Raw genomic sequence first — 57,385 nt, 5'->3', positions numbered from 1 at the left:
TTGCGGGTTTGTCCAGGATGTCCGGCGTTGCGGCGATCCGGGGCTTGTCAGCCCCCCCGTTGCGGGTGACTATTGTGGCGTCGATCCGGTGTCTGCTTCGGGATGGTAGCTTCGATGCACAAGTGTTTTTTCTGGTTCGCCCGACGGTCGTTCCGCCGGGCCTTGTCCCCCTGGACGCTGTGCGTCGCGCTGTTGCTGGCGGTGCCGCCGGCGCAGGCGCAGTTCGAACACCTGCCTGCGCCGCTGCAGCGGGCAATCCAGGCCCAGGGGCTGTCTCCCGACTCGGTGGGCCTTTGGGTGCAACGGGTCCCGGACGGGGCCGTGCTGGCCCGGCTGAATGCCGATACCCCCTATAACCCGGCCTCCACGGTTAAGCTGGCCACCTCGCTGGCGGCCCTGCACGAACTCGGCCCCAATTACACCTGGACGACCGAGATCTGGGCCACCCGCCCGATCCAGGACGGTGTACTGCGTGGGGACCTGGTGATCCGCGGGACTGGCGACCCGGGCATGGTGACCGAGGAATACTGGCGCATGATCGGCGAGCTGCGCCGTACCGGGCTCAAGCGCATCGAGGGTGATGTGATCCTGGATGCCAGCCACTTCCAGCTCCCGAATGGGAACCCTGGAGACTTCAATCGCCAGCCACTGCGGGCGTACAACCAGCTGCCGTATGCCCTGCACGTGAATTCCAACTCCCAGCGCTTCCATGTGCGTCCCGAGCGCCGCGGCAACGGCATCGACGTGGTGGTCGATCCGCCACTGCCCGGGCTCGAGGTCGTCAACCGTCTGCAGTCGACCCGAGGGGGGTGTGGCGAGTGGCAGCGGGGTATCCAGTTCAATGTCGATCAGAACGCCCAGCGGGTGACCTTTTCCGGTCAGTACCCGGTGAATTGTGGCAACTACGAGATGCTGCGCTCGGTGCTCACGCCGGAGGCCAACCATGCCGAGATGTTTCACATGGCCTGGGATCAATGGGGCGGCGAACTGACGGGCAGGGTGCGTACCGGCGTGCTGCCCGTGCTGCATGACGAGCCGATTGTGCGCCATCGCTCGCGGCCCCTGTCCGATCTGATCCGGGTGTCCAACAAGTGGAGCTCGAATGTCATGAGCGATCACTTGCTGCTGACCCTGGGGGCGCGCAAGAACGGCCCGCCCGCGACGATGGACAAGGGGCGCGAGGCTCTGGTCGACTCACTGCGCGACCTGGGTGTGGATGTCGGCGGTATGGTGGTCGACAACGGCTCGGGCCTCAGCCGCGATGCCCGGATGACCGCGCGCCAGCTCGGCGAGATCCTCGAGGCGGGCTGGAAGCACCCGCATCGGCCCGAGTTCCAGTCGTCCCTGGCCCTGTCGGGGCTGGACGGCACTCTGCGCAACCGCTTCCGCAATGGCGACCTGCGCGGGCAGATGCACCTGAAGACCGGGCACATCAACGAGGTCTCGGCGGTGGCGGGCTATGTCCGCACGTCCAGCGGCGATGACGTGATCGTCACGGTGCTGGTGAATGGGCCGCGTGCGCACATCGGGCATGGGCGCAATCTCCAGGACGCGGTCCTGGAGTGGGCGCACGGGCTCTAGGGAAACGCTGATCTCAGGGTTTCCCTGGATTAGCGGGTTTCGACCTGCCAGTTCGAGAGCACCGGTTTCTTCGATACCTCGACGTCCAGGCTCTCCAGCCACTGGGCGACCACGCGGTTCGAGTTGTGGCGCAGGGTGTAGGCATCCGGATGGTGGACGAAGCTCATGCCCCAGGCCGCGGAGTCGACGCGCTCGTCGGCTCCTTCTTCCCATATGGCCTCGAGCTTTTCGATCAGCGCCTGCGCCCGCGTGGCGGGGACCTCGATGTGGTGGATGTCCTCCAGCGGGACCCGCAGACCCGTGCGCACGGCGGCGTTAAGATCGGCGCCCTCAAGTTCCTGGCGTCCCAGTGCTGCGCGGGTCGAGGCGAAGACGGCCGCGAGCATCGCACCCGGTCCGGTATTGCGTTCGACATAGAACGACCAGTCGCCATAGGAATACCGCAGCCAGTGCCCGGGCGGCTCGGTCGGCAGCACCAGGCTGGAGTGGCGGCCATGGTCGAGCACGGCCACGGTCACCGGGTCTTCGGGCTGCGCCGGGGCCTTGAGGGTGGTTGGGGCGCAACCGGACAGGAGCCCGGCCAGGCCGATAACCAGGATCAGGGATCGCCAGCGTGTGGTCTGCCTTGGGCGCATGGTTCAGGGGCCTTTGGCTGTGTGTGTCGACGATCGCGACGGGCGATCGAATCGTTGTCCGTCACCCGCTCGGGCGGGTTCCATTGACGCGGTTCGCGTTGAGCGAGATTAGCATGGCCGGGAATGGGGACGACGAGTGCGTTCGCGACGGCCCTGCGGCACAATGGCGACCGTGTTTCCTCGCGGAAGGTGACAGTGGAAGATCAAACGGCAGTCGGGCTGTGGACGGCCCTCGGGATTCTGGCGATCGTGGTAGCCGGCCTGGTGGGTTTCTGGGTTGGGCGCGTGACCAGTGACGAACGCAAACTGATCCGCGAACTGGAGGAAGAGCTGGATCGGCGCATGCAGGAGCTGACGCGCTATCGCGGTCAGGTCAACGACCACTTCGACCGTACCGCCACCCTGTTCGCGACCATGGCCGGTTCCTATCGCGACCTCTACCACCACCTCGCCCAGAGTGCGGAGGAGCTGGCGGACAAGCCGACCCGGGACCGTCTGGAGGATCGTGCAGGGCGTCTGTTGTCGAACGTGCCAAATCGTGATTACGGCGGCAGTTCGGGCGAGGGCCCCGGTCACCGTGAACGCGATTCGGAGCCGGAGGGCGATGTACCCGACCGGCGCTACGAGAGCGACTACCGCGAGTCGTCCGACGCCGAGCAGTCGCCGTCGCGCCCGCGGGCCGATTAGACGGGTGAATACTCGGCTGTTGCCGAGACGTACTCGGGGGATCAGACGAAAAAAGGCCGGGCATGCGCCCGGCCTTTTTTATCGGGTTGACGACCCAGGGGCGGTGATTAGAGCGCCGAGATTTCCGCGCGGATCTGGTTGTCCAGATTCTGCACCCAGTTGTTGTAATTCGGGTGGATGCGACCATCTTCGTAGTCGAGGTTCGAGCTGTCCTTGTAGCGGATGCTGTACGCCCCGTCGCTGTAGGGGATTTCGACCACTGCAATATGGTCGCGCAGCGACAGCCGACCTTCGAGCAGGCCGGGCTCGGTTTCGCTGATCTGCCAGCCCAGTGCCGCGCCGGCGTTGCGGATCGCCTGCTGCATCTGCTCTGCGCTTGGGCGCTCGCCGTGCACATCGGTGACCGTGGTGTCGCTGACATCATGCACCGGTGCGGTACCGCGGCAGCCCGCGAGTACGAGCACGCCGGCCACGAGCAGGAGCAGCAGGAGTCTTGCAGACATTGGTGTTGTCCTTGATGGTGGATGATCACCTGGCAGTGTAGGCAGCGTGACCGCGAATTGCCATTCCCGCCCTGGAAAAAGGTTTGTGAATCCGACCTTTGCCGCGGTTTTCAGGGTCTGCGAAGCAGTCCCAGATGCCTCAACAGACCGAGCGGGTGGAGACCACGTGCCAGCAGGCGTAGGGCAACCATCTGGATAATGCGCAGGGTATCCGTTGCGGCCCGGAAATGGCTGGCGCGGTGCTGGTCCGGGTAGATGCAGCGCACGGGTACCAGGGTGACCGGGAAGCCCAGGCGCTCGGCCTCGATCAGGGCCTCGCTCTCGAATACGAAGCTGCGGCGCTCGCCATGAGGCAGCTCCAGGCGTCGCAACAGGTCGGCCGGATACAGACGAAAGCCGGACTGCGAGTCGCGCAGCGGCTGTCCCGAGGCCCAGCCAATCCAGAAGTCGGCGGTGCGGTTGCCGAACAGGCGCAGAGGGGGCGTTGTTTCCCTGCCTTTGAGCCGTGCCCCGATCACCAGATGGTGGGGGTGGGCCTGCCAGGCGGTGATCAGGTTCGGGATCTCAGAGGCATCGTGCTGGCCGTCCGCATCCAGCGTGACCACGGCGTCCGCTCCCTGTTCCAGGGCGTGCTGCATACCCGTCCACAGCGCGTTCGCCTTGCCGCGGTTTTGCGGTAAGCGCAGGACCTCCACGACCCCGGGTTCAGATTGGACCCGGTCGGCGGTGTCATCCCGCGAGCCATCATCGACCACGATTACCCGGTCGACATGGGGGCGTGTGGCCGCGACGACGGCGGTGATCGTGGGGGCCTCGTTATGGGCCGGTATCAGCGCGTGGACGACCGCCATCGGTTCGGGTCAGGCCAGTGCGCCATTGATGCCGATCACCTGGCCGGAGACATAGCCGGCCTGCTCGGAGGCCAGATATGCCACCAGTCCGGCGACCTCCTCGGGGCGTCCGGCGCGCTGCGCGGGCACCATGCGCCTGATCGTCTCGGCGTCGAAGCTCGACTCGCTCATCGCGGTCTCGATGATCCCCGGCGCGACCGCATTGGCCGTGATGCCGCGCGACCCGACCTCCTGCGCCAGCGAGCGGATGGCCCCGTGCAGCCCGGACTTGGCCGCGGCGTAGTTGGCCTGGCCGCGGTTGCCGACCACGCCGGCTACCGAGGAGATCGCAATCACGCGACCCCAGCGGGTGGTGATCATGGGCAGCAGCAGCGGCTGGGCCACGTTGTAGAACCCGTTGAGCGCGACATCGATCGGCCGGGCCCATTGTTCCGGGCTCATGCCGGCCAGCGGCGCGTCGTCGTGCACGCCCGCGTTGTGAACCAGGATCTGCACCGGCTGCGCAGCCGCGACGGGCTCCAGCTGCGCCCGCGCGGCATCGGCGTCGGTGATGTCGAAGACCAGGACATCCGCCTGACCGCCGTCGGAGTGGATCTGTTCGGCCAGCTCGCGGGCAGGCTCGGGGTTGCGGTGTGCGTGCAGCAAAACCTCGCAGCCGCCATCGGCCAGGGCCCGTGCGATGGCCTGGCCGATGGCACCGCTGGCGCCGGTGATCAGTGCACGATGGCTCATGTCGGGGTGTCCTCGGTTTGCAGGATCACGGTCGCCCGCGCGGACAGGACGGGCTCGCCGTCGGCCGATACCTCGAGATCATAGATGGAGCTGTTGCGATCCGACATCACGCTGCGGGCCGTGATGTCGAGATCCGCATTCAGGTCGTCCAGCAGAGTCCGGTGCACGCGCAGGTTGCGGACTGCGGCCAGGAAGCCGGCCTTGGGTGGTCCGGCGTCGGCCAGCAGGGCGCCATGTACGGCCATCGCCTGGGCGCCGTACTCCAGCGCCGACAGGGCCGGGAGCCCGGTGGTGTTGCGCAAGGGGTTGTCAGGGGCGCGGTGGCTGATGGCGCGGCAACGGATCGCCTGTTCGTCCCATCCGACCACGGTCTCCAGCAGGCACATTGCGCCTGCATGCGGCAGCATGCGGCAGATCGCCTCGTGGTTCAGTTGGGGGCTGGCGGCCTTCATGCGGGATCGTCCTGATCCGTTGTTAATGCGAGAGGCAAACCACCGGAAGATCAGGGCGTGACGCGAATCTCCAGCGATCGTCCCAGTGGCGCGGCAAGCGTAACATGACCGCCTTCGCCGCGCGCGAGCACCTCCAGCAGGGGCAGGGAACGGGCAGCGGGGTTGGTGCCGCGCAGGGCCTCCAGCGAGTCCTGGCGGCAGGGGGTGGGGTCGCTGCCCTCTCCCAGGGCCAGCTCGAGGGTGGGCCGCCCGGCACCTGCGGGACACAGGCGCAGGCCGACGGCAAACGACTCGGTGATGGGCCGTACACGCCGGAACGTGGCCATGGAGGCGACATCGTAGGCGGCCAGCAGGACCTCGCCACTGCCAGCCTGCAGTAGCGTGGCGGCCTCCAGCAACCCCGCCGCCAGCGTTGCATCGAAACCGGAGATGGCCGTTGCCGGGGCCGGATTCGCGGTCGCGATCGACCAGTTGCCGGCGGGGGCGTTGTGTACCGAGTTGTGGAACTGCACGGGCGAGACCATGGGCTCCGCCTGTGTCAGGGCCTCGCAGATGCGGTCGATGATGTCCATGTCCCCGGAGGACGAGGCGAACACCGAGCGCAGCTGGCTGCGGTCGCAGTCGGCCGTGGCCTCCTCCGCGACCTTCAGCGCCAGGCGAATGGTGTCCGTCGTGCGGCGGCGCTCGTTGGCCGGCAGCAGGGTGGTCGGCGGGATGGTCACCGGTGCCCGCTCATGGGGCTCCTGCCCGGCAAGGACGGGGCGCGCCGAGGCGAAATCGGACAGGCCCGGACCCAGCAGGCCAACGGCCGCAATACCAACCTTCATGCGGCCTCCAGCAGCAGGCTGCAATTGTTGCCGCCAAAGCCGAAGGCGTTTACGAGTACGTGGCGGATGTCGCGTTCCTCAGCGGCCCCCCGGGCGTCCAGTTCAAGCTCAGGGTCCAGGTGGTCGAGCCCCGCCGTGGCGGGCACGAAGCCCCTCTCCAGGCTGGCCAGTGCCTGCGCGACCCCGACCGCGCCGGCCGCCCCAAGGGTGTGACCGGTCAGGCCCTTGGTGCCGGTGGCGCGGCTCTTTGCGCCAAACAGGCGCGCCAGGGCGCGTGCCTCGGAGCGGTCGTTGGCGGGGGTCGCGGTGGCATGCATAAGCACGTAGTCGATGGCCCCGGCGGACCGCTGTGCCCGCGTGAGGGCCTGTTCCATGGCCCGCGCTGCACCGAGCCCTTCCGGGTGCGGGGCCGACATGTGGTGGGCATCGCTGGATTCGCCGTGGCCGATCAGCCGGGGACCGGCCGCGCCGTTGTCGGGCCTCTCCAGCAGGAAGAATCCGGCAGCCTCGCCGATGGAGATGCCGGCGCGCTCGGCATGCAGCGGGCGGCAGGGTTCCGGGGCCACGAGCTGCAGCGCATTGAAACCGTGCAGGGTCATGCCGCAGAGACTGTCGACCCCACCGACCACCGCCGCGTCGCAAAGCCCGGCCGCGATAAAGCGTTCGGCGTCGGCAAAGACCTTGGCGCTGGACGAGCAGGCCGTGGAGACCACCATCGCCGGTCCCCGCAGCCCGAGCCGGGTGCCAATGAAATCGGCCAGCGAGAACATGTTCTGGGTGTGCTGGTAGTCGTAGTCCGGTGGCAGATCCCCGGTGGCCAGGTCGCGGCGGTGGTAGGCCTGTTCCGTCGCGGCGATCCCCGAGGTGCTGGTGCCCATCAGGACTGCGATGCGCCCGGCCCCGTAGCGCTCGCGCGCGATCTCGACGGCTTCGATGAAGCCATCCTGGCGCAGCCCCAGCTCGGCCAGCTGGTGGTTGCGGCACTGGAACGGGGCCAGGTGATCCGTCAGCACGATCGCCTCCACACCCGCCACACGCCCGATGTGGGTGTCCAGCCGCACGGAGTCCAGGTCGCAGGCGCGCAGCCCGCTGTACCCTTTGTGCAGTGCGTCGGCGTTGGCCTGGCGGCCGGTTCCGGTGGCGGAGGTCAGGGTGTGGGCGGAGATTACCAGTGGATTCATTCGGCGGGCTGCAGTTGGCGGGGGATCGGCATCGGATGTTAGTGGTCAACGGCTACTGTACGGCGCGACCGGGGGGGCTGCGCCAGAAGCGCGGCTGCGAGAAAGGAAAATATCACGCCCAGTAATACGGTGAGCCCCATGGCCCGCAATACCGGAAGACTGGAAAGGGCCAGCAGGCCAAACACGGCCACGGTGGACAATGCGCAGATGCTGACCGATGCGGCCGTGTTCTGGCGTGCCTGCAGGTCTCTCAGCGGGCGGCTGAAGAACACCGCGTAGTCCAGGCACAGGCCAACGATCAGCAACAACGCGATCAGATGGAAAAGGGACAGGGAAATCCCGAGCAGGATCAGCGCGGCCACGGTCAGGACCAGCCCGCTCCCTACTGCGGTCAGGATGCGCAGGCTGCGCCCGGGGGCGCGGGTGGCCAGCAACAGCAACAGGGTGACGGCCACCACACCGAGGGCCAGCCGCTCCAGCGCCTGATCGCGGAATCCGCTGACCAGGTCCTCCGAGGCGCGCAGGAAATCCACGTGCTGTACGCCCACATCGGCCAGGCCGGGCAGGTCTGCCAGCGGTTCCCGCTGCAGCCATTGCCTCACCTCGGTTGCATCCTCCACGCCGCTCAGCCGTACCCAGGCCATCCAGTCGCCGCCCTCCTCGTCCGGCATCAGCAGGGTGCCTGTCGTTTGGCGCAGCGGGCCGTCGGGCAGTGTGGCCGGGGTCAGCGGCTCCAGATCACGGGTCCGGGCCACATCCTCCAGAAAGGGATCGAAGGCGTCTGCGCGAAAACCCAGCCCGTCGACGGCAGTGTCCAGCCGCTCGCGCAGGGTGTCCGCGGCGGGCAGGGCACCCTGGCGTATGCGCTGCAGGGCCTGGCTCGGCAAGGCCCGGGCCGCATGGTCGTAGGCGGTCAGCACCCCCTGGTTGCGCAGGTCTTCCAGGCCCGGGGTCAGCGCCTCGGCGGCCTGCAGCGCCCGCTCGGGGTCGGACGCGGTGATCAGCAGGGCATGGCGGATATCCGGCAGCCCCAGGGCGTGGCGCAGTTCGCGGTCGCGGTCGATGTGCTCCTGCGGCACCGGGTGCAGGGCACCCAGGTTGTCCTCCCAGGGGAACGGGTCGGCGCTGGCGATAACCACCAGGGCCCCCAGCACGGAGGCGGCCAGGATCCAGCGCGCCGTCACTGGCGGCTGTGTCAGGGCGGCCGGTACCGGCAGGCGGGCCGGGGGCACCCCGTCGCGTTGCAGCGCCAGTGGCATCAGTTGGGGCAGTACCCAGCGCGTGGTGAGCGCGGCCACGCCGACACCGGTCAGTACGAACAGCCCGAGCTGGGCCATGCCGGAAAACCCCGTGATCGCCATCAGCGCGTAGACCAGTACCGTGCTCCCGGCACCCAGGCCAATCGCCGGCCACAGCTCGCGCGCCACGCCGCGCATCCCGTCACTCGGGGGCTGCCGGCTGTGCGCGAACAGGTGCAACGGGTAGTCGAGCGCGATGCCCAGCACGGTAATGCCGAACGCCAGTGCGATCCCGTGCAGGTGGCCGAAGACCACGGTCACGACCGCCGCCCCGGCCAGGATGCCGGTGGCCAGCGGAACGGCCGCGAGCCAGACCGGGTGGGGGTGGCGGAACACGACCAGCAGGAGCGTGGCCAGGGCCAGACTGGCGGCCAGGCTGAAGACGGTGATCTCGCCCCGGATGCGCCCGCGCGATTCGACTGCGATCACCGCGGGTCCCGCGACGAGCAGGTCCAGATCGTCCGCGTACTCGGCGAAGGCCTCGTCCAGCGCCTTCAGGAGCGCTTCCTGACCGTCCAGATCCATGCCTTCGGCCGCGCTGTGCAGGACCAGCAGGGCCCGCTCGCGCTCGGGGTCGACCCAGACGCCGTGGCGGTCGCGTTCGCCCCCGCCGCCGGCCTGTCCCAGCTGTTCGAGCACCACCAGTGATTCGCCCGTGGGGTCGCGGCCGATCAGTTCCCGGGGCATCAGAGGTGCGGCACTACCGAGGTCCTCCCGACGTTCCTCGAGCTGGTCGCGCAGGGTGTCGACAGAGAAGCGCTCCGGGGTGACCTCGGGGCTCAGGAGATAGCGGTGCTCGAGCAGGAAATCCAGGGCGGGGTCATCCGGGTCGAGACGCCCGTTGCGGATTTCGCCGACCGTGGGGTGGCCGCGCAGCGCCTCGACCAGATGGTCGCTGGCATCCGCGCGTGCCTGGCTGCTGCCACCCTCGATGCCCAGCAGCAGGATCTGTCCGGCCGGGCCGCCCCCGGGGTCCAGCGCCACCCCGGTCTCGGTGACCGGCTCCGGGGTGAAGCCCTGAAGGTCGGTGACCAGCTCGCCCCGCCACAGCAGGATGCTGGCTGCCACCAGCAGCCCGATCAGCCAGAGCGCCGGTCCCGGTGACAGGGGAAAGCGATTCGGCACCAATCAGTCGCCGTCTTGCGGATCAAGCTGCATGCGGCTGTGGCGCCCTCCTGACTCCTCGGTATCCAGGCGCAGGAGGGCACCGCCCTCGCCCTGGAGGTCGAGTCCGAGGATCATGCGGCGAAGGGCGCGGTCACGCGGAGTGAGTTCCAGCCTCCAGGCCTCCAGGTCGCCTTCGGTCTCGACTTCGAAGTGTTCTTCCAGTCCCTCGCGTTCCCCCTTGGCGAGGGAGCGGAACAAGGCGGCAAACGCGGCCAGACCCGGCTGCTCGTCCAGGTCCACCTCGCGGCTGGAGCCTCGGCGCTCCACGATTACTTGGCGTCCCTCGATCCGCACGCGTTCGCCGCCGTCGCCATCCATCCGACGCTCCAGGGTGTCCGGCGGCTCGAACACCAGCGTGCCGGTGCGGGTCTCGGGGAATTCGAGCAGGGGGTCCTGGCGGGTTTCGCGAAAGTCGATACGTGAAGGCGGATTGTCGGCCAGTGCTTCCAGGATCTGGTCCAGTGTGTCACCGGAGGTTTCCGCCTTGGCGAACAGCGGGCAGGCCAGCAGGAGCACCGCCAGGGCCAGTGCTCGGACCCCGAGCAGTTGCCGGTAGCAAGGCTTAGCGGGACGAGTCATTCCAGAAATCATAGAAGTTGAACCAGTTGTACGGGGCCTCACGCACGCGCGTCTCGAGGCGATCGGCGTAGCGTTGCACCCATTCGGCCAGGGCCTCTTCGCGTCGGCCGCGGGGGGCCTCGATGACGTCGGCAAAGCGTTCAAAGACGATATCGTAGCGATTGCCGCCGCGATAGAGGCCGAAGCACAGGATGACCGGGACCTTCAGCACTGCGGCCAGCAGCAGGGGACCCTGGGGAAAAAAGGCCCGTCCCCCGAGGAAACGGCATTCCACCATCTTGTCGCTCTCGGCCACGCGATCGGCCAGGGTGGCCACAATCCCCCCCTGTTCCAGACAGTCGCGGGCGTGCAGCAGGGTCTCGGTGTCCCCCAGGGGGATGACCGACGCGGCGACCTCGGGGTTAAGCGCCTCCAGCAACTGGGTGATGCGCTGATTGTGATCGCGGTACATCAGCACGCGCACGGGAAAGTCGTTCTTGCCGACCGCGAGTACCCGCAGGGCCTCGAAACTGCCCAGGTGTGCCCCCAGCAGCAGGGCCCCGTGGCCGCTTTCGACATGCTCGAGGAAGATCTCGCGATTGTGGACATGAAGATCCAGGCACGCGTCCTTGCCGGCCAGCAGGAAGACGCGGTCCAGGATCACGGCCGCGAAGCTGTGGAAGTGCCGGGCAATCTCGCGCAGGCGCGGCTCGCGTCCGAGCACGCGGCGCAGGTAGTCCCGGCTGTAACCCCGGGATTTCGGGGCAAACAGAAGAAAGTAGGCGGTTATCGGGTAGAGCAGTGCGCGACCGGCCGCCCGAGATGCAGAGCAACCCACAGGATGATGCGCAGCGCCAGGGGGGACCCTCGCTCCCCCTGGCTGAACCACCCCCGGCTCACGCCGTTTGTCCGGCGTCGTGCAGCTTCAGTTGTCCGCTACACAGGGGGTCGGATGTCTCCGCACCGTCGCGGATAACGCGGAATGCGCGCAGGCCGCTGGTACCAGGGGGATCAATCTCCACCCGGAAATCGACCTCCGGAAGCAACGGCGCCAGAAATTTCGCCCGTGGCAGGGCGGCCACCGGGCCCAGGCCGCTTGCGCGCGCGACGGCGTCCACCGTGGCCAGGATGACCACGCCCGGTACGACCGGCTGACCGGGGAAATGCCCGGGCAGTGAGGGGTGGCTGGCCGGGATGCGGCGCGTGGCAATGATCGGTGCCATTGCTCAGGCGCACTGCCCGTGCTGGTCCAGCAAGTCCAGCAGGACCTGGCGCGGGAGCTTGCCCGTCGCGCTGCGGGGGAGGGCTCCCACCATCACCAGGGGGCGCGGAAGGAACAGCGGGTCCATGGTTTCGGCCAGGGCCGCCAGGATCTCGGCCTCGGAGCGCTCCGGGGCGACCACGATCGCAGCCAGACGGGCGGTCCCGCTGTCCTGTCCGGGATCGGGCGGGATGAACACGCCGTCCTCTACGCCGGGAATGGCGTTCAGGCGCCGGTTCAGCTCGGCCAGCGAGGCTCGTTTGCCGGCGATATTGAGCTGATCCGCCAGGCGTCCGCGCATGCGGAAGCGCTGGGCACCTTCCCGCTCGATGCGGTCGGGCAGGGGGACTGGTGCCGGGTGCTGGGGTCCCTGTACCGCCACCCGGTCGCTGCCCTGGGTCGTCAGCGCAATCCCGTCATAGACCGTCCACAGGAGCTCCCGGGCCGTCTCGCGGCTGGCAATGGCCCCGGCCTCGGTGCAGCCGTAGATCTCGCGGACGGTCGTGCCAAACAGTGTTTCCGCGGACTGTGCCCGGTCTTGTTCCAGTGGGGCGGTGGCGCTGAGGATGCGTGCCGCCCTGGGCCAGGTCAGGCCCGCCCGCAGGCAGGCGTCCAGGTGAAATGGGGTCGTGACCAGGTTTGCCGGGGCATGCTCGGCCATGGCCTGGCGGATATCGTCCGGGAAGAACGGGCGTTCGGCCAGCAGCGTGCAGGGGCCGAGCAGGGCATAAAGCACCGTGGATTCCAGGCCGTACATGTGCTGCGCGGGGACCGTCCCCACCAGTGTTCCCCCGTCGGTATCCAGCCCGAAGCGGCGCAGGGCCTGTGCGGTCACGACATGAAGGCTGTTCCAGCTCCTGCTGTGAGCGGTGGGCTGTCCGGTGCTGCCCGAGGTATAGGCGTGTACCGCCATCTGATCCGACGGGATCTCCGGGGTCGCGCCCGCATTGTGGGCGTCCTCTGTCCCGGCCGCGGTGACCGGGATGACGGGGAGGGTGACACTGAGGTCCCGCTCGTCCACCAGGGCGTGCGCGCCGGGATGACGCTCGGCGATCTCGCTCAGGGTTGTCCGGGCGCGGTTCGGAGGGAGGATGTTAGCGCCCCCGCGCAGCAGGATCGCGGCAAACGCGACGGCAAAGCGATAGCGATCCTCGCACAGGTTGAAGTGGGCTCCGCCGGCCGGGATGCGCCGGGCGAGGGCGCGCACATCCGTCAGAAACGCGGCCCGCGAGACACGGCGTCCCGCCACCCAGGCCAGTGGCGTTGGGTGGTCGGCAATCAGCGCTAGCGTGTTCGAGTCCCTCATCGTTGTCTCAGGATGTGGCGGTGGTCGGCGCGTGCCAGTGCGGCGAGGTAGGGCAGGAAACCCGCCCGGGGTTCGTCGCGCAGAAGCCAGCGCCGTAATGGATATTCCAGCATGAACAGCGCCGCCAGGAACAGATAGTTGATCCCATTTGCGAACAAGGCCCAGGTGGTGGTGGGCACCGCCACCGCCAGTACCGCCGACAGCAGGGCGAGTCCACCGCACAGCAGGGCCCAGGCAGCGGTCAGCCGCCGTGTATAGCGATGCACCGGCGTGCTGTCGGAGGCGCCCATGGCCAGCGCATACCGGGTGATCAGGGGGGTGGAGCCCGGACGCAGGGAGCGGGCAAACAGCCATGCCAGGGCCCCCTGAATAAGCACCGGTATTGCATAGATCAGCCATTTCCCGGCCGGCTCGGCACCCAGAAGCAACACTAGCACGGCCAGCACCAGGGCCATCACCGCTCGGCCGAGCACGGGCAGGACCGGCCAGGCGAGGACCAGGATGAGCAGCGCCAGCCAGGCCAGCGGCAGTCGCGGCAGCTCCAGGAAAATGCCCGTGATCACGGCCACCGGGTAGCCCAGGGCTACCGCGGCGGCGAGACGGGTACTCACGACGTGGCTCGGTGCGCCTCGATATGGGCGGTCAGGGCCCGCAAGGATGCGAAGATCTGGCGATTGTTCTCGTCATCGGAGCGGATCTGCACGCCATAGGCCCGCGAGATGGCCAGTGCCAGTTCCAGCGCATCGATCGAGTCCAGCCCAAGGCCCTCGCGGAACAAGGGGGCCTCCGGCTCGATGTCCTCGGGGCTGACCTCTTCGAGATTCAGGCTGTCGACGATCAGCCTGGCGACTTCCTGTTCCATTGCGGTTTGTGCTGCCACGTCTCTCCCCTAAATAGCGGCGGAATCCGAAAGCGTTTCCCTGGGGAAACGCTGATTGTTCCCCTGGGGAAACGCTGATTGTTCCCCTGGGGAGGTGCTGGGCGCGCCGTGCACCTCCCGGCCCGGGGCCGATGATACGCAACCCCAAGGGGGCGTGGTACCCTCCAAATGCAGGGAATACGCGGTTTTGCAGGGCGGGGCGGCAGAGTGGGTGCTCTCATGGGGTGCGATCAGTCGACCGCCAGCGAATCGCCAGGGGGCAAGTATGGGGGGCGAGTCGTGATCGGCGGTCGGGTAGGACTGCGGCGCGTCGGGCCGGACGGGCTGCTGACCTTCGGGCTGTCCAATCTGGTCATTGTGCTGACGGCGGGGCTTAGCTGGCTCGCGTTGTGGGGGCGCATGCATCTGTGGGTCCGGAGCCTGGATTGTCCCGGGCGGGCACCTTGGATCATTGTCCTGGGACAGCAGTTACAAGAGGGTTGCCCTGGACCGGGTTACCGGCTGCGCCTGTTGCGAACCCTGCGCCTGCTGCGGCGCGACCCGGAGGCCCGCGTTCTGCTGCTGGGCGGATACACCTCGCCGGAGGGGCCCAGCGAGTCGGCTGCGGGTGCGGCCTTTTTGCGCCAGCGCGGCATCCCGGCCTCTCGCATCTTCTGTGAAGAGGACTCGCGGCACACCCTGGAGAATCTGCAAAACGCCCGCGACCTGCTCGTCCAGCGTACCGGCGGCAGCCTGCCGCGCTGTGTGCTCGTGACCAGTCGTTTTCACCTGCCCCGTGCGGTGGCCATCGCGCGCGGGGTGGGACTCGAGGTCTGTCCCTGCCCTGCCGAGCGCTCGCCCCGGGTGCCGCAGGTGCGTCTGGCGCGCGAAATCTGGATGCTGCACTGGTATCACACCGGGCGGCTGTTTGCCCGGTTGATCCGTCATCAGGGGATGCTCGACCGGATCAGCTAGGCCTCCAATGCGGTGATCGCAGCCGCTACATCGCGCGGATGCGCTCGCGCTGGGCGGCGAGCTGATCGCGGGTGGCCTGCATTTCGGCGACGCGGTCGCGTTCCTTCTGCACCACCTCGGCCGGAGCGCGGTCGACGAAGCTCTCGTTGGACAAGCGCTTTGCGCTCTGCTCGAGATTCTTGTCGAGCTTGCCGATCTCCTTGTCCAGGCGTGCCAGCTCGGCATCCTTGTCGATCAGCCCGGCCAGCGGGATCAGCAGCTGCATGTCGTCGACCAGGGCCATCGCGGACTCCGGGGCCTCGTCGGCGGCATCCAGCCAGGTGACGCTTTCCGGCTTGGCCAGGAATTCCAGAAGGCCGCGGTGGCGGGTGTAGCGTTCCTGGTCGGCGTCGGTCCAGTTCTTCACCAGCACGGGCAGCGGCTTGCCCGGAGCGATGTCCATCTCCGCGCGGATGCGGCGCAGCCCGGTGATGAAGTCCTTGACCCAGTCGAGCTCGGCGGTGGCGGTGGCATCACGCGGGAAGCCGTCCTGCGCCGGCCAGCGGCACTGCACCAGGAACTCGGTGTCGTCGTCGATCCCCGCATGCGGCTTCACACTGGTCCAGATCGCCTCGGTGATGAACGGCATCACCGGGTGCAGCAGGCGCAGCAGGGCCTCGAGCACGGTGACCAGCGTATTGCGCGTGGCGCGCTTGACCGCGTCCGGGGTGGCCTCGTCGTTCAGGACCGGCTTGGTCAGCTCCAGGTACCAGTCGCAGTAGTCGTGCCAGGTGAATTCGTAGAGCGTCTGAGCGGCGAGGTCGAAGCGGTAGGCATCGAGCTGCTGCGTGGCGGTCTCGGCGGTGGCCGCCAGGCGGTCGAGGATCCAGCGATCGGCCAGGGTGCGGTGCTCCGCCGTGTCGTCCGCGGCCGAGCAGTCGTGGCCCTCCACGTTCATCAGCACGAAGCGCGAGGCGTTCCACAGCTTGTTGCAGAAGTTGCGGTAGCCCTCGATGCGGCCGAGGTCGAACTTGATGTCGCGCCCGGTGGTGGCCAGCGCGGCCAGGGTGAAGCGCAGGGCGTCGGTGCCGAACGCGGGGAAGCCGTCGGGGAAGGCCTTGCGCGTGGTCTTCTCGATCTTCTTCGCCATCTGCGGCTGCATCAGGCCCTGGGTGCGCTTGGCCACCAGGTCGTCGGCGCTGATGCCGTCGATCAGGTCGATCGGGTCGATCACGTTGCCCTTGGACTTGGACATCTTCTGGCCTTCCGAGTCGCGGATCAGGCCGGTGACGTACACCTCGCGGAACGGCACGTCCCCCATGAAGTGCTCGCCCATCATGATCATGCGGGCGACCCAGAAGAAGATGATGTCGAAGCCGGTGACCAGCACGCTGGTCGGGTAGAAGTCGCGCAGCTCCGGCGTCTGTTCCGGCCAGCCGAGGGTGGAGAACGGCCACAGCGCGGAGGAGAACCAGGTGTCGAGCACGTCCTCGTCCTGGGTCAGCACCACATCGGCCGCCAGGCCGTGCTTCTCGCGCACCTCGTCCTCGGAACGCCCGACGTACACGTTGCCATCGCTGTCGTACCAGGCCGGGATGCGGTGGCCCCACCAGATCTGGCGCGAGATGCACCAGTCCTCGATGTTGCGCATCCACTCGAAGTAGGTCTTCGACCAGTTCTCCGGCACGAAGCGGATGCGCCCGTCCTCCACCGCCTGGATCGCCGGCTCGGCCAGCGGGCCGGCCTTCACGTACCACTGGTCGGTCAGGTAGGGCTCGACCACGGTGCCGGAGCGGTCGCCGCGCGGGACCATCAGCTTGTGGTCGTCGATCTTCTCCAGCAGGCCTTCGGCCTCGAGATCCGCGACCACCCGCTTGCGGGCCTCATAGCGATCCAGGCCGCGGTAGGCCTCGGGCACGTTGTCGTTCAGGCAGGCGTCGATGGTCAGGATATTGATCACCGGCAGGTCGTGGCGCTGGCCCATCGCGTAGTCGTTGAAGTCATGCGCCGGGGTGATCTTTACGCAGCCGGAACCGAATTCGGCCTCGACATAGTCGTCGGCGATGATCGGGATCTCGCGCCCGACCAGCGGCAGCTTGATCCTCTGGCCGATCAGGTGCCGGTAGCGCTCGTCCTCCGGGTGCACCGCGACGGCGGTATCGCCCAGCATGGTCTCGGGGCGCGTGGTGGCGACGGTCAGGTGGCCCGAGCCGTCCGCCAGCGGGTAGCGGAAGTGCCACAGGTGGCCGTTCTCCTCCTCCGACAGCACCTCCAGGTCGGACAGCGCGGTGTGCAGAACCGGGTCCCAGTTGACCAGGCGCTTGCCGCGGTAGATCAGGCCCTCCTCATGCAAGCGCACGAAGACCTCGCGCACCGCGTCGGACAGCCCGTCGTCCATGGTGAAACGCTCGCGCGACCAGTCCACCGAGTCGCCCAGGCGGCGCATCTGCCGGGTGATGGTGCCGCCGGATTCGTGTTTCCACTCCCACACGGCCTTCAGGAAGTCCTCGCGCCCGAGGTCGTGGCGGCTCTTGCCGTCGGCGGCGAGCTGGCGCTCGACCACCATCTGGGTGGCGATCCCGGCGTGGTCGGTGCCGCCCTGCCACAGGGTGCGGTCGCCGTGCATGCGCCGGTAGCGGATCAGGGTGTCCATCAGCGTGTGCTGGAACGCGTGCCCCATGTGCAGCGTGCCGGTCACGTTCGGCGGCGGCAGCAGGATGCAGTAGCCGGCCTCGCCCGACTCCGGCGGCGCGAAGATGTTCGCGGCCTCCCAGCGTTCGTACTGGGTCTGCTCGATGCTCTTGGGGTCGAAGCTCTTGTCCATGATCGCGGGCGCGCTCGGGTCGGAATGTGGGGAAAGCCGCGCATTATAACGGCGCGGCGCGCTCATCGCCCGCTGCCGGCTCTCGTGTTTGCGTTGGTTTTTTCTGGCCGCCTGCCCAGTAGTGGCTGGGCCTGGTTCGGCCTCGGGTGTTTACGGTGCCTTCGGCCGGCCGCCTGCCATGCGCTGTTTCGGCAGCGCACCCCGAGTTACTTCTTTGCTCGTGCAAAGAAGTAACCAAGAAACACGCCCGGGATTCGCCCGGGAACCTTGCTCCGGACGCGCCAGGCCGGCGGCGCTGAAACTCGCTGCGCCTTTGGCTTCGCTCAGACAGTCAGCGCCTTCTCCCGGCCTGTCACGCCCTCCACAAGGGGCTCATATCGGGAGGGTAGGTCAAAACAGGCGGTATTCGAGCACCCGCGACAAGCCCGAGCTGTAGGGTGTGTTGAGCGCAGCGAAACGCACCGTTCCAACGTCGGGGCAACCCTGATGCGATTCGCTGCGCTCATCAGCATCCTACCTGCCCCCTGGCGCCCGCTCGCGGGCGCGGCACGCCAGGGCCGTAGGCCGCGCGTGCCAAGATGTTGGAACATCTTGCCTCCATCCACTCGCACGAACCTCTGGATCGCCGTTGTCTTGACCTTCTCCCCCCGTATGAAGCCCCTTGCGGAAGGGTCCTCGGGACGGAAGAAAGGCGCTGACTGTCTGAGCGAAGCGAGTTTCAGCGCCGCCGGCCCGAGGGCCCTGGAGCAAGGTCCCCGGGCGGAATCCGGGTGCCCTTCGTTGGGTACTTTCTTGGGCAAGCAAGAAAGTACCTCGGGGTGCGCTGCCGAGACAGCGCATGGCAGGCGGCCGGCCGAAGGCACTCGGAACACCCGAGGCCGAACCAGGCCCAGCCTGAAAGCGGCGAGAGCTTGACTCAGGCGGTGGCGAGCCGGTCGAGCAGCGCGCGATAGCCGGTGCGGTAGTCGGGATAGCGCAGGCGATACCCGCTGGCACGCAGCCGCGCGTTGCGGCAGCGCTTGCCGCAGACCTCGCCGGCCGGCATCGGCGGCGTCCCCGGTGGATCGAGCTCCATCTCCTGCGCCAGCCAGCCGAGCAGCTCGTGGCGAAGGGCCGGCTCGTCATCGACGCCCAGATAGAGGGGCTCGGGCTCGTCCAGGTGGAAGAGGTGGGTCAGCAGCCCCACGCAGTCCTCACGGTGGATGCGGTTGGTCCAGACCGGTGCTTCGTGCTGACCGCGCACGCCCTCGCGCACCTTGCGCAGGTGGTATTCGCGCCTCGGCCCGTAGATGCCGCCAAAGCGCACGACCACGCCGGCAAACGGGCTGTCGGCCAGCAATTGCTCGGCCTCCAGCAGGCAGCGCCCGGAGAAGCGGGTGGGCTCGGCCGGGCTGGTTTCGTCCACCCAGCGCCCGTCGTCGGCACCAAAGACCGAGGTGCTGGAGACGAACACGATGCGGCGCGGGTGCTGGCGGGCCTGCTCCAGCGCGGCCAGGGTGTTGCGCAGGCCGTCGACATAGGCGCGGCGGTACGCGGCCTCGGTGAACTCGCCTGGGGTGGCGATGAAATAGGCGGTATCCAGCGCCGGGGGGAGCGGCGGCAGCGCGTCCGCGCGGGTGAAGTCGCCGGCCAGCGGCTGGATCGGTTCCGGGATGCGCTCCGGCTGGCGGCGCAGGCCCCAGACCGTGTGGCCGGCCGCGCCGAGCTGTTCTCCGACGCCGCAGCCGAGATCGCCGCAGCCCATGATCAGGATGTTGGCCATGAATCAGTATCTCCCTGGGTGCTTTCGCAACCTAACGTTTCGGCGTGCGGAAGACCAGCACCACAGTAAGGGTTCGACCCAGGGCGATGGCTCGGGCATGCTGGCGAGGGCTTCGATGAGGGTGAGGTATTGCGTGGGCAAGGTCAGTCGCAGGAAGGTGGGCGCATGCGCTTGTGGGTCCGGTCTGGACCGAGCGGCCTGCTGCGGGCCGTACCTGGACCGCGCGGCTGCGGCTCCGACGGCGGAGGCGCTGATGCGCTCGCGCTATGCCGCCTTCGTGGAGGGGCGCGAGGACTATCTGCTGGCCACCTGGGCCGCCGCGACGCGCCCGGAATCCTTGATGCTGGATCCGGACCAGCGCTGGCTGGGTCTGACGATCCGCGCGACCGGGGCCGGGGGGCCGGAGGATCAGGAGGGCTGGGTCGAGTTCGTCGCCCGCTCGCGGGTGCGTGGGCAGGGGGTGCGCCTGCACGAACGCAGCCGCTTTCGCCGCGAGGACGGGTGCTGGGTCTATGTGGACGGCGAGTTCCCGGGCGCATGATCGATCGGGATTGCCCAGCCGGTTCGCCGATGGATGTGGCACTGCTGGAACGGGTGCTGGAGGCGCTGCGCGGACATCCGCGCGGATGTACGGAGCACGCGCTGATTGCGCAGCTGCGCGATCTGGCAGTGGAACCGTTCGCCGCGGCGCGCCTGCAGGAACCGCTGAGCCTGTTCCAGACCCACTTTGTGCTGTTCCACTGTCTGTACCGGCTGCGCGACATGCTCGCGGGGCAGGGCGAGTGGCTGCGCATCCATTGCCTGGATATCGGAATCGAGCCGTTGTATGTGCTGGACACGGGGTCGGACCTGCCGGCGCAGGAGGATCCGCTGCGGGCCTACTACCTGGATTTGACGCGGCTGGAGGGGATGGACGCGGCCGCGGTGGAGGTGCTGCTGGGCGAGTTCTGGTCGCATCTGGCGCGCGACGAGCGGCGTGGTCAGGCGCTCGAGGTGCTGGGGCTGGAGGATCCGGTCGACGCGGCGGCGATCCAGCAACAGTACCGGCGCCTGGCGCAGCGTCACCACCCCGACCGGGGTGGTGACACGGCCACCCTGCAGCGGATCAACGCGGCCCGCTGGGTGCTACTGGCTCAGAAATAGTCAGTCGTCCGAGTCGGACATCGTGGTCACGAAGGCCTGTTCCACGGTGAAGTTGCCGACCCCCTTGTAGTTGGTCTGGGTCCAGCCGTGTTCGACCAGCCACTCGCTCATTTCGCGGTTCATCGCCGGATTGCCGCAGAGCATTACGCGGTCGTGCTCCGGATCCGCCGGGGGCAGGTTCAGGATCTGGAACAGCTCGCCGGAACGGAACATGTCGGCCCCGCGCTGGTTGTTGTCATACGGCTGCTGTGCGATCGGGCATGCGAAGTCGTGGTTCTCGCGGGTCACCGTCGGCACGTAGCGCAGGCGGTCGCTGATGCGCGACTCGATCTCCTGGCGGTAGGCCAGCTCCTCGACGGTACGCACGCTGTGTACCAGCACCGCGTTATCGAAGTGTTCGAACAGCTCCGGGCTGCGGATGAGCGAGATGAACGGGGCCAGCCCCGTGCCGGTAGCCAGCATGTACAGGGTGCGTCCGGGCTGCACGTAGTCGAAGGTCAGCGAGCCGGTGACCTTGGTGTTGATCCAGACCGAATCGCCCGGTCCGGCCTGGGCGAGGCGGCTGGTCAGCGCGCCGTCGGGCACGTGGATGCTCAGGAACTCCAGTTCCTCGGCCCCGGGTTCGGAGACGATCGAGTAGGCGCGCGGGATCAACTTGCCCTCGGGGCGCAGCCCCAGCGTCACGAACTGCCCGTTCTTGAACTGCAGCCCTTCGGGGCGCGTGGTCTTGAAGCTGAAGGTCTTGTCCGACCAGCGATGGGTCGAGGTGATCTGTTCTTCCGAATACGGCATGGGGTCCCACGGTTGATCAACTGAGAATGACAGCACGCTAACAGCTTGCCGCTGGCAAGGCGAAAGCGTTGGCTATCTAAAGGGTTGAGGCAGCAGGCGGGGATTCAAGCCTGGCCGGCAAGACCCGCGAGGTAATCGGTCAGCGGCATTGGCTTTGCCAGGTGGTAGCCCTGGACAAAGTCGAGCCCGATCTCGCGCAGGTGGTGCATGGTCTCCTCGGATTCCACGCACTCGGCAATAGTACGCAGCCCGAGTACATGGCCGACGCGGTGGATCGCGGTGACCATCGCCGCATCGACGGCGTTGGTCGCGATGTCGCGCACGAAGCTGCCGTCCACCTTGAGGAAATCGACCGGCAGGTTCTTCAGGTAGCCGAACGAGGACAGCCCGCTCCCGAAGTCGTCCAGGGAGAAGCGGCAGCCCATGTAGCGCAGCGCGCGGATCAGACCCTGCGCGCGGTCGTGATGGCTGATCGCGGCGGTCTCGGTAACCTCGAAGATGATCTGCTGCGCCTGAATGCGGAACTGGCTCATGCGGCTGGTGATGAACTCGAGCATCCCGTCCTGCGCCAGCGATTGTCCGGACAGATTGATCGACACCACGACTGGGGCATGATGCGGGTTCCGGTCCCGGTGATCGGCCAGCTGGCGGAACACAAGTTCGACCACATGGCGATCGATCTCGGGCATCAGGTGGTAGCGCTCGGCGGCCGGGATGAAGGCACCCGGAGTGATCAGGGTTCCGTCTTCCCCGTGCAGACGCAGCAGGATCTCGACATGGTCCAGTGGCAGATCGGCGCCGTTCAGGGGCTTGACTGGCTGGGCATAGGCGACAAACCGGGCCTCCTCCAGCGCCGCACGCAGACGGCCGACCCATTCCATCTCGCCATGGCGCCGGCGCAGGATCTGGTCGGAGGGCTTCCAGGTATAGAGGCGGTTGCGCCCGAGATCCTTGGCCACGTAACAGGCGGAATCCGCCTGGCTGAGGACCTCCGGAAGATTCTGGCCGGGGCCCTCGATCGGGACCAGGCCGATGCTCATGCCGACATCGAAGCGGCGGTCCTCCCAGGAGAAGCGCAGACCCTGCGCGGTCGCCAGCAGTTTCTTGCCGATGGCCTCCGCGCGTTCCACCGGGCAATGCGTCAGCAGCAGGCCGAACTCGTCACCCCCGAGCCGCGCCAAGGTGTCGCTGTCGCGGATGTGGGCGGGGAGCAGATCGGCCAGTTCGCGCAGCAGTGCATCCCCGGCCTGGTGGCCACAGGTGTCGTTGATGATCTTGAACTGGTCCAGGTCCATGTAGAACAGCGCGTGGGGCGTGTCGCCCTCCTCCAGGGTGCGCAGGGCCTCGTCCAGGCGGCGTTCGAACTCGCGGCGGTTGCACAGGCCGGTGAGCTCGTCGTGGGTAGCCTGGTGGTTCAGTTGCTGGGTCATGCGCCACAGCTCGGTGTGGTCGTGCAGCACGACCACGACCCCCTCGCTGTGGTGGTCCGGTCGCCGCAGAGGCGAGACCAGCAGACGGACCACGCGCGCGGCCCCGTCCGGACGGCGCAGCACGCGCTCCGGCGACTCCAGCGTCATGCCCGTTTCCAGGCACTGCGTGACCGGATTCATAACCCGGTGGCCGGTATGCGTGTCCTCGAGTTCCAGCACCTCGTCGAGGCGCTGGCCCTGGACCGCCGTGGCGTCCACGCCCAGCAGGTCGCGCGCCGACGGGTTGAGATAGGTCAGGCGCCCGGTGGTGTCCGCGGTCAGCACGCCGTCGCTGATGGAGTGCAGCGTGGTCAGGAGCCGGTCGCGTTCCGAGGCGGTGCTGGCCTCGGCCGCGCGCAGCGATGTGATGTCCCAGGCGACACCGAGCACGCCCGGCTGAAGTGACTGGGCAACCTCCATCGGCATCCAGGAGATGGCGAAGTGGCTGTCGCCGACCTTGACCTCGCTTTGGAATTGTTCTCCCCCGAGCGCGCGGTCGATCGCGGACAGAATGGCCGGATGGTCGGCGTACAACAGGCGTGCGTCCTGTCCGACGACCTCGCCGGGTTGCAGTCCCAGGCTGTGCAGGGCAGCCCCCTCGGACAGGGTGAAAACGCCATCGGGCCCCAGCCCGAACAGGATCAGCGGTGCGTGACGGATCGTGGCCGAGAGCTGGGTTTCCAGTTCGTGCAGGGCCTGCTCGGACTGCTGTTGCCGGGTGATGTCGCGGACCGTGGCCAGGACCTCGATATCCTCCCCGGTATGAATGGCGTTGATATTGATCTCGGCCGGGAATTCCGCCCCGTCGCGGCGGCGGTAGCGCGTTTCAAAGCGGGCCGGCAGGCGCTCGTCGGGCTGGCCGTGCGCACGGTCGACGTCGGCTTGCGTGGCCTCGAGGTCGATCGTGGTGATGTGGATGCCGCCGGTCAGTTCGTCCTGGGCGTAGCCGAGCAGGCGTGATGCGGCCTGGTTTGCCGCGACAACATGGCCCGCTCGATTGAGCACCAGCTGTGCCTCCGGTGCCTGTTCAAACAGGCGCTGAAAGCGGGTGCTGTCCGGGTGATCGGGCATAGCGACAGGATGAATCCTTTCGTAGGGTGCCGGGGTCGCAACGTGGATCCGCTCCCGAGTGTCACCTGTCGCGCGGGTGCTGGCAAGCGTTGGTCGCTGGTTATTGTCCGGGCGCCTGGGTGAGACGGGAGAGGTGGTTCACGGCCGGCGATGGCGAGGGGCTGTGCAACCGTTCGAGTGCCCAGCCGACGTGTTCGCGTACCAGGGGGGAGGGGTGCTCGGCGCGGGCGCGAAGGGCCGCCTCGGCCTTCGCGGAGGGCGGGCCATTGCCCAGGGCGACCGCCAGATTGCGCAGCCACTGCTCGTGGCCGATGCGGCGGATGGCCATGCCCTCGGTGCGCTGCAGAAAGGTAGTCTCGTCCCAGCCGAACAGCTCCACCAGGCTGGCGGCATCCAGCCCGTGGCGGGCGACGAAGTCGGGCTCCGCGGAGACTTCGGCAAAGCGGTTCCACGGGCAGACCAGCTGGCAGTCGTCGCAGCCGTAGATGCGGTTGCCGATCAGCGGGCGCAGCTCTTCGGGGATCGATCCCTTCAGCTCGATAGTCAGGTAGGAGATGCAGCGCCGGGCATCCAGGTCGTAGGGTCCGCGAAAGGCCTGCGTCGGGCAGATGTCGAGACAGGCGGTACACGCCCCGCAGTGTTCGCCGACCGGGTCGTCCACCGGGAGTGGCAGGTCCGTAAACAGCTCGCCAAGGAAGAACCAGGAGCCGCTCTCGCGGGCGAGCAGGTTGGTGTTCTTGCCGATCCAGCCGAGCCCGGAGCGGGCGGCCAGGGCCTTTTCCAGGATCGGCGCGCTGTCGGTGAACGCGCGATAGCCGTGCGGCCCTGTCGCGGCCTCGATGCGCCGCCCCAACTCGGTCAGGCGCTTGCGGATCAGCTTGTGGTAGTCGCGGCCGAGGGCGTAGCGGGAGACATAGGCGCGGTCCCGTTCGGCCAGCTGGATGGCCGGGCGTCGGGTGCGCGGCGGGAAATAGTCCATGCGCACGCTGATCACGCGCCGTACGCCCGGCATCAGTTGTGCGGGATCGTGGCGCAGTGCGGCGCGTTCGGCCATCCAGTCCATCTCGCCGTGCGAGCCCTTCTGCAGCCAGCGATCCAGGTGCTGGCGATCTGCATCCGGGACCGTGGCCGGCGCAATGCGCAGGGCCTGAAAGCCCAGCTCGCGGCCCCAGGCCCGAATCTGTTCGGCCAGCGCGGCACATTGGCGTGGATCGAGAGGCTCAGGCACGATTTCGGCAATCATTACGATCGGGGCAAGAAAGGTGAATGATGGACCCGGGGCGATCCCCCTGACCAGCGCGCTTTACGACAGCGAGGGCATGCGGGCCCTGGATGCGGCCGGCATGGCCCTGCCGGAGATCGCGCCCGGCGAGTTGATGGAGCGGGCCGGGGCGGCCCTGCTGGCGGCCGTCAGGGCGCGCTGGCCCGATGTGCGTCGGCTCGGCATCCTCTGCGGCCCCGGCAACAATGGGGGCGACGGCTATGTGCTGGCGCGACTGGCGGCACAGGCGGGCCTGGATGTGCGGCTCCACGGTGGCCCGTCGCGCGCGCGCCCGGAGTCGGACGGCCGCCAGGCGCATCGGCACTGGATCGAACAGGGGGGTGCGATGGCGCCGCTCGAGGCCTTCGACCCGGCGGATGCCGAGCTGTGGGTCGACTGTCTGTTCGGTATCGGGCTGGAGCGCCCGTTGCATGACGCCTACGGCGAGGTAGTCGAGCGCCTGAATGCCTCCGGGCGGCCCGTGCTGTCCGCGGACATCCCCTCGGGCGTCAATGCCGATACCGGCGCGGTGCCGGGACCCGCGGTGCGCGCCCGGCATACCGTGACCATGATTGCCGACAAGCTGGGGCTGCACACCGGCGCGGGCGTGGACTACGCGGGCACCGTCGAGGTGGCGCGGCTGGATCTGCCCGAGCAGATTGCCCGGGGCGTGATGCCGCGGGCCCGGCATCTGGGCCCCGAGGGCTGGCGGGATCGCCTGCCGGCCCGTCGGCCGGGGGCGCACAAGGGCGACGCCGGACATGTGCTGGTGGTCGGGGGTGCACCGGGGTTCTCCGGGGCGGCTCGCCTGACGGCACTGGCGGCCCTGCGCGCCGGGGCCGGCCGCGTGACACTGGCCACACACGAGGACCATGCCGCCTGGGCCAATGCCGACCGGCCCGAGATCATGGTGCGGGCCGTGCGCGAGCCGACCGATCTGTTACGCCTGGCCCGCCAGGTGGATGTGATTGCGGCAGGTCCGGGTCTGGGTACGGAGGAGTGGGGGCGCCGCCTGTGGCACGCAGTCGCGGATGCCGGGGCGCCCTTGGTGGTGGATGCCGATGCCCTCAACCTGCTGGCCGCGACACCCCGTCAGATGGATTCCTGGATCCTGACTCCGCATCCGGGAGAGGCCGGTGGCCTGCTGAATCGCCCGACGGCGGAGGTCGAGGCCGATCGACCAGGGGCCGTGCTCGAGCTGGCGCAGCGCTTCGGCGGAGTGTCGCTGCTCAAGGGGGGTGGGACGCTGGTCGCCGATGCTGGTGGCGAAACACTGACCTGTGTGACCGGAGGCCATGCCGGCATGGCGATCCCCGGGAGCGGGGACGTGCTCACGGGGATTATCGTCGCGCTTCGGGCGCAGGGGCTCGAGGCGCGTGCCGCGGCCGAGATCGGGGCGGCCTGGCATTGTGCCGCGGGCCAGGTTCTGCGCGCGCGGCTGGGCAGCTGGCGCGGGCTGCTGGCGGGCGAACTGGCGGATGCGCTGCCGGCTGCCGCCGGGGAGGAGGGGGCGTGAACACAGGGATCCGGCTGCCGGACGCCGCGGCCACGGAGCGGGCCGGTGCAGTGCTTGCAGGAATGGAAGGCCTGCGGATCGTCTACCTGGAGGGGGATCTCGGCGCGGGCAAAACGACCTGGGCGCGCGGCCTCCTGCACGCGCTGGGGCATGCGGGCAACGTGCGCAGCCCCACCTACACGCTGGTGGAGCCCTACGAACTCCAGGGGCGCAGCGTGCTGCACTTCGACCTGTATCGCCTGGCGGACCCGGAAGAACTGGAGTATCTGGGGGTGCGCGAGGCCTTTGGCGAGCAGGCGCTGTGGCTGGTGGAGTGGCCGGAGCGCGGGGCCGGCTGGCTGCCGGAGGCGGATCTGCGGGTGCGGCTGGAAGCGCACGAGCCGGACGGGCGCATGCTGTATGTGTCCGGGCCGGCCGCTGCCGATTACCGGGCGCTCGTTGACAAAGCCTTTCGGGTTCATTAACTCAATGAAAAACCGATAATAATCCCAATATCGAGTGGGGTTCCGGTTCGTGGTGCGCGAAGGATTAGTTGCAATGCCACACGCAAAAACCTCGATATCTCGCTCATAAAGAAAGAATTTTGCTATTGCTTTTCCAGAAAAAGCGTCCACAATGGAGTCAGACCCCCTGAATTAAAAGGGATTCGCCGTGGGCCAAAGCACGATTCCGGATATGCGCCGCCGCCAGGTGCTGCGCGCTCTGACTGCCCTGGGGCTGGTCGGGCTGCCGCTGCCTGCGTTGGCGCGCACGGGTGTCGAGCGGGTGCGCATGTCCGTGGATGGTGACACCACGCGCCTGGTCTTCGACATGGATGGCGATGCCGAATACTCGATGTTCAAGCTCGAGTCGCCCGATCGCCTGGTGGTGGATATCAAGAACGCCCGCGCGGTGGACGAGCTGAAGCTCAGTTCCAATCCGCGTTCGGTCGTGGAGTCGATCCGTCACGCCCCGCGCGACGGCGGTGATCTGCGCGTGGTGTTCGACCTGCGCAAGCCAATCGAGCCGCGCAGCTTCAAGCTGATGCCGGCCCAGGATTCCCCACATCGTCTGGTGCTCGATCTGACCAGCCGCGAGGGGGCCCCCACGCAGTCGGCCCGGGAGGAATCCCGCGACAACGGCGAACCCCGCCGTGGCCGCTCGCAGGAGGATCTGCGTGATGTGGTGGTTGCCATCGACGCTGGTCATGGCGGGCATGACCCGGGCGCGATCGGCCCCGCCGGGACCCGCGAGAAGGACGTGGTCCTGCAGATCTCCAAGCGGCTGGCCGAGCGCGTCGACAACGAGCGCGGCATGAAGGCGGTGATGATCCGCACCGGCGATTACTTCCTGCCCCTGCGCGAGCGCATCGAGCGTGCCCGCGAGGCGGATGCTGACGTCTTTGTGTCGATTCACGCCGACGCGATCGCCAACCGCAATGTGCAGGGCTCCTCGGTCTACATGCTCTCCGAACGTGGGGCCTCCAGCGAGGCCGCCCGTTTTCTGGCGCAGCGCGAGAACCAGGCCGACCTGCGGTTGGGCGGAGTGCCGATCAACGGCAAGGATGACTCCCTGACCAACGTGCTGCTGGATCTCGCCCAGAGCGGCAGCCTCGAGGCGAGCAACACCCTGGCCGAGCGCATGATTTCCGAATTGCACCGGGTGGGCAAGGTGCGCAAGCCGGAGGTCGAGCGGGCCAACTTCGCGGTGCTGCGCTCCCCCGATGTCCCGTCCATCCTGGTCGAGGCCGCGTTCATCTCCAACCCGTCCGAGGAGCGCAAGCTGCGCAGCAGCGACTTCCAGAATTCGCTGGCGGATGCGCTGCTGACCGGGCTGCGCTCCTATTTCTCGACGCATGCCCGCCCGGGCACGCTGATCGCCGATGGCCAGCCGGACCAGCACATTATTCGTCCCGGCGAGACGCTTTCGGGGATCGCCGATCGTTACAGCTTGTCGCTGGCCGATCTGCGCTCGGCGAATAACGTCAGCGACGATCGCATCTACGCCGGCCAGGTCCTGCGCATCCCGCGCGATTCCTGACGCCCATCGCCGCCTGCCCGTCCCGGAACGGGTGCCCGTCACGGATTCGGACTTTGTACCCACTGCGGTCTGTGCAGGGGCGCCCACCGGCGCGTGCAAATCGAGCTGCGTTTCCCTAGGCTTGTGGACCCATTCCGGCCCATGGATTCGCGTGTGTCCATCGAGAAACTCTCCGAGCAACTGATCAACCAGATCGCGGCGGGCGAGGTGGTCGAGCGCCCGGCCTCGGTGGTCAAGGAGCTGGTGGAGAATGCCCTGGACGCGGGTTCGACCCGCATCGAGATCCGTCTGGAGCAGGGCGGCATCCGTCTGATCCAGATCAGCGACAATGGTTGCGGCATCCATCGCGACGAGCTCCCGCTGGCACTGTCACGCCACGCGACCAGCAAGATCCGCTCGATGGAGGACCTGGAGGCCCTGCACACCCTGGGTTTTCGCGGCGAGGCACTCCCTTCGATCGCATCCGTCTCGCGCCTATCCATGACCTCGGCGGTGGAGGGCGAGCGCAATGGCTGGCGCCTGACCGGGGATGGCTCGGATGTCTTTCGCGAGGCGGCCCCGGCCGCGCACCCGGTGGGTACGACGGTCGAGGTGCGGGACCTGTTCTTCAATGTCCCTGCAAGGCGCAAGTTTGTGCGCACCGAGCGCACCGAGTTCAACCACTGCGAGACCGTCATCCGCACCCAGGCGGCAGCCTGCCCGGAGGTGGCCTTCACCCTGCGCCACAACGATCGTGTGGTGCTGGACCTGCCCGCCGCAGCGGACCCCGCACAGCGCGTGCGCGCCCTGCTGGGCGAGGCCTTTATGGACGCGGCGACGCCGGTGGACGAGCAGCGTGCCGGCCTCAAGCTTTCGGGTTGGCTAGGCGCCCCGACCCAGTCGCGGGCACAGCCTGATCAGCAGTTTTTCTTCGTTAATGGCCGCGCGATTCGCGACCGCGTGCTGGCGGCGGCCGTGCGCAAGGCCTATCAGGACGTGCTCTACCACGGGCGTCACCCGATGTTCGTGCTGGAGCTTGAACTGGACCCGGTGCAGGTGGACGTGAACGCCCATCCCACCAAGCAGGAGGTGCGCTTCCGCGAGTCGCGGATGGTGCACGACTTCATCTTTCATGCCCTGCACAAGGCGCTGGCCGATGTGCGTCCCGGGGATGGCGGGATGCCCGGGTATTTGCCAGCCGATACCGGGTCCGCTCCGGCGCCGCAGGAGCGAGCGATTCCGGCGTTCCCGCGCGAGCGCGCCCTGAGCGGGCTGGGGGTGCCCGAGTACCGGGCCGAAGCCCGGTCGCCTGCAGCCGGGTCGGGTGATCGCCGCGAGTATGCCTCTGGCACATCATCGGATTATGCGGCGGCCTGGGCCGAGTTCCGCGGGCCAGCCGCGGTCGCCGAGCCCGCACCCCGGTCGTTCGAGGCGGCGGGCGGTGCGAGTGAAAGCGATGGTGCGGAAGGTATGCCACCGCTGGGTTTCGCGCTGGGGCAGGTCGCGGAGACCTTCATCCTGGCGGAGAATGCAAGCGGCCTGATCGTGGTCGACATGCATGCGGCGCACGAGCGCATTACCTACGAGCGCCTCAAGTGCGAATGGGGCTCGCAGGGCATTACCTCACAGCCTTTGCTGGTGCCGGAAACACTGGACGTGACGCCTGCCGAGGCCGCGCTGGCCGAGGAGCATGCCGGTGTGCTGGGCGCCCTGGGGTTCGAGCTGGATCGCGCGGGGCCCGAGACGCTGGCCTTGCGCGCGGCCCCGGCGCTGCTGCGCGGGCGTGACACGGCCCAGCTGGTGCGTGATGTGCTCGCGGACCTCGCGGCCGTCGGCTACAGCCACCGCGCCGAGGGCGAGATGAATGCGGTACTCGGCACCATGGCCTGCCACGGTTCGGTGCGCGCCGGGCGCCGTCTGACGCTCCCGGAGATGAACCAGTTGCTGCGCGACATGGAGGCGACCGAACGCTCCGGGCAATGCAATCATGGCCGCCCGACCTGGGTGGAGCTCGATCACCAGGCGCTGGATCGCTTGTTTCTGCGAGGCCGCTAGCGATCAATGGACGCACTCGGACCCGGCCGCCCGCCGGTGGTGATCCTGGCCGGACCGACGGCCTCGGGCAAGACCGCGTTGTCGCTGGCGCTCGCCGAGTCGCTGGAGGGCGAGATCGTCAGCGTCGACTCCGCATTGGTCTATCGCGGCATGGATATCGGCACCGCGAAGCCCACTGCAGAGGAGCGAGCCCGCGTGCCGCATCACCTGCTGGATATCCGCGACCCGGAGGACACCTACAGTGCCGCCGACTTCGCGCGCGACGCCCGGGAGGTGATCGCCGGGATCCACGCGCGTGGCCGGACGGCTTTGCTGGTGGGCGGTACCTTGCTGTACCTGCGTGCCCTGCTGGATGGTTTCGACGAGATCCCCGAGGTACCGGATGTAGTGCGTGAACAAGTGCGCGCGCGCCTGGACGTGGAGGGCGGACAGGCCCTGCATCGCGAACTCGCCAGGGTGGATCCCGAGGCCGCGGCGCGTATCCACCCGAACGACCCGCAGCGCATCCTGCGGGCGCTGGAGGTCTTCGAGGCGACCGGGCGGCCGCTGTCCAGCTTTCAGCAGGGTGCGGCGGCCCGCGTGCCGGAGGGCTGGGTGTCACTGGCCTTGTGGCCGGAGGATCGCGACGTCCTGCGCGAACGGATCGCCCGTCGCTTCGACGCGATGCTGGAGGTCGGGTTCGTCGATGAACTGATGGCCCTGCAGCAGCGTCCCGCGCTGACGGCGGAGCATCCCTCCCAGCGTGCGGTGGGCTACCGTCAGGGTTGGCAGTGGCTGGCCGGAGAGCTCGACTTTGTGCAGTTCCGCGAGCGGGCGATCGCCGCCACCCGGCAACTGGCCAAGCGCCAGCTGACCGGCCTGCGGCGATTCCCCCTGCATGCGCGATTGAACGCGTCCACGGTCGATCGGTCGGAAGTGTTGAACGTGATTCGCCGCGCAGACTTCCAGTAGTGATGTGCTACTCTCTGAGAGGGCGCCGCCAGGGCTTGGTGGAGGAGCTTTTGGCGTGTGGCGAGCTGAAGAATAACAACCAAGGAACGCACTGATGGCCAAAGGGCAAATGCTGCAGGAACCCTTCCTGAACGCGCTGCGTCGGGACCGTGTGCCGGTCTCGATCTATCTGGTCAACGGCATCAAGCTGCAGGGACAGATCGAGTCCTTCGATCAGTTCGTGGTGCTGCTGCGAAGCACCGTTTCGCAGATGGTGTACAAGCATGCGATCTCGACCATCGTCCCGTCCCGCCAGGTGCGCATGAATACCGAGGGCGAAGAGGCCGCTACCGCCGAGGCGGAGGCTTGAGCATGCGCGGGAGGTTCGTCTTTTTTGTTTGAGCGTCCCGATAGCGCCGGCGATCGCGCCGTGCTGGTGGCGCTGGCCATCGGCGAAAACCCCGACATCGAGGCCCAGGTCCAGGAATTCGACGAGCTGGTCCGCTCCGCCGGCGCCGATGTGCTGGAGCTCGTCCGTGGTTCACGTGACCGCCCGCACCCCCGCCTGTTCGTAGGCGCCGGCAAGGCCGACGAGATTCGCGCCGCGGTCGAGGCCCATGGAGCCGATGTGGTGATCTTCAACCACGCCCTCTCGCCCAGCCAGGAACGCAACCTCGAACGCCACCTGCAGTGCCGGGTACTGGATCGGGCAGGCCTGATCCTCGATATCTTCGCCCAGCGCGCGCGTTCGCACGAAGGCAAGCTGCAGGTCGAGCTGGCCCAGTTGCGGCACATGGCCACGCGGCTGGTGCGCGGCTGGACTCACCTGGAACGGCAGAAGGGCGGCATTGGCCTGCGCGGGCCGGGGGAAACCCAGCTCGAAACCGACCGCCGCCTGCTGGCGGCGCGCATCAAGCACATCGAACGACGTCTGGAGAAGGTCGAGCGCACCCGCGAGCAGGGGCGCCAGGCACGCCTGCGCAACGAGATCCCGACCGTGTCCCTGGTGGGCTATACCAACGCCGGCAAGTCCACGCTGTTCAACCGCCTGACCCACTCGGATGTGTACGAGGCGGATCAGCTGTTCGCGACCCTGGATCCGACCCTGCGACGCCTCGACCTGGCTCCGCACCAGTCGCTGATCCTGGCGGACACCGTCGGCTTCGTGCGCGACCTGCCACATGAACTGGTGGCGGCCTTCAAGGCGACCCTGACCGAGACCCGCGAGGCCGCGCTGCTGCTGCACGTGATCGACGCCGCCGACCCCGAACGCGAGGCGCGCATCCACCAGGTCGATGCGGTGCTGGAGGAGATCGGCGCGCAGGATGTCCCCTGCTGGCGGGTCTACAACAAGATTGACCGACTGGAGTCGGCCCCGGATGCCGCCGAGGCCCGCTTCGGCTCCGGCGATGACGTCTTCTGGGTGTCCGCGTATACGGGCGAGGGTATCGCCACGCTGGAAGAGCGCCTGGCCGAGACCTTTACCGAGTCGATGATGCGGGGCTGGGTGGAACTGCCGGCCAGTGCCGGTCGGTTGCGCGCCCAGCTCTACGAGGAGAAGGCCGTGGAGGCGGAGCAGACCACCGCTGACGGTCAGATCCAGCTGCGCTTGAGTCTGCCGCAACGGCGCTTCCAGCAACTGGTGCGCGATGCCGGTCTGAATCCGGAACAGATCGAGGTCGTATTCGACGCGCCCTCATCGGCCGCGGTGGGGCAGTAGGTACCCGGACGGGCGCGCGACATCAGGGGCCGCGAGCGCCGGCGCGTCAGGCGTCGCGGGCTCGCGCAATGGCCTCTTCGTCGGCCTCGGCCACGTAGAGCGTCAGGGTCTCCCCCGCGCGGATGCCGTCGCCATTGAGCGAGTTCCAACGGCGCAGGTCGCTTACCGAGACCTGGAACTGACGGGCAATGCTGGACAGGGAATCCCCAGGCTGGACTTCGTAGGCCACGCTGCGGCCGTTATCCGACGCGCTCCCCCCATTGGCTTGGGCGACCTGCAGCGTGTCGCCCGGGCGCAGGATGGCATCGCGCTCCAATTCGTTGGCCGCGCGCAGCTCGCTGATGGTCATGCCCGTGCGTTCGCTGATGGTCCACAGGCTGTCGCCTTCCTGGATCTCGTAGGTGTCGAGCTTGCCCGCCTCGGCAGCGGCCGCGACCTGGATCTCGGCGTCTTCCTGCCCGGTCACCGGCAGTTTCAGCGTTTGCCCGGCGCGGATGGTGTCGCCGTTGAGACTGTTCATCTCGCGCAGCACGGCCACGCGGGTACCGGCGCGCTGGGCGATGGAGCCGAGGTTGTCACCACTGGCCACGGTATATTCGCGGAAGCGGATCAGTGGATCGTCGCCGTGTTCGGCCAGGGCGACTTCCAGGGTCTCGGCTGCATCGTGCGGAATGAACAGATGCTGGGCATGCGACGGATGGGTGGCGTGGCGCTGATAGCCTGGGTTCAGGCGCTTCAGGTCATCCGCCTCGAGCCCGATCATCTCGGCGATCAGGGCGAGATCGGCTTGGCGACCGGGCTCGATCCGCTCCAACGCCGGTTCATTGGCGATCGGGGTAATCTGTGTCCCGTGTTCGTCGGGCTCCAGAAACAGCTCGCGCAGGGCCAGGAGACGGGGCACGTAGGCGGTCGCCTCGGCCGAGAGCTCGAGGCTCCAGTAGTCGGTCGGCTCCCCGCGCGCCGCGTTGCGCTCCATCGCCCGTGTCACGTTGCCCTGACCGAAGTTGTAGGCCGCCAGGGCCAGGTACCAGTCATCGAAGCGCTGATACAGGGCCTCCAGGTAGTCCAGCGCGGCGAGGGTGGACTGATAGACATCGCGGCGCCCGTCGTACCAGTGGTCGCGCGTCAGATCGAAATGGTCGCCGGTCGCCGGGATGAACTGCCAGATGCCGGCTGCACGACCGCTGGAGGTCGCTTCGGCGGCAAAGCCACTCTCCACGATCGGCAGCAGCAGCAGTTCGGTCGGCATGTCGCGCTGTTCGATCTCCGAGAGAATGAAGTACGCAAACGGCTCGGCGCGCTCGGTGGAGAGCTGGATGATGCGCGGGTTGGCGCGGTAATGCTCGATGTACCGCTCCACGCGCTCGTGGTGCAGGTCATCGGTAAAGCCGAAGCCCAGACGGGTGCGCTCCCACAGGTCGTCGGTCTCCGCGGCCTGGTCGGCCGCCTCGCGGGCCTGTCGCTCCATGGCGGCCTGGACGTCGGCCTGGGTCGGCCCCTCCACCACAGGCCTGTCGACCTGGGAGGTATCCAGTGCGCGTTCGGAGTCGTGTAGGCTACAGGCAGAGGCCAGCAGGGTCGCCAGGCCCAGGATAATGCCAAGCGGCAGTCGGGAGCGGGGTCGGATCATCATGGCGCTGAAGGATAAACCACACTCCGAGTATCACCAAGACCCTTTTTTGCGCTGGCTTTCTCACTGGTACGAGAAGCCGCAGGGTCGGCGCGTACGCGAGCGGCTTTTGCAACGGATTCGACAGCACGCCGCCCCCGCCCCCGGGGAGGTCGCGATCGAGCTCTCTCCGGTCCCGATGCTGGAGGATTCCGATACCCTGGGTGGCCCGATCGTGCGCATGGATTCCACGCGGCCGGGCCTGTTGACGGAGCCGGAATCCTGGCCACTGGAGTCGGATTGTGCGCGCCGCATTGTGCTGGCCCATCCCTGTTCCTACAGCGATTTGCCCGCCGCCGTGGTCGCCGAGGCCGCGCGCGTGCTGGAGCCGGAGGGCATGGTCTTCATGCTCGAGGGCAATCGCCTGCAGCTGGGCGACCAGGGCGGGGTGCGCGTGTCTCCGCTGCCGGAGGGGCTCCGGCGTCGCCAGTACCGCGAGTTCATGGAATCCGCCGACCTGGAGGTACTGGAGCAGTGGAGCCTCAGCCTGCTGCCGCCCGGACTGTCCGAGGCTTGGCAGCAGCGGCTGGCCCCGGTGGATGCCTGGACCCGCCGGGGGCTGCCGCCGCTGGCCAGCGTGATCCTGACCGTTGCCCACAAGCGGGTGGATCTGCCCTTGCGCCCGGCCCCGCAGTATCGCTTCGCTACCCCGGGTCCCCGCCTGCGACCCGGGCTGGTATCCTCGCGCTCCCCTCATTCCGGAGTCCGCCGAGCGCATGGCTGACGAACGCGTGTACATCTATACCGACGGCGCCTGTCGTGGCAATCCGGGCCCTGGTGGCTGGGGCGCAATCCTGCGGTACCAGGGCACCGAGCGGGAGCTGTACGGGGCAGAGGCCGAGACCACCAACAACCGCATGGAGCTGACCGCCGCGATCCGCGCGCTGGAGACGCTCAAGCGCCCCTGCAAGGTGGAACTGGTCACGGATTCGAAATACGTGAAGCAGGGCGTGACCGACTGGCTGCCCGGCTGGAAACGCCGCAACTGGAAATCCGCGAGCGGTTCCCCGGTAAAGAACCGCGACCTCTGGGAGGCACTGGACGCCCAGGCCGCGCGCCACGACATCGAGTGGTACTGGGTGCGCGGTCACAGCGGCCACCCGGAAAACGAGCGCGCCGACCAGCTGGCCAATGCGGGGATCGACGCCCTCTTGGGAAGCGCTGAATAAAGCCATCCTGGCTTTCTCAGCGCACGCTGCGCTGCACCACTTTGTATGATTTTGCACTGGGAAAGGAATTTGCAGCTTGCTTCGGAATCAACCACCTGCGGTGGCCGATTCCGGCGACACGTCCATGTGCCGCAAGGAAACGCCGATAAATCGGCGTTTCCTCTGGCCGGACAGCCGACGGAGAACTGAAATGCGACAGATTGTGCTGGATACCGAGACCACCGGCCTGGAGCCGGCCGAGGGGCACCGCATCATCGAGATCGGCTGCCTGGAGCTGGACAACCGGCGCCCGACCGGGCGCAAGCTGCACGAGTACCTGCAGCCGGATCGCGAGATCGATGCCGGGGCGATCGAGGTCCACGGGATTACCAACGAGTTCCTCGCCGACAAGCCGCGTTTTGCCGATGTGGTTGGCGAGTTCATCGAGTTTGTGCGCGGGGCCGAGCTGATCATCCACAACGCCCCGTTTGATGTCGGCTTTATCAATCACGAGCTGCGCCTGCTGGGCGCCGCCGCGCCGGTGACGGAGCTCGCGGAGGCCTGCACCGTGCTGGATTCGCTGGTCATGGCGCGACGTATGCACCCGGGCACGCGCAACTCGCTGGACGCACTGTGCAAGCGCTACGAGATCGATGCCTCCGGACGCACGCTGCACGGCGCGCTGCTCGATGCCGAGCTACTGGCGGATGTCTATCTGGCGATGACCGGGGGACAGGTCGCCCTCGGCCTGGACGCCGGGGGCGAGGGGGGTGCCGAGGCCGGCGCCCCGGTACGCGCGCAGCGTTCCGGCAAGCCCCTGCCGGTGATCGAGCCCGATGCCGGCGAACAGGCCGCGCACGAGGCCTTGCTGCGCACGCTGGACGAGGCCGTGGGTGGGGCCTGCCGCTGGCGCGCGACGACGCCCTGAGGGCTGCCCAAGGGAGCGGACAGACGCGGTCAGAAGATCAGGTTGATCACCATCAGCGAGACGACCATGAACAGCAGGGTCATCAGCGCGCCGGCGCGGAGGTAGTCGGCCACGCGGTAGCCGCCCGGGTCCATGATCAGGGCGTTCACCTGATGGGTGGGCAACAGGAACGAGTTGGACGCGGCAATCGCGACGATCAGCGCGAAAACCCGTGGATCGGCATCGATGCCGACGCCCTGGGCGACGGTGGCGAAGCTGACCGCCAGCGGCACCAGCAGCACGGTGGCGCCCACATTCGACATCACCAGCGTGAAGAAGGTGGTCAGCAGGAACACCGCGACCTGCAGCACCCAGACCGGCATTCCCTCCAGCTGCGCCATGCCGTTGGTCGCGATCCACTCGCCGGCCCCGGAGTTTTCCACCGCAAGCCCCAGCGGGATCAGCGAGGCCAGCAGAAATACCGTCTTCCAGCTGATGCCCCGATAGGCCTCGTCCATGCCGATCACACCGGTGAAGATCATTCCCAGGGCCCCGCCCAGCAGGGCCAGTGCCAGCGGCAGGTCTGTGAACAGCACCAGCCCCAGGCCCAGTGCCAGCGACCCGAGTGCGGCCAGTGGCCGATGGGTAGCGGGTTCCTCGCGCCGGCGGCGCGGGTAGCGGCTGGTGACCACGACGAAGTCGCGGTCGTCCTCCAGCGCCTGCAGGTTTTCCCACGGGGTGTGCACGACCAGGGTGTCGCCAGCCTTGAGCGGGGTGTCCGGGACCTCGTCGATGATCCGGTCCTCCCCGCGCTGGATACGCAGCACCGAGATCCCGTAGGTACGGCGCATGCCCTTGTCGCGCACGGTCTGGCCGATCAGGTCGGAGCCCGGTGGGATGATTACCTCGGCAATTCCGGCGTAACGGGCCGACATCGCACGCGCGAACACGTCCAGTTCGTCCTTGAGAATCGTGCCGGTGCTGTCGCAGGTCTTCTCGATGGTGGTGACCGGGCCGAGGATGGCGAGATGCGCTCCGCGTTCCAGTTCGATCTCGCGGTTCGGCTCGATACGCGTCTCGTCACCCGTGGTCACTCCCACCACATGCACCCCGAAGGCCGCCTCGAAGTCGCCCACGCGCATCCCGGCCAGTGAGCTGTCCTCGCCCAGACGCGCCTCGCGCACGCCGAAGTCCATCCCGTAGACGTCGCGGAACCAGGCCGAGGTGGTCTGCACCCGGCTCTCGTCCGGGTCCTCGGCCCGCGGATCGCGGGCCGGCAGGACCCAGTGTCCGAGGATCGCGAAGTAGAGGATCAGTGTGGCCAGCAGCGCCAGCCCGATCGGGGTTACGTCGAACAGCCCGAAGTCGTCCAGGTGCCCGGGCATCAGGTCATTCAGCAGGATCAGCGGGCTGGAGGCGACGAGCGTCAGGGTGCCGCCGACGATCGCGGCAAAGCCCATGGGCATCAGCAGCCGCGAGCGCGGGATGCGCGCCGCCGCACCGATGCGGTTGATCACGGGCATGAACAGGGCGGCGGCCCCGATGTTCTGCATGAAGCTGGTGATCACCCCCACCGCGCCGGAGGTCGTGGCCATCACCCGGCGTTCGGTCTGGCCGCCGAAGCGCAGGATCAGGTCCGCCAGGCGGTTCATTACGCCTGAACGGTCGAGGCCCGCGCCGATGATCATCACCGCGATGATCGCGATCACCGCGTTCGAGGCGAAGCCCGAGAACAGTTCCTCGCCCTCGACGATCGGCGCCACCCCCGGCACCAGCGCGACCATGCCGAGCAGGAACAGCACGCTCAGCGCCGCCAGATCGATCCGGATGACCTCGGTGACGAACAGCAGGATCGTCAGGCCCAGCAGGCCGAACACGATCCCCATCTCCAGGGTAAAGGCGACCTCTTCCATCGTGGTCGCCCCGGGTTCAGCCGCGCAGACGTTCGCGCAGGGCGTCGAGCAGGCCGTCCATCGGGAGGTGTTCGGCCTCGCTGGCGGTGCGCGCCTGGTATTCGAGTTCGCCGGCATCGAGGCCGCGTTCGCCGACGACCAGGCGGTGCGGGATGCCGATCAGTTCCATGTCGGCGAACATAACGCCGGGGCGCTGTTCGCGGTCATCCAGCAGCACCTGGAAGCCGGCGGCCTCCAGCTCTTCGTGCAACTGCTCTGCGGCCTCGCGCACGCGCTGTGACTTCTTGGCGCCGATCGGGCACAGGGCGATGTCGAAGGGGGCGATTGCCGTGGGCCAGCAGATGCCGCGCTCGTCGGAGTTCTGCTCGATTGCGGCAGCGACCACACGGGAGACGCCGATGCCGTAGCAGCCCATGGTCACCACCTGTTCGCGGCCGTCCTCGTCCAGCACGCGGGCGCCCAGCGCCTGCGAGTACTTGTCGCCGAGCTGGAAGATGTGGCCAACCTCGATTCCGCGGCGGATTTCGATCGGGCCGGAGCCGTCCGGGGCCGGTTCGCCCTCGGTGATGTTGCGCAGGTCGGCGCTCTCCGGCTGCGGCAGGTCGCGTTCCCAGTTCACGTGCTTCAGGTGGTGGCCGTCCTCGTTGGCCCCCACGACCATGTCCGCCATGCCCAGTACAGCCTGATCGGCCAGTACCGGGATCGGGCTGCCCACCGGCCCCAGCGATCCGGGGTCGGCGCCGAAGGCGGCGCGGATCTCGGCTGCCTCGGCCATGCGCAGCGGTTCGGCGACCCACGGGTGCTTCTCGGCCTTTACCGCATTGAGCTCATGGTCGCCGCGCAGGACCAGCGCGACCAGGTCGGCGTCGACCTCGTCGGAGGCGGCGACGACCAGGGTCTTGACGGTCTGTGCGGCCGGGATCTCGAGGAAGTTCGCCAGGTCCTCGATGGTATGCACCCCGGGGGTGGCGATCTTCTCCATGTCAGCGCTGGGGGGCGGCGCCTGAGCCGGCTTCGGGCACATGGCCAACTCGACGTTGGCGGCATAGCCACCCGGCGAGAAGGCGATCGCGTCCTCGCCGGAGCTGGCGAGGACGTGGAATTCGTGCGAGGCGTTGCCGCCGATCGCGCCGGTATCGGCCTCTACCGCGCGGAAGTCCAGGCCACAGCGCTCGAAGATACGGCAGTAGGCATCGTGCATCTGCTGGTAGGTCTGCCCCAGCGACTCGGCATCCAGGTGGAAGGAGTAGGCATCCTTCATCAGGAACTCGCGGGCGCGCATCACGCCGAAGCGCGGGCGGCGCTCGTCCCGGAACTTGGTCTGGATCTGGTAGTAGTTGACCGGCAGTTGGCGGTAGCTGCGGATCTCGCGGCGCACGAGATCGGTGATCACTTCCTCGTGAGTCGGGCCGAAGCAGAAGTCGCGTTCGTGGCGATCCTTCAGGCGCAGCAGCTCGGCTCCGTAGAAGTCCCAGCGACCGGATTCCTGCCACAGCTCGGCCGGCTGCACGGCCGGCATCAGTACCTCCAGCGCACCGGCCCGGTTCATCTCCTCGCGCACAATGTTCTCCACCCGGCGCAGTACGCGCAGCCCCAGTGGAAGCCAGGTGTACAGCCCGGCGGCCAGGCGCCGGACATAGCCGGCGCGCAGCATCAGCTGGTGGGAGACGATCTCGGCGTCGGCCGGGGTTTCCTTCAGGGTGTTCAGCGGGAATTGCGAGACGCGCATCGGGGCAGTCCGTTATCAAGTGCGTGAGAGAAGTGACGGCCCACCGGGCCGCGAGAATTCAGAACGTCGTGCTGTTGGTGCCCCAGAAGTGGCGCGGGGCGTCGGCGAATTCGATATAGACCCGGGCCGGGTCCAGACCCAGTTCGGCCTGCAGGGCGTCGCAGAGCTTGCGTGACAGCTCGCGGGTCAGCCCCTCGGGCAGGCCGATGCTCTTCAGCTCGCAGTAGGCGAGCGGGTCGGTGCTGCCGGCGAAGCACATCGCCGGGTTGTGCGTGCAGGCGACCATCACGTACCCCTCGGGCTTGCCCAGCCAGTCGGCCACCTGCGCGGACAGGCGTTGGCACAGCCCCGCGGGATCGTCGGGCAGGGCGGCGTTGGTCTCGACTCGCAGAAGCGGCATCTCGGCTCCCCTTCGATTGACTGAGGCGCCACATGATACGGCCAGTGGGCGGCTCGTGCAGCGCATTGCGGTCGGCTGATGCGGTGGTGCGGGAGGTGTCTATACTCGCGCTAGGGGATTTCCGATGCGTCTTATGCGCCGCCGTTGCTGTCGGCGCGCAATCGGCGTATAAATTAGAAAACTCTAATATATGTGGGTCCGGCGGGCCCGACAGCACGCAAGGAATCGAAGCCGATGACACTCAAGTGGATGCGCCCGGCCCTCTGGGGTCTGTTGCTGTTGCCGTTCTCTGCCCAGGCGGATTTCCCGTTCGAGACTGCAACCGCGGAACGCCAGACCCTGGTACAGGAACGTGTCCTGGACGGTCGGGTCGAGGCCGTGCAGCGTTCCACGATCTCGGCGCAGACCTCCGGGCGTATCCGCGAGATCTATGTCGATGTCGATGATTTCGTCGAGGCGGACGAACTGCTGCTGCGGGTCAGCGACTCCGAGCAGCAGGCGCGCGTGAGCCAGGCCGAAGGGGACCTGGCCGAGGCGCGCGCCCGGTTCAACGAGGCACGTTCGGAGTTCAACCGCATCCAGGATGTGTTCGAACGCGGGGTCGTTTCGCGCTCGGAGTTCGAGCGCGCCGAGGCCGAGCTGCAGTCGGCGCGGGCGCGTCTGCGCTCCGCCGAGGGCCGGGTCGAGGAAGCCCGCGAGCAGCTTGGCTATACCGAGGTCTTTGCCCCGTACTCCGGCATCGTGACCGAACGTCATGTCGAGGTGGGTGAATCGGTCAGCCCGGGTTCGCCCCTGTTGTCCGGCATCAGCCTGGATCGGCTGCGCGTGGAGGTGGATGTCCCGCAGCGCATGATCCATGCGGTGCGCGAGCGGCGCGAGGCCGAGGTGCTGTTGAATGACGACCGGCGGCTCGCGGCCGAGAGCCTGACCATCTTCCCCTATGCCGACCCGGCCAGTTCCACCTTTCGTATCCGTGTGAATTTGCCGGAGCAGGACGACCTGGGGCTGTTCCCCGGCATGTTCGTGAAGACGGCGTTCTTTCTGGATGACGTCGAGCGTCTGACCGTCCCGCGCGAGGCCGTTGTGTATCGCAGCGAGGTCACCGCGGTGTACGTGATCGATGACGAGGACCGGGTGCGTTTTCGTCAAGTCCGTGTCGGGCGCACGCATGACGGGTACATCGAGATTCTCGGTGGGCTGAGCGAGGGCGAGCGCGTGGCGCTGGATCCGGTGCACGCGGCGATCTACCTGAAGGAGCATCAGCAGGTGGGTGCCGATGAGTGATGCCAGCACGGACGCGGCATCCGGCCGCATGGGGATCTCCGGGCGCATCGCCCAGGCCTTCCTGACGACCCAGATCACGCCGCTGCTGGCCCTGCTGGGCCTGCTACTGGGGCTGTTCGCGATCCTCGTGACCCCGCGCGAGGAAGAGCCGCAGATCAACGTGACGATGGCCGATGTGTTCATCCCGTTTCCCGGGGCGAGCGCGCAGGAGGTGGCGCAGTTGGTGGCCACGCCGGCCGAACAGGTGCTCTCCGAGATCGAGGGCATCGACGACATCTATTCCACTTCGCGCCCGAACATGGCGCAGGTCACCATCCAGTTCGAGGTCGGCGAGGACCGCACCGCAGCACTGGTGCGCCTGTACAACCAGGTATTCTCCAACCAGGACTGGCTGCCGCCAGGGCTGGGGGTGGGCGAGCCGATCATCAAGCCGATGGGTATTGATGACGTGCCAATCGTCAATGTAACCCTGTGGTCCGAGGACGAGGCGCGCGGTGGACACGATCTGCTGCGGGTCGCGCATGCGCTGGAGTCCGAGCTCAAGCGCGTCCCCGGAACCCGTGACATCTATACCGTCGGCGGTCCGGACCACGTCGTGCACGTGCGCTTCAAGCCGGAGACCCTGGCGGCCTACAACCTGTCGGTGGACGATCTGCGCGACAGCCTGCAGGCCTCCAATTTCTCGCGCGATGCCGGACGGCTGTACGAGGATGATCAGGAGGTCCTGGTCCAGGCGGGTGACTTCATCACCGAACCCGAGGCCTTCGCTGGGCTGGTGGTCGGCATGCACGACGGCCGTCCGATCTACCTGTCCGATGTCGCCGAGGTGATCCAGGGCCCGGCGTACGCGACCGAGCATGTGCGCTTCGCCCACGGGGCGGCGGCCGGGGATCGTGCGCGCATTGGCGAGAGCCACCCGGCGGTCACGGTTGCGATTGCCAAGCAGCCGGGCACCAACGCCCCGGACATCGCCGATGCCCTGATCGAGCGGCTTGAACAGCTACGGGGCACGTACATCCCCGACGGCATCGAGACCACGATCACCCGCAACTACGGCGAGACCGCCGACGACAAGGCGAACACCCTGATCCAGAAGCTCATCCTGGCGACGGCCTCGGTGGTGATCCTGGTCTGGATCGCGCTCGGCTGGCGCGAGGCCTTCATCGTCGGCGTGGCGGTGGTGATCACGCTGGCGATCACGCTGTTCGCCTCCTGGGCCTATGGCTTCACGCTCAACCGCGTATCGCTGTTTGCGCTGATCTTCTCCATCGGGATCCTCGTGGATGACGCGATCGTCGTGGTGGAGAACATCCACCGGCATATGGTCCAGGGCGGAAAGAAGCTCCTCGAGGCGATCCCGGTCGCGGTGGACGAGGTCGGCGGGCCGACGATCCTCGCAACCTTTACCGTGATCGCGGCACTGCTGCCGATGGCCTTTGTGACCGGCCTGATGGGCCCGTACATGAGCCCGATCCCGATCAACGCCTCGATGGGGATGATCATCTCGCTGGCCGTGGCCTATGTGGTCACGCCCTGGCTGACCTACAAGGTCCTGCGCCGACAGGCCGAGCAGCACGAGCACGCCACCCCGGCGGGTGGCGGTCATGGCCCGGAAGGCGAGAGCGCCTCCGCCGGCCTGATGAAAATCTTCAATACCCTGCTGTTGCCGTTCCTCGGGACCGGCGGACGCAAGAAGGCCAATCGTCTCGCGCTGTGGGTGGGCACGCTGGTACTGATCCTGGGCTCCGTCTCGCTGGCCTACTTCCAGCTGGTGGTGATGAAGATGCTGCCGTTCGACGACAAGTCGGAGTTCCAGGTGGTGCTCGACATGCCGGAAGGCACCAGCCTGGAGCGTACGTCCGCGGTCCTGGCGGAGATGGGCGACTACTTGAAGACGGTCCCCGAGGTGCACAACGTGCAGACCTATGCGGGCACGGCCGCGCCGATCAATTTCAACGGTCTGGTGCGGCAGTACTACCTGCGCGAGGGCTCTCACGTAGGCGATATCCAGGTCAATCTGACCGATGCCTCCGACCGTTCACGTCAGAGCCACGCGATCGCCCTGGGCGTGCGCGAGGCGATCAACGCGATCGCCGATCGTCACGGCGCGGCCGTGAAGGTGGTCGAGGTGCCGCCGGGGCCGCCGGTGATGTCGCCGATCGTGGCCGAGATTTACGGCCCGGACTACAACGGTCAGATCGAGATTGCGAAGAAGGTGCGCGAGGTGTTCGAGAACACCGATGGCATCACCGACATCGACGACTCGGTGGAATATCCGGGGCCGAAGAAGATCCTGCAGGTGGACCGCGAGCGGGCCGCACGGCTGGGTGTGTCGCAGCAGGCGGTGGTGCAGGCGATCGAGACCGCGCTGTCCGGCGAGGACGTCACCTATCTGTACGGCTCCAACGTGAAGTACGCGGTCCCCGTGCGGCTCGAGTTTGACCAGACCGAGAAGGGCAGCCTGGAACCGGTGCTGGGGCTCAAGGTGCGCTCGCGTGACGGTACCCTGGTGCCGCTGTCCGAGGTGGTGAATGTGGTCGACTCGACCCTTGAGCACTCGATTCACCACAAGAATCTGCTCCCGGTGGTCTACGTAATGGGCGACCTGGCCGGTGGGCTGGACAGCCCGCTGTACGGCATGTTCGACATGTTCTTCGGGCTGCGCGACACGCCAATGGCCTATGACGAGCCGCTGGAACAGCTGTTTATCAGCCAGCCGGACAACCCGTACAACTTCTCGCTGAAGTGGGACGGCGAATGGCAGGTGACCTACGAGACCTTCCGCGACATGGGCATCGCCTACTCGGTGGGCCTGATCCTGATCTACCTGCTGGTGGTCGCGCAGTTCCGCTCGTACATGGTGCCGCTGATCATCATGGCCCCGATCCCGCTGACCGTAATCGGGGTGATGCCGGGGCATGCGTTCATGGATGCCTTCTTCATGGACGCCAAGTTCACCGCGACCTCGATGATCGGGATGATCGCGCTGGCCGGGATCATCGTGCGCAACTCGATCCTGCTGGTGGATTTCATCAACGACGAGATCCGCCGCGGCGTGGAGGTGATCGAGGCGGTGGTGCACGCGGGTGCGGTGCGCGCCAAGCCGATCATCCTGACCGGGTTGGCGGCGATGGTCGGTGCCGGGTTCATCCTCGACGACCCGATCTTCTCGGGCCTGGCGATCTCGCTGATCTTCGGCGTCTTTGTCTCCACGCTGCTGACGCTGGTGATCATCCCGGTGCTGTACTACCTGTACGTGCGCAACCGGGTCGAGCTGATCCGCGCCCAAGCGGCGTAAGGCCAAACCCGGCATTGCGCCCGCGGGCGCAATGCCGGAGTCCGGACCCGGCGTTTTCGCTGCGGGCGCGCGAGCCGCTACAATCGCCGCTTTGACCGAACCGGAGTTACCCGATGGATGTCGAGATGGGAGAAGAGGGCCTGAACGTCCTCGGGATCAGCCGCGAGCAATGCGCGACGCTGGTCGAGGCGCTGAAGGCCAGCGAGGACCAGCGCTTCATGGACGACCCGGAGCTGCGCAAGCTGTTCAAGCTGCTGGCCGTGCTCCAGAGCGACCTGTGGGACGACATGACCGCCGGGCAGTTCGACTTCGCCCCTTACAAGAAGCAGTAATCGCCTGCCGCGCAGGCCCGGAGCCCCCTGATGTCCGACAACGGATCCCGCCGTCCCTCGAACTTCGTAATCGGCAATATCTTTCTCGGCGCGGCCGCGCTGATGCTGTTCTTCTTTGTCACCCTGTGGGAGATCCTGGGCGTGGTGGCCCTGGTGCTGTGGATGGCGCTGGCCGCGATCGGTGTCTACTTCATTGTGAAGGACAAGGACATCAACCCCGGCGGCCCGCCCAACTGACCGCGCTACGCGGGAGACCCGTTACAGGAACAGGATGGCCACGATGGTCACGGCTGCGATCACCGCGACGGCGTCTGCCGTCAGCGCCGCGGCCAGGGTGTGGCGTACGCGCTTGATGCCGATCGCGCCGAAGTAGACCGCGAGCACGTAGAAGGTGGTCTCGGTCGAGCCCTGCAGGGTGGAGACCAGGATGCCGACGTGGGTGTCCGGGCCGGTGGCCGGGTCCTGCATGATGCCGGCCATGATGCCGTAGGCGCCGGAGCCGGACAGCGGACGCAGTAGCGCCATCGGCAGGGCCTCGGCCGGCAGGCCGAACGGGGTCGTCAGCGGGCCGACCAGCCCGACGAACATGCCCAGCGCACCACTCTCGCGCAGCATCCCCACCGCGACCAGGATCGCCACCAGGTAGGGGATGATGCGCAGGGCTACGTTGAAGCCTTCCTTGGCCCCCTCGACGAAGACCTCGTAGACCGGCACGCCACGGATTACGCCATAGGACAGGAAGCCGACCACCAGCCCGGGGATGATCCAGGGGGCGATCGCCTGGCCGTACACAATCGTCAGCGGGATGATCGCCAGCACCCCCAGCAGGACCAGGATCGAGACCCAGGCCGGGTAGCCCTCGGTGGGGACCTCGATGTTCATCGGCTGCTGGTCAGGCTGGCCGCTGTCCTGTCCGCGGTTTTCGGCCGACGCCGCTTCGGTGCTGTCCTGGCTCGCCGCCCGGATTGTGTCTTCCAGCTCGTCGGAGCCGGAGGAGGCATCCGCGTCGATCGAACGGGTGGGCGGCGGGCTGCGGAAATAGCGCTGCAGGATCAGGGCGCTGGTGATGCCGGCGATGGTCGCGAACAGCGTGGCGAACAGGGTGGTTGGCAGGATCGCGGCCGGGGCCTCGGAGCCGAGCGAGGCGCGCAGCGCGATCACCCCGGTCGGCAGCAATGTGATGCTGGAGGTGTTGATCGCCAGGAACAGCGCCATCGCATTGGTGGCGGTGCCGGGGTGCGGGTTCAGCTTCTCCAGTTCCTGCATCGCGCGGATGCCGAACGGGGTCGCGGCATTGCCCAGCCCGAGGATGTTGGCGGAGAAGTTCAGGATCATCGCGCCCATCGCCGGGTGCTCCGGCGGGACCGACGGGAACAGACGCACCATCAGCGGGCGCAGCAGCCGTGCCAGCACGGTCAGCAGGCCGCCGGCCTCGGCGATCTTCATCAGGCCGAGGAACAGCGCCATCACCCCGACCAGCCCCAGCGCCAGCTCCACCGCCGAGCCGGCCGCGTCGATCGCGCCCTCGGACAAAGCCTGCATCGGCTGTTCGTCGGGGTCGGTGGACTGGATCTCGCGGATCGCGGCGGTGGCCACGGCGATCACGATCAGCGCGAGAAAGATCAGATTCATGCGGTGCCCGCCCCTGGCCGCGCGGACATCAGCGGTTCTCTCCGCGCGATACCCCGCGCAGCACAGCGTCCATCGCTCGTGCCGGCAGCAGCCACTTCAGGAAGGCGAACAGCTTGGTCGGGAACGTGATGCGGTAGCGCACCCGCGGGCGGCGAGCCTCCAGGGCATGCACCACGCAACGAGCGACGGCCTCCGGGCCAAGGGTAAACGGGGCGTCGGACTCGGCGTTGGCCATGCGCGCCTCGGCGGCGCGATAGGTCTCGGTCCAGGGGCTGTGCTCGCGGTGGATGTGGCGACGGAAGGCCTTAAGGGCGTTGGCACGGAAGGCACTGCGGATGGGGCCGGGCTCGACCAGGCTCACATGGATGCCCGTGCCGTGCAGTTCCTGGCGCAGGGTGTCGCTCATGCCCTCGATCGCGAACTTGGACGTCACATAGGCCCCGCGCAGGCGCAGGGCGGCAAAGCCGAGTACCGAGGAGTTCTGGATGATCCGCCCCTCGCCGGCGCGGCGCATCGCGGGCAGCACCGCATTGGTCAGCTCCAGCCAACCGAGTACATTGGTCTCCAGCTGGGCGCGCAGGGTGGCGCGGTTCAGGTCCTCCACCGCGCCGGGCTGGCCGTAGGCGCCGTTATTGAATAGTCCGTAGAGGTGCCCGTCGGTCCGGTGCAGGATCTCGGTGACCGCGCTGTGGATACTGGCGGAGTCGTCCAGATCCAGCTGCAGGGCCTCGAAGCCCTCCTTCTTCAGGCGCGCAACATCCTCGCCGCGCCGGGCGGTGGCAAACACGCGATAACCGCGCGTGCGCAGCGTACGCGCGGTACACAGCCCGATGCCGCTGGAGCAGCCGGTGATCAGGACCGCTCGGGAGGATGCCTCGCTCACCGGTGCAGGCTCAGTAGGTCAGGGTGGCCACGCCGTCCTCGACGACCTCGCCAATAAAGGCACCCCCGCCGCGCATCCCGTCCAGCTCGGGGATCGCGTTGTCCAGGGTCAGGCCGTTTTCGTCCATCGCGCCGGCGCAGGCGTAGAAGCGGCAGCCGGCCTCGTGGGCATCCTGCATGAAGCTGTAGACCGACTTCTCCTTCGCCTCGCCGGGGTAGATCTTGTCCGCCACGCCCTGGCGCAGCAGGCGGGTGGTCCCGGCGGCAAAGTACATCTCGACTTCCAGGTCCATCGCGGCGGCGACGGTCGCCTGGAAGAACGGGGCCCCCAGCGTGCCGGGGCGGTCCAGGTCCAGGTTCAGCAGCATGATCACGATCTTTTCGGCCATGACGGGTCCTTGCGGGCAATGCATTCGGGTATGGGGCGAATGATCGGCGCTGCGCTCGCGCGGCGCAAACACGGATTGTCGCCGGGGAAAGCCTTTTATTCCCGTGAAACGCCCGCATAATACGCCTCGAACCGTTTTGTTGCGGCCGTTGTGCGGACGCGAAGCCTGAGGAATACACGCATGCCCATTTACGAGTATCAGTGCAAGGATTGTGGCGAGATCTCCGAGATCCTGCAGAAGATCTCCGATCCGCCAGCCACCACCTGCCCCGAGTGTGGCGCCGAGGCCCTGACCAAGCAGGTCTCTGCCGCCGGTTTTCGCCTGGCGGGGGGCGGCTGGTACGAGACCGACTTCAAGAAGGACGGCAAGCGCAACCTGAAGGATGGTGGTGGTGCTGGCAGCGGTTCCGGCAAGGGCGATTCCGCGGCGTCCGGCAAGTCCGAGGCGACCCCCAAAGCGGCGGCGACCGGCACCTGATCGATGCTGGTCTCCCTGCGCCGCTACCTGATTGCAGGGCTGCTGGTCTGGCTGCCGCTGATCGTCACCGGCTTCATCATCAAGTTGCTGGTGGACCTGCTGGACTTCACCATCCTCCTCCTGCCGCCGGCCTGGCGGCCGGAGGCCTTGCTCGGTTTTTCGATCCCCGGTGCCGGGATCGTGATCGCGATCGTGGTCGTGTTCGTCACCGGCGTGATCGTGGCCAATATCGTCGGGCGCAAGCTGGTCTCGCTGGGCGAGTCCATCGTGCACCGTATCCCGCTGGTCAGTTCGATCTACGGGGCGGTCAAGAAGGTGACCGAGACGGTGCTGGCCGATGGCGGCCAGGCCTTTCGCAAGGTGATGCTGGTCGAGTATCCGCGCCGGGGGCTGTGGTCGGTTGGCTTCATGACCGGTGTCGGGGCCGGCGAGGTACAGGACCGTACCGAGCGCGAGGTGATCACCGTGTTCGTCCCCACCACGCCCAACCCCACCTCCGGCTTCGTGCTGCTGGTCCCGCGCGAGGAGGCGATCGAGCTCGACATGACGGTGGAGGACGGGCTCAAGTTCGTGATGTCCATGGGCGTGGTCACGCCGTTGTCGAGCCCCGCCGAGGCCCCGGCTCCGGTTGCGCGAGAGCAGGGCAAATCGTAAGATTTCCGGCCTTTTCGCGGGCGCAGGCGCGAAGTTTGCCCCGTTTTCCCGACTAACCGTGCAGGCCCTTTCGGGCGTGCCCTTCGGCTGGAACAGCGCAATGCGAACTCATCTGTGTGGACGTGTCACCGAGAACGAACTCGACTCGGAGGTGACCCTTTGCGGCTGGGTGAATCGCCGGCGTGACCACGGGGGCGTGATCTTCGTCGATCTGCGCGACCACACAGGCCGGGTGCAGGTGGTGTTCGACCCCGACCGCGAGGACGTATTCGCCCGCGCCGAGCAGCTGCGCAGCGAGTTCGTGATTCGTATGACCGGCCGCGTGCGCCGCCGCCCCGAGGGCACCGAGAATCCCGACCTGTCCACCGGCGCGGTGGAGATCCTGGGCCTGGAGCTCGAGGTCCTGAACGCCGCCAAGACCCCGCCGTTCCCGCTGGACGACGAGGACGTCGGCGAGGACACCCGCCTGCGCTATCGCTACGTGGACCTGCGCCGTCCGGTGATGCAGGAGCGCCTGCGCCTGCGCGCGAAGGTCTCCGCGGCCATGCGCCGCTTCCTCGAGGAACGCGATTTCCTCGACCTCGAGACCCCGATGCTGACCAAGGCCACGCCGGAGGGCGCGCGCGACTACCTGGTGCCCAGCCGCACGCATCCGGGCAGCTTCTTTGCCCTGCCGCAGTCGCCGCAGCTGTTCAAGCAGCTGCTGATGATGTCCGGCATGGACCGCTACTACCAGATCACCCGCTGCTTCCGCGACGAGGACCTGCGCGCCGATCGCCAGCCGGAGTTCACCCAGCTGGACATGGAGATGGCCTTTGTCGACGAGGCCGACGTGATGGACGTGACCGAGGGCCTGATCCGTCACCTGTTCCGCGAGGTGCAGGGTGTCGAGCTGCCCGACCCGTTCCCGCGCATGGCCTACGCCGAGGCGATGGCCCGCTTCGGCTCGGACAAGCCCGATCTGCGCATCCCGCTGGAGTTCACCGAACTGACCGATGTGATGCAGGCGGTGGAGTTCAAGGTCTTCAACGGCCCGGCGAACGACCCCGAGGGCCGCGTGGCCGCGCTGCGCGTGCCGGGCGGGGCCAAGCTCACACGCAAGGAGATCGACGTCTACACCGAGTACGTCGGCCGCTACGGCGCGAAGGGCTTGGCCTACATCAAGGTCAACGACCCGGCGGATCTCGCGGGCGGGCTGCAGTCGCCGATCCTGAAATTCCTGCCGGAGGACGTGACCCGGCAGATACTCGAGAAGACCGCGGCCGCCGCCGGCGACCTGATCTTCTTCGGTGCTGACAAGGCCTCGGTGGTCAACGAGGCAATCGGTGCGCTGCGCGTGAAGCTCGGCCACGACCTGGACCTGGTCGAGGCGGGCTGGCAGCCGCTGTGGGTGGTCGACTTCCCCATGTTCGAGTACGACGACGAGGACAAGCGCCTGTACGCCCTGCACCACCCGTTTACCGCCCCGGCGGTGGACAGCCCGGAGGCGCTGCGCAGCAACCCGCGCGAGGCCCTGTCTCGCGCCTACGACATGGTGCTCAACGGCACCGAGGTGGGCGGTGGCTCCATCCGTATCCACAACCCCGAGATGCAACGGGCCGCGTTCGAGGCCCTGGGCATTGGCGAGGACGAGGCGCGCGAGAAGTTCGGCTTCCTGCTGGATGCGCTGGAGTTCGGTGCCCCGCCGCACGGCGGCCTGGCCTTCGGCCTGGACCGCCTGGTGATGCTGATGAGCGGCGCCCACTCCATCCGCGACGTGATGGCCTTCCCCAAGACCCAGACGGCCGCCTGCCTGCTGACCGACGCCCCGGCGCCGGTCGGCGAGAAGCAGCTGCGCGAGCTGGGCATCCGCCTGCGCGCCAGCGCCACCCAGCAGGCCGGGTAGGCGCCTGCCCGCCGTGGCCGGTATGCGCGCCAGCGTGGTCACGGTCCATGGCTGGCATATGCCGGGCCTGGAGCTGGCGCTGCTGGAACGCCGGCTGCGCGCGGGCGGGCTGGAGGTCCATCGCTTCCACTACGCCTCGCGCCGCCAGACCCCGGAACAGGCGGCACGCGCCCTGGCCAATTTCGTAGAGAAAGTCCCCGGCGACCTGGTGCACCTGGTGGCCCACAGCCTCGGCGGCATTATCGTGCGCCATCTGTTCACCGTGGCCCCGGTCCAGCGCCCCGGGCGCATCGTGATGCTGGGCTCGCCGCTGGCGGGCAGCCGGGTGGCCGCGCGCCTGGCGCGCAACCGGCTCGGTCGCTGGTGGCTGGGGGCGGCGCTGGACCGCGGTCTGCTGGGCGGCAGTCCAATCCTGCGCGGGCGCGAGATCGGGATGATCGCTGGCAGCCGCCCGCTGGGCCCGGCGCCGCTGTTCGCGCAGATGCCGTCCCCGCATGATGGCTTCGTTGCCGTTGACGAGACGCGCGGCCCGGATGTCACGCGTCACCTGACGCTGCCGGTCTCGCATACGGGGATGCTGTTCGATGCCACGGTAGCCCGGGAGACGCTGCACTTCCTTGATCGCGGTGACTTCCTTCCCTGAGCGGCCCCGTTCAGTGTCTCCCTCAGTCGACGCCCCGTCGGGTCTCCAGCAGGTCTTCGATCTGACGCCGCCATTGTGGCTCCAGTCGGCTGGCATGCCAGTCGCCAACATCGGGGCCGGGCGGTCGCTCACCGCTCAGCCATGCGCCCAGGTGCGCGGCCAGTGCCTCGGTATCACCGGCGGGGTAGCGGCAGTTGGTCGGGTATTGCTCGGGGTATACCAGGGCATCGGGCGCCAGCGGCAGTACGCCCGCGCGGGTGGCCTCCAGTAGCGAAAGGCCCTGAAACTCGTGGCGTGCGGTGCTGACCACGATCCCCGCCCGGCACAGCCACTCTTCGTATTCCTCGCGCGAGCACTTGGCGTCCACAACGATGCGGTCCGCCAGTTCTGCGCGCAGTCGGGCGAGGGGTTCCGGAGGGCTGACGGGCCGAGGGCCGAGCAGGGCCAGTCGGAAATCGATCCCCTTGCGGGCCAGTTGCAGCATGGCTTCGGCGAAGTCGTCCGGGGCCTTGTCGTATTCCCAGCGGTGGTTCCACAGGATCAGGTTCGGGTCACGTTCTGTGTGGTCGGTGCTCGTGATGGCCTGGATGGGTACGGGCAGGATCTCGCTGCGCTCGGCGAGCGTCGTGCGCACACCCGGGGGTACCTGGTCCGGCATGCCTGCGAGCAGGCGGTCGACGCCATCAAGAAAGGTATCGCGGTTGTAGCGCGAGTTGAACGCGATGCGCTCGGCCGCCAGGGCGCCGTAGAGCTGCACCATCTGCGGGTCCACCGAGGGGTTCTGGCCGGGGCTGGTCGGGTAGGCGAACTGGTTCTCGTGGAAGTAGTACAGCGCGGGTGTTTGCGCGAGCGCCGGGTGGAGGCCGCGCAGTGTGGCGAGGTCGACCATCGAGGTTGCCACGAGGACATCGGGGCGGGCGTCGCCGAGGGTCTCGAGCCAGGACAGCGGGTTGCCCCGGATGCGCCAGCGGAAGTGGCGGCCCGGCAGTTCCCGACGATCCCAGTCGAACTCGGGGAATTGCCGGGTCAGCCAGTCGGCCCAGGTCGCATGGCTGTCCGCACGGTAGGCGGACAGCAGCAGGATGCGGGGTGCCGCGGGCTGCACACCTACGGGGCCTGGTCCGGCGGGAAGTCGGGCGAGGGGCGGTTCAGATGGTAGCCCTGGACCATGTCGACGCCCAGATCGGCCAGCATCGCCAGGGTGTCGCCGTCTTCCACGCATTCGGCCACGGTCCATTTTTCCAGCCCGCGGGCGACATCTACCATCGCGCGGATGAATGCCTGGTTGTCGCGGTTGTTCGGCAGATCACGCACAAACATGCCGTCGATCTTGAGCACCTGTACACCCAGGTACTTGAGGTAGGCGAAGGTGGAGAAGCCCGACCCAAAGTCATCCAGGCACACCAGGCAGCCGGCCTGCTGCAACGCCTCGATGAAGCGCTGCGCATCCTGCATCTCGGAGACGGCCGCGGTCTCGGTCAGTTCGATGATCAGCCGCCGGGGGTCGACACCCTGCTGGCTCAGCTGGCTGGTGATATATTGCGGCAGCCCGGGCTCGTCGAAGCTGCGCCCGGAGATGTTGATCGCGATCCCCGGGAGTTCAGGGTGGCGGGCCAGGCGCGCGATGCTCTCGCGGATCACCCAGCGGTCGATATCGAGGATCTGCCCGGTCTTCTCGGCCACGGGGATGAACTGCCCCGGCATCACCACCTCGTCGGGTGCCAGCGGGTCGCGCATGCGGACCAGGGCCTCCATGTGATTGAGCGCACCGCTATCCAGGTGGTAGATCCCCTGGAAATGCAGTTCGAACTGCCCGCCCTCCAGTGCGTTGCCAATACGCTGGCTCCAGCTCATCCGCTCGAGCATGCGTTCGGCGGTATTGCGGCTGGCATCGAATACGGCCCAGGTATTCTTGCCCGAGTCCTTGGCCTGGTACATCGCGGCATCGGCATGGGCCACCAGGTCTTCGACGTTGTCCCCGTGCTCGGGGTAGCGGGCGATGCCGATACTCGCGGTCAGGCGGTAATTCTGTCCGCGGAAGCGGAACGGGATCGCGGAGATCGCGCGTGCCACGCGTTCAGCCAGCCCTTCGGGTTCCCGTTCGGATGCCTGGTCGACCAGGATCGCAAACTCGTCGCCGCCAAGGCGGGCAAAGATCTCTTCCTCGCGCACCAGGCTTGCGATTTCGCCTGCCGCGCGCACCAGGACGGTGTCTCCGGCGCGGTGGCCGAAGGTGTCGTTGATGGTCTTGAATTCGTCGAGATCGAAATAGATCAGGGCCAGGTGGGTCTCGCGGCGACGGGCGGTGTGGATTGCCTGTTCCAGCTGGCGCTGGAAGCGATGGCGGTTGTACAGGCCCGTGAGCGGGTCGTGCTCGGCCAGATAGACCAGCTGCTGGGCGGTCTGGCGCTCGTGAGTGACGTCCTCGTACAGCCACAGTCGGCCAATGGAACGCTCGTCGGCATCGTGCACCGGGTAGGAGAGCTGCGTCAGGATCCGGCCATCGTAAAGGTCGACCTCGAAGCGTTCGCTGATCTCGTGGGTGTCGAGGACGTGCAGCACATGCCGTGAGGCATGGTCGGGCCGGGCAAAGCGATGGGTGGAATGTTCCAGCACGGCACGCGAGGGCTGTCCGACGAGGTCGACCTCGTCGGCGATCGCCCACATGCGGCGAAATGCCGGGTTCACGTACTCGATGGACCCCTGACGATCCTCGAACAGAATGCCGATGCTCATGGCCGACAGCAGCGAGGCCATGCGCCCCTGCTCGCGCCGCGTGAGTTCCAGCAGCCGCGCCTGCTCGTCGCGCGAGGTCTCCAGACTCTCCAGTGCCTCCAGCAGGGCTTCTTCATTGCGCTTGCGCTGGCTGATGTCGTGCACGATGGCGACATAGCGCGGGCGTTCACCCCGGGGGGCGACTAGCTGCAGCGAGATGTGTACAGGGATCAGGTGTCCGTCGACATGCTGGTGCGTGGTCTCGAACAGCAACTGGTCACGCTCCCCTCGCCGCAGGGGCTCCAGCATGCTGCGAAAACGGGTCTCGGGGAACTCCGGCTTGATGTCGTACGGGTGCAGCTGCAGCAATTCGTTGCGAGTACGACCGGTCTGGTCCATCGCGCCCTGGTTGACATAGATGAACTGCAGGCTGTCCACGTCAAACAGGAAGACACCATCCAGCGTCAGGTCCAGCGTGCTGCGAAAGGCCTCGAGCTCCTCGCTGCGGCGTTCGAGTTCGCGGGATGTGGTGACCAGCTCGTGGGCGTCGATCACGTGACCCTGAAGATAGATGAGCCGCCCATGTGCGTCGTAGACGCCGGCACCGCGTTCGAAGACCCAGCGCACGGATTGATCCCTGGCTATGGCGCGGTACTGGATTTGATAAGTCCCGTCGCGCTGAAGTCCCTTCTGCACGCCCTCCCATATGGAGTCGGAATCCTCCGGGTGGACCCAGCTCGCCAGGGTGATCTTCCCGCTATAGAAATCCGCGGCGTTGTAGCCGGTCAATTCGCGGACCCCGCCATCGATGAAGATCACGTCCCACTGAGGGTTGTTGCGGCAACGGTAGACAAAGCCATTGACCGTTTCCAGCACCCGTAGGAGGTCGTCGCTGTGCTGCGCGCCGATGGTGCGCGCTAGGCTGATCAGCGCCAGGGTGAAGAGCACCGCGGTCCCGGTGCGCAGGGCCTGGATCGGCACCCCGGTCGCGGCCAGGAAATCGCCCTGCGTGGGCAGCCATGCGGGGAGGCCGAAATCTACCTGCGCCGGGAAAGGCAGAAATACGGCATAGGCCAGAAACGCGAAGGCTGCGATCCCCAGCGCCGGGATATGCCGCTGCATCTCCGGCTGTGCCCCGGGGGAACGAACGTGCAGCAGGAATGCGAACCCTGCGAGGAGTGCGCCGGGGAATCCGATCAGGTAGCGGGCACCATTGGCGAGCCCGGTTGCCGGGTCAGCGGTGACCAGGAGTATCGCGCTCAGGCCGATGGCGAGAGTCCCGTACACGCCCCAGGCCGGCAGGTGCAGGCCGGGGCGTATGTCGAGCAGCGCGCGTCGACCAAACTCCAGCAGGGGCAGATAGGAGACCGCCAGCCAGGCCGTCATGAACCAGCGATCGGAGAGTACGCCCAGCTCGTGATGCAGGCCGATCGCGTTGAGGAAACCATAGGTCCCGTGCAGCAGACCGAACGGCACCAGCCACCCGACATGAGCGGCGAAAGGCACAAACCGTTCGCGGCGCGGCAGCATCAGCGCCACGATGCCTAGGGTGAAGAACGCGAGCCCGTTGAGCGCGTACAGCAGCGACAGTGGCGTGGTTTCCAGGCCCACTAGTTAGAGAGGGGCTCTGTTCGGGGGACGATGTTGCACGGGGGTGGGGCCAATGATCGGCGGGGATTGGACACGCGGAAGTCCTTTAAGGAAAGACTGATCAATGTACACGCTCGCGCTCGAGTCGCTTTTGCGTGCGAACAAGGCGCGGTGACTGCCGTGCAGTCATTCTGCACAAGGGAGCCGCAACGCCGTGCGCATGCAAAAGCGGCCGAGCCCCTTCGGGGTTGGCACCCCAGGTTCTCCGATCCTGCGTTGCGCCGCTTGCAGGTAGAACCTCTACCCGCTGCACGACGCGCCTTGTCTCGGAAAACCTGGGGTACCAACGCGAGCGTGTACATTGGTCAGTGTTTCCTTAGGACGGCTCATCGTCCGATAACGTCCAGAAGGCCAAAAATTTGAGGCGCTGCGGCGTAAGCGTGAC

At 67.4% G+C, this 57,385-nt stretch carries 50 protein-coding genes and 1 pseudogene; 23 read left to right on the top strand and 28 right to left on the bottom strand.

The window, feature by feature from the left end; translation table 11 throughout:
- Nucleotides 1-114 precede the first annotated feature (114 nt).
- Nucleotides 115-1,581, top strand: coding sequence for a D-alanyl-D-alanine carboxypeptidase/D-alanyl-D-alanine-endopeptidase (gene dacB, locus F579_RS0106800; RefSeq protein WP_019023856.1), 1,467 nt, complete (start codon nt 115-117; stop codon nt 1,579-1,581).
- A 29-nt stretch (nt 1,582-1,610) separates the two neighbouring features.
- Here the strand turns inward: dacB and F579_RS0106795 are convergent, their stop codons facing one another.
- A complete protein-coding gene (locus F579_RS0106795; RefSeq protein ID WP_019023857.1) occupies nt 1,611-2,216 on the bottom strand; it encodes a DUF2459 domain-containing protein in 606 nt (201 codons plus the stop codon).
- A 195-nt stretch (nt 2,217-2,411) separates the two neighbouring features.
- Here F579_RS0106795 and F579_RS0106790 point away from each other — a divergent pair, with 195 nt between their 5' ends.
- Nucleotides 2,412-2,903 (top strand): YhcB family protein, encoded by a 492-nt coding sequence (locus F579_RS0106790; RefSeq protein ID WP_026301007.1) that lies wholly within the window; start codon nt 2,412-2,414, stop codon nt 2,901-2,903.
- A gap of 107 nt (nt 2,904-3,010) precedes the next feature.
- Here F579_RS0106790 and F579_RS0106785 read toward each other — a convergent pair whose 3' ends face one another.
- The 13 genes and pseudogenes from F579_RS0106785 to F579_RS0106725 form a co-directional block, all read right to left on the bottom strand.
- Complete coding sequence (locus F579_RS0106785) at nt 3,011-3,406, bottom strand: hypothetical protein (protein ID WP_019023859.1); 396 nt, start codon at nt 3,404-3,406, stop codon at nt 3,011-3,013.
- A 110-nt stretch (nt 3,407-3,516) separates the two neighbouring features.
- Nucleotides 3,517-4,257, bottom strand: a complete 741-nt coding sequence (locus tag F579_RS0106780) for a glycosyltransferase family 2 protein (RefSeq protein ID WP_019023860.1) — start codon at nt 4,255-4,257, stop codon at nt 3,517-3,519.
- 9 nt (nt 4,258-4,266) lie between these two features.
- Entirely contained in the window at nt 4,267-4,989 is a 723-nt protein-coding gene (fabG, locus tag F579_RS0106775; RefSeq protein WP_019023861.1) for a 3-oxoacyl-ACP reductase FabG, read from the bottom strand.
- The gene (locus F579_RS0106770; RefSeq protein ID WP_019023862.1) at nt 4,986-5,441 is read right to left on the bottom strand and encodes a hypothetical protein; all 456 of its coding nucleotides are present in this window, start codon (nt 5,439-5,441) and stop codon (nt 4,986-4,988) included. The genes fabG and F579_RS0106770 overlap by 4 nt, the downstream gene beginning before the upstream one ends.
- Before the next feature lie 50 nt (nt 5,442-5,491).
- A complete protein-coding gene (locus F579_RS0106765) occupies nt 5,492-6,268 on the bottom strand; it encodes a beta-ketoacyl synthase chain length factor (RefSeq protein ID WP_019023863.1) in 777 nt (258 codons plus the stop codon).
- A complete protein-coding gene (locus tag F579_RS0106760) occupies nt 6,265-7,449 on the bottom strand; it encodes a beta-ketoacyl-[acyl-carrier-protein] synthase family protein (protein ID WP_019023864.1) in 1,185 nt (394 codons plus the stop codon). The genes F579_RS0106765 and F579_RS0106760 overlap by 4 nt, the downstream gene beginning before the upstream one ends.
- Nucleotides 7,450-7,487: 38 nt before the next feature.
- A complete protein-coding gene (locus F579_RS0106755; RefSeq protein WP_019023865.1) occupies nt 7,488-9,875 on the bottom strand; it encodes an MMPL family transporter in 2,388 nt (795 codons plus the stop codon).
- Nucleotides 9,876-10,430, bottom strand: coding sequence for a LolA-related protein (locus F579_RS0106750; protein ID WP_019023866.1), 555 nt, complete (start codon nt 10,428-10,430; stop codon nt 9,876-9,878).
- A gap of 46 nt (nt 10,431-10,476) precedes the next feature.
- A pseudogene (locus F579_RS0106745) lies at nt 10,477-11,372 on the bottom strand (lipid A biosynthesis acyltransferase).
- Complete coding sequence (locus F579_RS0106740; protein WP_019023868.1) at nt 11,369-11,695, bottom strand: hypothetical protein; 327 nt, start codon at nt 11,693-11,695, stop codon at nt 11,369-11,371. The pseudogene F579_RS0106745 and the gene F579_RS0106740 overlap by 4 nt, the downstream one beginning before the upstream one ends.
- 3 nt (nt 11,696-11,698) lie before the next feature.
- Complete coding sequence (locus F579_RS0106735; RefSeq protein WP_019023869.1) at nt 11,699-13,039, bottom strand: AMP-binding protein; 1,341 nt, start codon at nt 13,037-13,039, stop codon at nt 11,699-11,701.
- On the bottom strand, nt 13,036-13,650 hold the full coding sequence (locus F579_RS0106730; RefSeq protein ID WP_019023870.1) for a hypothetical protein: 615 nt from the start codon (nt 13,648-13,650) through the stop codon (nt 13,036-13,038). The genes F579_RS0106735 and F579_RS0106730 overlap by 4 nt, the downstream gene beginning before the upstream one ends.
- Entirely contained in the window at nt 13,647-13,919 is a 273-nt protein-coding gene (locus F579_RS0106725) for a phosphopantetheine-binding protein (RefSeq protein ID WP_012981895.1), read from the bottom strand. Before F579_RS0106725 ends, F579_RS0106730 begins: the two co-directional genes overlap by 4 nt.
- Before the next feature lie 279 nt (nt 13,920-14,198).
- On the opposite strand from F579_RS0106725, the gene F579_RS0106720 reads away from it, so the two are divergent.
- Nucleotides 14,199-14,873 carry a YdcF family protein gene (locus tag F579_RS0106720; RefSeq protein WP_019023871.1) on the top strand — a complete coding sequence of 225 codons (675 nt, stop codon included), beginning with the start codon at nt 14,199-14,201 and terminating at the stop codon, nt 14,871-14,873.
- 25 nt (nt 14,874-14,898) lie between these two features.
- Here the strand turns inward: F579_RS0106720 and F579_RS0106715 are convergent, their stop codons facing one another.
- Nucleotides 14,899-17,676, bottom strand: coding sequence for a valine--tRNA ligase (locus tag F579_RS0106715; protein WP_019023872.1), 2,778 nt, complete (start codon nt 17,674-17,676; stop codon nt 14,899-14,901).
- Between the two features lie 916 nt (nt 17,677-18,592).
- A complete protein-coding gene (locus F579_RS0106710) occupies nt 18,593-19,438 on the bottom strand; it encodes an SDR family oxidoreductase (RefSeq protein ID WP_019023873.1) in 846 nt (281 codons plus the stop codon).
- 133 nt (nt 19,439-19,571) lie between these two features.
- On the opposite strand from F579_RS0106710, the gene F579_RS0106705 reads away from it, so the two are divergent.
- Nucleotides 19,572-19,979 (top strand): YchJ family protein, encoded by a 408-nt coding sequence (locus F579_RS0106705; RefSeq protein WP_369699491.1) that lies wholly within the window; start codon nt 19,572-19,574, stop codon nt 19,977-19,979.
- The gene (locus F579_RS0106700) at nt 19,976-20,581 is read left to right on the top strand and encodes a DNA-J related domain-containing protein (protein ID WP_026301008.1); all 606 of its coding nucleotides are present in this window, start codon (nt 19,976-19,978) and stop codon (nt 20,579-20,581) included. The genes F579_RS0106705 and F579_RS0106700 overlap by 4 nt, the downstream gene beginning before the upstream one ends.
- Here the strand turns inward: F579_RS0106700 and F579_RS0106695 are convergent, their stop codons facing one another.
- From F579_RS0106695 to queG, 3 genes are all read right to left on the bottom strand, one after another.
- Nucleotides 20,582-21,373 carry a ferredoxin--NADP reductase gene (locus tag F579_RS0106695; RefSeq protein ID WP_019023876.1) on the bottom strand — a complete coding sequence of 264 codons (792 nt, stop codon included), beginning with the start codon at nt 21,371-21,373 and terminating at the stop codon, nt 20,582-20,584.
- A 104-nt stretch (nt 21,374-21,477) separates the two neighbouring features.
- A complete protein-coding gene (locus F579_RS0106690) occupies nt 21,478-23,913 on the bottom strand; it encodes an EAL domain-containing protein (protein WP_019023877.1) in 2,436 nt (811 codons plus the stop codon).
- A 100-nt stretch (nt 23,914-24,013) separates the two neighbouring features.
- Nucleotides 24,014-25,156, bottom strand: a complete 1,143-nt coding sequence (queG, locus tag F579_RS0106685) for a tRNA epoxyqueuosine(34) reductase QueG (RefSeq protein WP_019023878.1) — start codon at nt 25,154-25,156, stop codon at nt 24,014-24,016.
- A gap of 19 nt (nt 25,157-25,175) precedes the next feature.
- On the opposite strand from queG, the gene F579_RS0106680 reads away from it, so the two are divergent.
- From F579_RS0106680 to hflX, 7 genes are all read left to right on the top strand, one after another.
- Nucleotides 25,176-26,690 carry a bifunctional ADP-dependent NAD(P)H-hydrate dehydratase/NAD(P)H-hydrate epimerase gene (locus tag F579_RS0106680; RefSeq protein ID WP_019023879.1) on the top strand — a complete coding sequence of 505 codons (1,515 nt, stop codon included), beginning with the start codon at nt 25,176-25,178 and terminating at the stop codon, nt 26,688-26,690.
- A complete protein-coding gene (tsaE, locus tag F579_RS0106675) occupies nt 26,687-27,154 on the top strand; it encodes a tRNA (adenosine(37)-N6)-threonylcarbamoyltransferase complex ATPase subunit type 1 TsaE (protein WP_026301009.1) in 468 nt (155 codons plus the stop codon). The genes F579_RS0106680 and tsaE overlap by 4 nt, the downstream gene beginning before the upstream one ends.
- Nucleotides 27,155-27,365: 211 nt before the next feature.
- Nucleotides 27,366-28,709 carry an N-acetylmuramoyl-L-alanine amidase gene (locus tag F579_RS0106670; RefSeq protein WP_019023881.1) on the top strand — a complete coding sequence of 448 codons (1,344 nt, stop codon included), beginning with the start codon at nt 27,366-27,368 and terminating at the stop codon, nt 28,707-28,709.
- 153 nt (nt 28,710-28,862) lie between these two features.
- Entirely contained in the window at nt 28,863-30,743 is a 1,881-nt protein-coding gene (mutL, locus tag F579_RS0106665) for a DNA mismatch repair endonuclease MutL (protein WP_019023882.1), read from the top strand.
- 6 nt (nt 30,744-30,749) lie between these two features.
- Nucleotides 30,750-31,694, top strand: coding sequence for a tRNA (adenosine(37)-N6)-dimethylallyltransferase MiaA (gene miaA, locus F579_RS0106660; protein ID WP_019023883.1), 945 nt, complete (start codon nt 30,750-30,752; stop codon nt 31,692-31,694).
- A 94-nt stretch (nt 31,695-31,788) separates the two neighbouring features.
- Nucleotides 31,789-32,043 (top strand): RNA chaperone Hfq, encoded by a 255-nt coding sequence (gene hfq, locus F579_RS0106655; RefSeq protein ID WP_012981909.1) that lies wholly within the window; start codon nt 31,789-31,791, stop codon nt 32,041-32,043.
- A gap of 24 nt (nt 32,044-32,067) precedes the next feature.
- Nucleotides 32,068-33,393 (top strand): ribosome rescue GTPase HflX, encoded by a 1,326-nt coding sequence (hflX, locus tag F579_RS0106650; RefSeq protein WP_019023884.1) that lies wholly within the window; start codon nt 32,068-32,070, stop codon nt 33,391-33,393.
- 46 nt (nt 33,394-33,439) lie between these two features.
- Here the strand turns inward: hflX and F579_RS0106645 are convergent, their stop codons facing one another.
- Nucleotides 33,440-35,026 (bottom strand): LysM peptidoglycan-binding domain-containing protein, encoded by a 1,587-nt coding sequence (locus tag F579_RS0106645; RefSeq protein ID WP_019023885.1) that lies wholly within the window; start codon nt 35,024-35,026, stop codon nt 33,440-33,442.
- Here F579_RS0106645 and F579_RS0106640 point away from each other — a divergent pair.
- The 3 genes from F579_RS0106640 to dnaQ all read left to right on the top strand — a co-directional run bounded on the left by F579_RS0106640 (nt 35,025) and on the right by dnaQ (nt 37,138).
- Entirely contained in the window at nt 35,025-35,786 is a 762-nt protein-coding gene (locus F579_RS0106640) for a hypothetical protein (protein ID WP_026301010.1), read from the top strand. The two genes, F579_RS0106645 and F579_RS0106640, sit on opposite strands and share 2 nt — an antisense overlap.
- Nucleotides 35,779-36,231, top strand: coding sequence for a ribonuclease HI (gene rnhA / locus F579_RS0106635; protein WP_019023887.1), 453 nt, complete (start codon nt 35,779-35,781; stop codon nt 36,229-36,231). Before F579_RS0106640 ends, rnhA begins: the two co-directional genes overlap by 8 nt.
- Before the next feature lie 190 nt (nt 36,232-36,421).
- Entirely contained in the window at nt 36,422-37,138 is a 717-nt protein-coding gene (gene dnaQ, locus F579_RS0106630) for a DNA polymerase III subunit epsilon (protein ID WP_019023888.1), read from the top strand.
- Between the two features lie 29 nt (nt 37,139-37,167).
- On the opposite strand, the gene F579_RS0106625 is transcribed toward dnaQ, so the two are convergent.
- From F579_RS0106625 to F579_RS0106615, 3 genes are read right to left on the bottom strand one after another with little or no spacing between them, the layout of a single operon-like run.
- Nucleotides 37,168-39,030, bottom strand: a complete 1,863-nt coding sequence (locus F579_RS0106625; protein ID WP_019023889.1) for an SLC13 family permease — start codon at nt 39,028-39,030, stop codon at nt 37,168-37,170.
- Between the two features lie 16 nt (nt 39,031-39,046).
- On the bottom strand, nt 39,047-40,759 hold the full coding sequence (locus tag F579_RS0106620) for a proline--tRNA ligase (RefSeq protein WP_019023890.1): 1,713 nt from the start codon (nt 40,757-40,759) through the stop codon (nt 39,047-39,049).
- Nucleotides 40,760-40,817: 58 nt separating this feature from the next.
- Nucleotides 40,818-41,159, bottom strand: a complete 342-nt coding sequence (locus tag F579_RS0106615) for a phenylpyruvate tautomerase MIF-related protein (RefSeq protein WP_012981917.1) — start codon at nt 41,157-41,159, stop codon at nt 40,818-40,820.
- 234 nt (nt 41,160-41,393) lie between these two features.
- Here F579_RS0106615 and F579_RS0106610 point away from each other — a divergent pair, with 234 nt between their 5' ends.
- From F579_RS0106610 to F579_RS0106595, 4 genes are all read left to right on the top strand, one after another.
- Complete coding sequence (locus F579_RS0106610; protein ID WP_019023891.1) at nt 41,394-42,443, top strand: efflux RND transporter periplasmic adaptor subunit; 1,050 nt, start codon at nt 41,394-41,396, stop codon at nt 42,441-42,443.
- Nucleotides 42,436-45,741, top strand: a complete 3,306-nt coding sequence (locus tag F579_RS0106605; protein ID WP_019023892.1) for an efflux RND transporter permease subunit — start codon at nt 42,436-42,438, stop codon at nt 45,739-45,741. Before F579_RS0106610 ends, F579_RS0106605 begins: the two co-directional genes overlap by 8 nt.
- 113 nt (nt 45,742-45,854) lie before the next feature.
- Nucleotides 45,855-46,073 (top strand): hypothetical protein, encoded by a 219-nt coding sequence (locus F579_RS0106600; protein WP_019023893.1) that lies wholly within the window; start codon nt 45,855-45,857, stop codon nt 46,071-46,073.
- A gap of 30 nt (nt 46,074-46,103) precedes the next feature.
- Nucleotides 46,104-46,310: a hypothetical protein gene (locus F579_RS0106595; RefSeq protein ID WP_012981921.1), complete on the top strand. Its 207-nt coding sequence runs from the start codon at nt 46,104-46,106 to the stop codon at nt 46,308-46,310.
- 21 nt (nt 46,311-46,331) lie between these two features.
- Here F579_RS0106595 and F579_RS0106590 read toward each other — a convergent pair whose 3' ends face one another.
- The 3 genes from F579_RS0106590 to F579_RS0106580 are packed head-to-tail and all read right to left on the bottom strand — an operon-like array spanning nt 46,332 to nt 48,976.
- The gene (locus F579_RS0106590; protein ID WP_019023894.1) at nt 46,332-47,705 is read right to left on the bottom strand and encodes a nucleoside recognition domain-containing protein; all 1,374 of its coding nucleotides are present in this window, start codon (nt 47,703-47,705) and stop codon (nt 46,332-46,334) included.
- Nucleotides 47,706-47,733: 28 nt separating this feature from the next.
- A complete protein-coding gene (locus F579_RS0106585) occupies nt 47,734-48,588 on the bottom strand; it encodes an SDR family oxidoreductase (protein ID WP_019023895.1) in 855 nt (284 codons plus the stop codon).
- 10 nt (nt 48,589-48,598) lie between these two features.
- Nucleotides 48,599-48,976 (bottom strand): DsrE family protein, encoded by a 378-nt coding sequence (locus F579_RS0106580; protein WP_019023896.1) that lies wholly within the window; start codon nt 48,974-48,976, stop codon nt 48,599-48,601.
- Between the two features lie 180 nt (nt 48,977-49,156).
- Here F579_RS0106580 and F579_RS0106575 point away from each other — a divergent pair, with 180 nt between their 5' ends.
- The 4 genes from F579_RS0106575 to F579_RS0106560 all read left to right on the top strand — a co-directional run bounded on the left by F579_RS0106575 (nt 49,157) and on the right by F579_RS0106560 (nt 52,635).
- On the top strand, nt 49,157-49,453 hold the full coding sequence (locus tag F579_RS0106575; RefSeq protein ID WP_019023897.1) for an FmdB family zinc ribbon protein: 297 nt from the start codon (nt 49,157-49,159) through the stop codon (nt 49,451-49,453).
- A gap of 3 nt (nt 49,454-49,456) precedes the next feature.
- Nucleotides 49,457-50,107, top strand: a complete 651-nt coding sequence (locus F579_RS0106570) for a DUF502 domain-containing protein (RefSeq protein WP_019023898.1) — start codon at nt 49,457-49,459, stop codon at nt 50,105-50,107.
- Between the two features lie 100 nt (nt 50,108-50,207).
- A complete protein-coding gene (aspS, locus tag F579_RS0106565) occupies nt 50,208-51,992 on the top strand; it encodes an aspartate--tRNA ligase (RefSeq protein WP_019023899.1) in 1,785 nt (594 codons plus the stop codon).
- Nucleotides 51,993-52,005: 13 nt separating this feature from the next.
- A complete protein-coding gene (locus tag F579_RS0106560) occupies nt 52,006-52,635 on the top strand; it encodes a triacylglycerol lipase (RefSeq protein ID WP_026301011.1) in 630 nt (209 codons plus the stop codon).
- Nucleotides 52,636-52,657: 22 nt separating this feature from the next.
- On the opposite strand, the gene F579_RS0106555 is transcribed toward F579_RS0106560, so the two are convergent.
- A complete protein-coding gene (locus tag F579_RS0106555) occupies nt 52,658-53,740 on the bottom strand; it encodes a DUF3524 domain-containing protein (RefSeq protein WP_019023901.1) in 1,083 nt (360 codons plus the stop codon).
- 2 nt (nt 53,741-53,742) lie between these two features.
- Nucleotides 53,743-56,961 carry an EAL domain-containing protein gene (locus tag F579_RS0106550; RefSeq protein WP_019023902.1) on the bottom strand — a complete coding sequence of 1,073 codons (3,219 nt, stop codon included), beginning with the start codon at nt 56,959-56,961 and terminating at the stop codon, nt 53,743-53,745.
- Between the last annotated feature and the right edge of the window lie 424 nt (nt 56,962-57,385).

The sequence above is a fragment of the Thioalkalivibrio sp. ALJ21 genome (genome assembly GCF_000378605.1).
Lineage (GTDB): Bacteria > Pseudomonadota > Gammaproteobacteria > Ectothiorhodospirales > Ectothiorhodospiraceae > Thioalkalivibrio.
The sequence above is the reverse complement of the archived record's forward strand: the minus strand, read 5'-3'. Positions and strand labels throughout refer to the sequence as shown.

Excerpts from the sequence above, each read along its gene's own strand:
- dacB (WP_019023856.1), top strand. The coding sequence starts at position 115 with ATGCACAAGTGTTTTTTCTGGTTCGCCCGACGGTCGTTCCGCCGGGCC.
- F579_RS0106795 (WP_019023857.1), bottom strand. The coding sequence starts at position 2,216 with ATGCGCCCAAGGCAGACCACACGCTGGCGATCCCTGATCCTGGTTATC.
- F579_RS0106785 (WP_019023859.1), bottom strand. The coding sequence starts at position 3,406 with ATGTCTGCAAGACTCCTGCTGCTCCTGCTCGTGGCCGGCGTGCTCGTA.
- F579_RS0106780 (WP_019023860.1), bottom strand. The coding sequence starts at position 4,257 with ATGGCGGTCGTCCACGCGCTGATACCGGCCCATAACGAGGCCCCCACG.
- fabG (WP_019023861.1), bottom strand. The coding sequence starts at position 4,989 with ATGAGCCATCGTGCACTGATCACCGGCGCCAGCGGTGCCATCGGCCAG.
- F579_RS0106770 (WP_019023862.1), bottom strand. The coding sequence starts at position 5,441 with ATGAAGGCCGCCAGCCCCCAACTGAACCACGAGGCGATCTGCCGCATG.
- F579_RS0106765 (WP_019023863.1), bottom strand. The coding sequence starts at position 6,268 with ATGAAGGTTGGTATTGCGGCCGTTGGCCTGCTGGGTCCGGGCCTGTCC.
- F579_RS0106760 (WP_019023864.1), bottom strand. The coding sequence starts at position 7,449 with ATGAATCCACTGGTAATCTCCGCCCACACCCTGACCTCCGCCACCGGA.
- F579_RS0106740 (WP_019023868.1), bottom strand. The coding sequence starts at position 11,695 with ATGGCACCGATCATTGCCACGCGCCGCATCCCGGCCAGCCACCCCTCA.
- F579_RS0106735 (WP_019023869.1), bottom strand. The coding sequence starts at position 13,039 with ATGAGGGACTCGAACACGCTAGCGCTGATTGCCGACCACCCAACGCCA.
- F579_RS0106715 (WP_019023872.1), bottom strand. The coding sequence starts at position 17,676 with ATGGACAAGAGCTTCGACCCCAAGAGCATCGAGCAGACCCAGTACGAA.
- F579_RS0106710 (WP_019023873.1), bottom strand. The coding sequence starts at position 19,438 with ATGGCCAACATCCTGATCATGGGCTGCGGCGATCTCGGCTGCGGCGTC.
- F579_RS0106700 (WP_026301008.1), top strand. The coding sequence starts at position 19,976 with ATGATCGATCGGGATTGCCCAGCCGGTTCGCCGATGGATGTGGCACTG.
- F579_RS0106695 (WP_019023876.1), bottom strand. The coding sequence starts at position 21,373 with ATGCCGTATTCGGAAGAACAGATCACCTCGACCCATCGCTGGTCGGAC.
- F579_RS0106690 (WP_019023877.1), bottom strand. The coding sequence starts at position 23,913 with ATGCCCGATCACCCGGACAGCACCCGCTTTCAGCGCCTGTTTGAACAG.
- queG (WP_019023878.1), bottom strand. The coding sequence starts at position 25,156 with ATGATTGCCGAAATCGTGCCTGAGCCTCTCGATCCACGCCAATGTGCC.
- F579_RS0106670 (WP_019023881.1), top strand. The coding sequence starts at position 27,366 with ATGCGCCGCCGCCAGGTGCTGCGCGCTCTGACTGCCCTGGGGCTGGTC.
- miaA (WP_019023883.1), top strand. The coding sequence starts at position 30,750 with ATGGACGCACTCGGACCCGGCCGCCCGCCGGTGGTGATCCTGGCCGGA.
- hfq (WP_012981909.1), top strand. The coding sequence starts at position 31,789 with ATGGCCAAAGGGCAAATGCTGCAGGAACCCTTCCTGAACGCGCTGCGT.
- F579_RS0106640 (WP_026301010.1), top strand. The coding sequence starts at position 35,025 with ATGGCGCTGAAGGATAAACCACACTCCGAGTATCACCAAGACCCTTTT.
- F579_RS0106645 (WP_019023885.1), bottom strand. The coding sequence starts at position 35,026 with ATGATGATCCGACCCCGCTCCCGACTGCCGCTTGGCATTATCCTGGGC.
- rnhA (WP_019023887.1), top strand. The coding sequence starts at position 35,779 with ATGGCTGACGAACGCGTGTACATCTATACCGACGGCGCCTGTCGTGGC.
- dnaQ (WP_019023888.1), top strand. The coding sequence starts at position 36,422 with ATGCGACAGATTGTGCTGGATACCGAGACCACCGGCCTGGAGCCGGCC.
- F579_RS0106625 (WP_019023889.1), bottom strand. The coding sequence starts at position 39,030 with ATGGAAGAGGTCGCCTTTACCCTGGAGATGGGGATCGTGTTCGGCCTG.
- F579_RS0106620 (WP_019023890.1), bottom strand. The coding sequence starts at position 40,759 with ATGCGCGTCTCGCAATTCCCGCTGAACACCCTGAAGGAAACCCCGGCC.
- F579_RS0106615 (WP_012981917.1), bottom strand. The coding sequence starts at position 41,159 with ATGCCGCTTCTGCGAGTCGAGACCAACGCCGCCCTGCCCGACGATCCC.
- F579_RS0106610 (WP_019023891.1), top strand. The coding sequence starts at position 41,394 with ATGACACTCAAGTGGATGCGCCCGGCCCTCTGGGGTCTGTTGCTGTTG.
- F579_RS0106605 (WP_019023892.1), top strand. The coding sequence starts at position 42,436 with ATGAGTGATGCCAGCACGGACGCGGCATCCGGCCGCATGGGGATCTCC.
- F579_RS0106600 (WP_019023893.1), top strand. The coding sequence starts at position 45,855 with ATGGATGTCGAGATGGGAGAAGAGGGCCTGAACGTCCTCGGGATCAGC.
- F579_RS0106595 (WP_012981921.1), top strand. The coding sequence starts at position 46,104 with ATGTCCGACAACGGATCCCGCCGTCCCTCGAACTTCGTAATCGGCAAT.
- F579_RS0106590 (WP_019023894.1), bottom strand. The coding sequence starts at position 47,705 with ATGAATCTGATCTTTCTCGCGCTGATCGTGATCGCCGTGGCCACCGCC.
- F579_RS0106580 (WP_019023896.1), bottom strand. The coding sequence starts at position 48,976 with ATGGCCGAAAAGATCGTGATCATGCTGCTGAACCTGGACCTGGACCGC.
- F579_RS0106575 (WP_019023897.1), top strand. The coding sequence starts at position 49,157 with ATGCCCATTTACGAGTATCAGTGCAAGGATTGTGGCGAGATCTCCGAG.
- F579_RS0106570 (WP_019023898.1), top strand. The coding sequence starts at position 49,457 with ATGCTGGTCTCCCTGCGCCGCTACCTGATTGCAGGGCTGCTGGTCTGG.
- aspS (WP_019023899.1), top strand. The coding sequence starts at position 50,208 with ATGCGAACTCATCTGTGTGGACGTGTCACCGAGAACGAACTCGACTCG.